Genomic DNA, 57,671 nt, shown 5'->3' on the forward strand with positions numbered 1-57,671 from the left:
AAGCCAGAGGCCTTGACTGCGCCTTCGGTCCCTGGCTTGAGGCACCACATGCGGACGCTAAATCAAGCAGGACCATTCATTAACTTTTAATTTTCTGTAAAAACTACTTCTATTACCTATGTCATTCGAAAAGGAATTTGCTGCGCGGAGGTTGGAATTGTCGGTGAAGGCGAAGAACGGACTTGATTTTATTGTGGCGGCCAGTATTGTGTGGGCGGTTATTGCTTTTGTGTGGACGCTGCCTAGTTCTGCGACCAAGAACAGCTTTATCACCTTTTTTGTGGGCGCGGCTACTTTGCCCCTGGCGTGGCTCTTTTCCAAAGTGCTTCGCACCACCTGGACCATTCCGCACAACCCCATTCAGCCTTTGGGCTTGTGGCTGAACTTCGCGCAGCTGTTTTACTTTCCGTTTCTCGTTTTCATCTACAGCAAGTACCCGCATTATTTTATCATGACCTACGGCATCATTACGGGGGCACATTTCTTTCCCTATGCCTGGTTTTATCAGGCCAAGCCGTATGCCATCATGGCCGGGGTTATTTCCGGCGGATGCCTGCTGCTTGGGCTGCGGACGCCGAGCACTAATCTGTATTTGATTCCGGTTTTTATCGTTTGTTCGCTGCTGGTATTGAGCATTTTGCTTCTGGCTTCTTACCGCCTCAACAAGCGAGCTTATAGTGTTGTGGCCGTACCTTCAACGTAAATTTCGGGTGTTGCCGGCACCTGTATATCGAGCCTATGTTTTCCTACGCTTCGGTTCTCGCCCCTAGCCGTTTGTATTGGCGCGCGCAGCTTATCGGCTGGAGTTTGTACCTGGTGTTTAGTGCCGTCGTGTTCAGCGCCTTTGGGCAAACTACACGGGATACACTTCCTATTCTTCTGGTGATTGTGAGTACGATGGCGCTGCTCACGCACGGGCTACGCTACCACATTCAAGCCAACGACTGGCAACGGTTGGCGCCGCTGCCCTTGCTGAGCCGGTTGGTGCTTATGAATGCCTTGCTCGCGGTGCTGAGCCAGGTTATTATATGGGCGGTACTCATTTTGGTAATACAGCCTACTGGCGACGGCAAACCCCACGGGTGGGCGCAGTTTATCGGCTATGTGTTCAACGTCAACTTTGTGCTGTGGCTTTGGGTGGGCTTCTACTTCGGCTGGCACTACCTGCGCAGCTACCAGCAGGCCGAGGTAGATAAGTGGAAGCTGGCGGCGGCAGTGCAGGAGGCCGAGATGCGCACGCTCAAAGCGCAAATCAACCCCCACTTCATGTTCAACGGGCTCAATAACATCAGGGCGCTGGTGATGGAAGACCCCGGCCGGGCCCGCGACATGATTACCCATCTTTCCGACCTGTTGCGCTACTCCATCCAACTCAGCAGTGCCGAACAGGTGCCGCTAAGCCGGGAGCTGGAAATTGTAGAGCATTATCTGCAACTGGAAGCCATGCAGTTGGAAGAGCGCCTAACCTATTCGCTCGATGTAGATCCGGCCGCCCTGCCCGCTCTCATCCCACCCATGACCTTGCAACTGCTGGTAGAAAATGCTATCAAGCACGGCATTGCGCCCCGGCCGGAAGGCGGTTTTATTCACCTCACTGCTCAACCCGATGCAGCTAGCGGGCAACTCCATATTGTGGTGCGCAACACAGGCTACTACCAGCCACTGCCAGGGCACGAAGGCGTAGGCCTGCGCAATGCCCGCGAGCGAATCGCCCTACTGTTCGGCAGCGCTACCGCCCTCGATATTCACAACGATTCCACCGCCCCTAATACCGTAGTAGCGCACCTCCAACTACCTATGCAAGCCCCTACGCTTCTTGAAGCTTGATGCGCAGCAACCCAAAGTCCACTGTATCAAGCAAGCTTTTAGAGGCAGTTTAAGTTACGTTTTCGAAATCAGCGCACGATGCAGAGGCGCCTCTTTGCGTCTCATCGTTAAACAAAATCGGCGGGTTGGTGCGGGCGACAAGACGCAAAGAGGCGTCTCTACACCGTTCGAACCGGTTGTTGGCTAACGCAAACAGCTTTTTACGAAATCAGTTAACTTCTTACATGTCATGCCGAGGCTACGAAGCATCTCGCGTACTGAGGTTGAGTTTACCACCCTGGCGAGATGCTTCGGTTCCGGCTGCGCCTACACTCAGCATGACGTTTAAGAGGTTAACTGATTTCTTAAAAGATCTAAAGGCAAAAAATCAGCGAAACAAGGTTAATCAGCGCAAATCAGCATTTTATGAAGATATTGCTCGTCGATGACTCCCGACTGGCCCGCATTGAGCTGCGCCACCTGCTGCAAGCTTTCCCGGAGGTGACGGTAGTAGGCGAAGCCCGCCATGCAGCCGAGGCTCGCACCCGCATTCAGGAACTGCAACCCGACTTGCTGCTGCTCGACATCCACATGCCCGGCGAAACGGGTTTCGAGCTGCTGGCCTCGCTGGAAGCTGCGCCGCACGTGGTTTTCACCACCGCCTACGACGAATATGCCTTGCGCGCCTTTGAAGTAAACGCCCTCGACTACCTGCTCAAGCCCATCGAGACCAAGCGGCTGGCGGTGGCGCTGGCTAAGGTACAGAGTAAGCTGAGCGCCGCTTCTGCTCCCGAGCCCGTTTCCGCAACTTTCCAGGCGGAAGAGCCAAGCCCGACGCCGCTTACCGAGCAGGACCAGGTATTTGTGAAGGATGGGGAAAGGTGCTGGTTTGTGCGCCTGGCAGATATTCGCCTCTTCGAAATCAACGGCAGCTACACGCAAATCTATTTCGACCAGCACCGCCCCCTTATTCCGCGCACCTTGCAGCACCTGGAGCAGCGCCTCGACCCGCGCGTGTTTTTCCGGGTGAACCGCCAGCAGATCATCAACTTGAAATGGGTGGATGGGATTGAGCCTTGGTTCAGCAATTCGCTAAAAATCAAGCTACGAGGCGGCCCCGAAGTGGAAGTTTCACGCCAGCAATCCGTACGCTTCCGCGAGTTACTGAGTCTATGAGTAGTCCATAAGATGTAGCACGGAACGGAAGCCACTGGATTTCCGCGCTACATGCAACGAAAAAGCCCCGCCAGAATAAATCTGGCGGGGCTTTTTCGTTGAGTTCAAGTTAGACTACTGCTTAGCGGGGGTTTCTTCTACTGCTTTGCCAGCGGGCTGGTCGCGTACTACGGCCGTGTCGCCAGCTTCAGGAGCTATTTCAGTGGCGGCTTGGTCGGTGGCGTTTTCTACGGCGTCGCCTGCTTTTTCGGTGGTATTGGCCGCGTCGGTGGCGGCGCTGTCGGCGGTTGCTTCAGCGTTTTCCTGCGTTTTCTCCGAGCAAGAAGTTAGAGCGAAAGGAGCAAAAGCAGCGAGAACCAGCAGGGATTTAACAGAGAATTTCATGACGTAGGAGTTAGGTTTTTCTGTGGATTGATATCATCTTGATACCACGCATTTCAAAAAGTAACCTGCTCAGTACCTAAAATTGGTTGAGAAATCATCTGCCTCCTCGGGCTGCTCCGCCTGGAACCGGCAGGTTTTCATGCTTGACTTGATGCTTTTCAACCGTCCTCTGGCTTGCCAACCCGGCAAGCAACACCGATTCCATAGGGCCGTCTGTCTAAGCAGAAAACCACTGTATTCTTCAACTTTCTTCACGTAACTACCGCTCTATGAGAAGCCTGTTTACCTCGTTTGCTGTGCTCCTGGTTGGTGCGCAGGCCTACGGCCAGACCGCCATCAAGCCCCTGCCTTACCCCCAAACCAAAAAGGTAGACACCACTACCACTTACTTCGGTGCCAAAGTAGCGGACCCTTACCGCTGGCTGGAAAACGACCAGGCCGGGGATACTAAGTCGTGGGTGCAGGAAGAAAACAAGGTGACGCAGAACTACCTGAGTCAGATTCCGTACCGTGATGCCATCCGCAAGCGCCTCGAAACGCTGTGGAACTACGAGAAATACGGCGCGCCTTTCAAGGAGGGCAAGTACACCTACTTCAACAAGAACACGGGCCTGCAAAGCCAGTCGGTGCTGTACCGGCAGCTGGGCACGGGCACCCCGGAGGTGTTTCTAAACCCCAACAACTTCTCGAAGGACGGCACCACATCACTAGCGGGCATCAGCTTCACCAAAGACGGCAGCCTGGCCGCCTACCAGATTTCGGAGGGCGGCTCAGACTGGCGCAAGGTGATCGTGCTGCGCACCGCCGACAAATCCATCCTGGGCGACACGCTGAAGGACGTTAAGTTTTCGGGGCTGGCCTGGAAGGGCAACGACGGCTTCTACTACAGCAGCTACGACAAGCCCAAGGCCGGCAGCCAGCTGGCCGGCATGACGCAGCTCCACAAGCTGTACTACCACAAGCTCGGCACGCCCCAAACCACCGATAAGCTCGTTTTCGGAGGGGAGAAAACACCGCGCCGCTACATCAGCGCTTCGCTCACCGAGGACGAGCGGTTCCTGGTTATCAGCGGCGCCAACACCACCACCGGCAACGAGCTCTACCTTCAGGACCTGAGCAAGCCCGGCAGCGCTATTGTACAGGTAGTCGACAACGAGAAGAACGAGGTAGACGTGGTAGACAATGTGGGCAGCAAGCTCTACCTCTTCACTAACCTCAACGCCCCCAACAACCGGGTGGTGACGGTGGACGCCGCCAACCCCAAGCCGGCCAACTGGAAAGACTTGATTCCGGAAACCAAAAACGTGCTGCGCGTATCGACGGGCGGCGGTAAAATCTTCGCCAACTACCTCAAGGACGCCACTTCCCTGATCGAGCAGTACGATATGAGCGGCAAGAAAGAGCGGGCCATCGAGCTGCCGTCGGTAGGTTCGGCGGGCGGCTTCGGCACCAAGAAAGAAGAAAAAGAAACCTACTACACCTTCACCTCCTACATCTACCCGCCCACCATCTTCAAGTACGATATTGCCACCGGCAAATCAACGGTTTACAAAAAGGCAGGCGTGCAGTTCGACCCTACTAAGTACGAGTCCAGGCAGGTGTTTTACAACTCCAAGGACGGCACCCGCATCCCAATGATTATCACCTACAAGAAAGGCGTGGCGCTGAACGGCAAGAACCCGACGCTGCTGTACGCCTACGGGGGCTTCAACTCCAGCGTCACGCCGGGCTTCAGCACCAGCAACATCATTTTGCTGGAAAACGGCGGCATCTACGCCGTGCCCAACATTCGGGGTGGCGGCGAGTACGGCGAAAAGTGGCACTTGGCCGGCACCAAGCTGCAAAAGCAGAATGTGTTCGACGACTATATTGCCGCCGCCGAGTATTTAGTGAAGAACAACTACACTTCCAAAGACTACCTCGCTATTTCAGGGGCTTCCAACGGCGGCTTGCTGGTGGGCGCCACCATGGCCCAGCGCCCCGATTTGTTTAAAGTGGCCTTCCCCGCGGTGGGCGTGATGGACATGCTGCGCTACAACAAGTTCACGGCCGGCGCCGGTTGGGCCTACGACTACGGCACGGCCGAAGATTCCAAGGAGATGTTCGAGTACCTCTACAAGTACTCGCCTTACCACGCCCTGAAGCCCGCCAGCTACCCCGCCACGCTTGTCACCACCGCCGACCACGACGACCGGGTCGTGCCTGCGCACTCGTTTAAGTTTGCCTCGCGCCTGCAAGAAACGCAGCAAGGCGCCGCCCCGGTGCTCATCCGCATTGAAACCAAAGCCGGCCACGGCGCGGGCCGTTCTACGGCGCAGGTAATCAGCGAGCAGACCGATAAGTGGGCGTTCATGTTCCAAAACATGGGCGTGCCCTACAACGTGGCCAACTAGTACCCTGCTTGCTTGGTTAAGCGAAACCCGAGCCCCGCTGAACTTCAGCAGCAACTTAAGTAGCCCATAAAATACCAAAAAAAGGATAAGCCCGATGAGCCACCGCTATGTAGCGGCTCATTGGGCTTATCCTTTTTCGGGTGTTGTCCCGGTATCAACTCTAGGCTAGCTCGCTTTTTCGGCCTTCATTTTGGCTTTGCCTTTCTTGTTGTTCATTTTGGCTTTGCCATCCGTGGTCTTCATTTTTCCTTTCTTGTCATTCATCTTCACCTTGGTAGTATCGCCTTGCATAGGAGCAGTTTGAGAGAAGGCTGGCGCGATAGAACCAAGCAGAAATGCAGAAAGGGCAGCAGTGAACAGGACCTTTTTCATGGGATGAGGGATAAACTGTGAGAGAAGGAAGGTACCTGTCTGTTCGACGAACACATAGGTAAATCCTCATACGCAAGCTCGGCCTGGTCTGTTGTTTGGTCTAGTTATTAATCAGTTGCCTTCTCTGCCAAGCACTGCCAGCAACTTAGGCTACGGTCTTTGCTGCTGAACTTCAGAATAGATGGGAGCACTAAGGATGAGCCGTCGGCAGGAATCCTTGAATGGTCCCGATTAGAACAGGCAGAAATGAAAAACCACCCGTCCAATCAGGACGGGTGGTTTTTAGCTTAGCAGCTAGGCTAGTTGGCCTAGCATGAGTATGGTATTAGCGGGTAGTAGTACCGCCAGTGGTGCCCGAAGTAGTCGTGCCAGTGGTACCTGCCGTAGTGCTACCCGAGGTAGTACCGGTGGTGGTTGTGCCAGTGGTAGCGCCGGAAGTGGTGCCCGAGGTAGTGGTACCGGTGGTAGTAGAGCCACTGGTAGAGGTTCCAGAAGTGCTAGTTCCTGTCGTAGTCGTACCAGCATCACTACCCGAAGTAGAGCTGGCAGGGGTGTCGGTGCTCGTGCTCGTGCAAGAAGAAAGGGCCGCACCGGCACTGAAAAGGAGAGCAACTACACGGATGGTCCAGGCTGAATTCTTAGTCTGTTTCATAGGAATGAAAGTATGATGAGGTGAACGGTGAACAGGCACCTTGTGTTTGTGAAGCCCTTCTACGGAGGTTCTTGTCAAATTGATATAAATCATGTAAATAAAACACATATTTCTCCCCAAACCATGTATTCGCGCTGCTCTATCTAGCCTTTTTACTTCTCTATAAATTATTGATATACAATTGTTTACGTAATTTCCGTCGACCTGAAGCTACCTAACACAATTTTCGAGCAAAAAATCTCAACAATGGCCCAAAGCTGTCGAACCTCTGTCGCTGAACAGGTTCTCGCGGTCGAAATCCAGCAGTAGAAATCAGACAGTTGACTCCCTTATTCAAGGCCCGTGCAGCCAGGCAAAACCAGTTAAAATTCGGGAGTCGACAAGGCCCGCCGGTTGCTATATTTTGCAACGGCAGGACTATCTTTCGGAGTCCATTATCATTCCGAATTATTTCTTGTGACTTACCCGGAATTTGAAGTCTGCTTACGCTCGACTGGCCGCATTAAACGGGCCGACTGCATATTATTTCTGCGAGATGCTTATGACTTATTGGAAGTGCCCGGACCTTGATTCTGCAGCTGCTGCACGCCGTTTTGCAACAGACAGGTCAACAACTCAACAACTGAAGCCAATAAAACCAGCTGCTAGCTTCAAGCGCCAGAAAGCTGATCTGAAGGAAGCATTGCTGGCTACCCTACTGCTAGTGCAGCAAACGTCGTTGTGGTATACTGGTTAAGCGACGTTTGCTAGACCATTCAGCTCCAAATGTCCTCCACGTCTGCTGTCTTACCTATAATCTAGTACTTGCCTCTCACTATTCTTTTCGACTTACAATTCTATGCTACGACAAATACTACTGCCCTTACTTACTTCATTGATGACCCTGACCGCCGTTGCTCAGGCACCGGTATCGCCTACTTGGGGTTGGGCGGTGGCTTTGACCAGCACCCGCCCGGGCATAATGGAGCAGACCGATATGGCTGTAGATGCGGCTGGAAACACTTATGTGACAGGTATTTTTGAGGGCACTCAAACCTTTGGCTCCTTTACTCTGACTACCCCGATCCAAGATAACTTCTTGCTGAAACTGAACCCAACCGGCAGTGTGGAGTGGGTAGAAAAACTTGGCAATGACATGCGGAGCGGTGCGGCAGCTATAGCCCTCGATGCGACCGGCAATGTGTACCTGACGGGCGTTTTCAGGGGGCAGATGGTAGTTGGCAGCACCACGCTCACCAGCGCAAGCTCGAGCGCTTACGTGGCCAAGTTCACGCCTCAAGGCACCGCAATATGGGCCAAACAAAGCACTGCCACCGGCTACGGCTACGCCTCAGGTCACGACATTGCCGTTGACGCGACGGGTAACGTGTATCTGAGTGGGACCTTCGGTTACAATATCACTTTTGGACCCAACTCGCTTTCTACTACCACCACCACGACAATGTTCTTGGTTAAGTATGATGCAACTGGTACCGTGCAATGGGCTCTTCAGGATGGCGCCACTGATGCGACTAGAGGTATTCGTGAGAGTATAGCTATTGCTCCTGATGGCTATATATACCTGTTTGCCAGTGCAGAGGATAATATAATTTTTGGTGCAACCGCGTACAATAATCCAACCGGAGAAGACTGTTATCTAGCTAAATATGACTCGTTGGGCAGCCGGCATGGGGTGCAGCAGTTCAGTGGTACCGGCAGTGCAAGCGGGTTTGTAGGTAACGTTACCGCCGATGCTAACGGGAGCGTCTACGTGACCTTCAGCTTCTCTGGCACTTTCACTTTAGGAAGTACAGTCCTCCAATCCAACGGCTCTCAATACACCGACATAGCGCTGGTAAAATACACAAACCAAGGCGCTATAGAATGGGTGCAAACGAGCGGAGGTACCCAACAAGATTACGCCCGCTCGGTCGCCATCGATGCCGCTGGCAATCCATACTTAGTAGCTTGTTTCATCGGGCCGACCACTTTCGGCACCAGCACCTTCACTACCAATGTACTCTGGGATGCCGTAATACTTAGCTACACGCCACAGGGAACCTTACGCTGGGTAACCACCTACGGTGGTGTCGATGCAGATGATTGCAAGCGCATCGGCTTCGACGGTGCTGGTGTTGCCCGCGTAACAGGGCACTTCACAAATCAAATGTCGTTGGGCACTATTACCCTTACAGCCGCTGGTAGCACTGCCAACTGGTACGTAGCACAATTATTTGACCCACTGCCACCAGTACTTACAGTAGCCAGTCTGGCACCTAGTAGTGGAGGCCCTGGCCAAGCCGTTACGGTTTTGGGTTCAGGCTTTGCAGGTGTCATAGAAGTGCTTTTCAATGGTACCCCAGCTTCCGCTTTCACTGTGCAGTCGGCAACTAGGCTAGAGGCCATTGTTCCGGCTGGGGCAACAGTAGGTCCTATTAGTGTGCGCACCAGCGCTAGTACCAGCAGTTCCAACACCAACTTCCAACCGACGCCTCTTAGTACTTCAGCACCTCTTGCAATCAACAAGTTGCCCCTATACCCCAACCCCGCCACATCTGCCGTGTACTTATCAGGCGTATCGGCCCGTAGTGAAGTACAGCTTCTCGATGCACTAGGCCGGGTAGTGCGTACTACCACCATAGCCTCGGATGCCACCGTGTCGGTGCGGGGACTGACCGCTGGCTTATACGTGGTGCGCGCTATTGATGCGCAAGGCCGCCAGTATACGGGTCGGCTGATGGTGGAGTAGATACCTTTTTCCTCTTCTAGTCAGCCTTCACTGCTCTGGTTGAGCAGGGCAATGGTGGACCGCGGCTGCCACTGCCGGCCGTTGTGGCGGAAGAGCGTGAGGGCCTGCACCGGGAAGGTAGCGGCGTAGGGCCGGGCGGCAAACAGCTGGCGTAGCTCGGGCACCTGCGCGGCGGGCAGGTCGCGGGTGGCCAGGGTGAGGTGCGGTGTGAAGGGGCGGTTTTCGCGCGGTACTTCCGGCAAATGCGTGGCGCACCAGTCGGTGAGGGCGGCGTGAAAGGCTTTTACGGGTTCCGCTTCGCTCACGTGCACAAACAGCGTACGGTTGCCAAACCACGCGAAATTCTTTAGGTTAACCGTAAATGCTGTTTGGGTAGCAGCGAAATCGGTTAGGACTGCCGCGCATTTCACTTCAAAGTCATCGGACTGGCGAATAGGAGGTATCAGGGTGATGTGCGGCGGCAGGCGCACAGCGTTGCGGCTGCCCGTAAGTTGGTGCACCTCCTGCTTCATGGCCCACGTTTCGGAGAATACGGGTTCTGGCGGGAGTACCGCCACTAGATAGAGAGTTTGCATAGAAGGTGGGAGGCTGTTGCTTGGTGCGGTTCTTTGATTGGTGTATTACTTTATCCTTTCCTCGTCCTCGGGTCTAAGGGTCGCTCAACAAACGGTTTACGTTATTCGTCAGGCTCCCGACCAATATGCAGAGACGCAACACTTTGCGTCTCGTCGTTGCACAACCCGTCTAGGCAGCTTTTCTAGTATCGGAAGCAGCAAGGCGAAGCCTGCGGCTCGCGTATCGTTGCTAACTCCCGCACCATCCTCTTCCGCCCCGACCTAGCCGTACCCGACAGCTACACCGTCCGCAACGACGTCTACGTCTACAACCACTCCGTGCGCCTGAGCTTCAACTACCAGTCCGGAGGCACTAGCTCCGACCCCACCCGCCCCCGCAAGAGCATCCGCAACGACGACCAGAAAAAAGGCGAATGCGGCAACTAGCCTCGAAAGCAGCAGCTCTGGCGAAACTAAGGCCTCACCCAACGTTGGCCGTGGCAAAGCAGCAGCGCACGCCGGGCACCACGGACTACAGACGGGTAACGTCCGGGCCTAAGAATGGCCTTGCCCTGTTGCGCCAACCTCATCAGGAGTGTAAACAAGGCAGGTTTTTGGCTGTTCTTACCTCTATTGCCCTTCTACTTCAAGACAGATCATGGAATACAGACAATTAGGTGCCTCGGGGCTGCATGTGCCCGTACTAAGTTTCGGCACGGCCACTTTTGGGGGTGGCAACGAGTTCTTCAAAGCCTGGGGTAGCACCGATGTAGCCGAGGCCCGCCGCCTGCTGGATATCTGCCTGGAAGCGGGCGTCAATTTCTTCGACACAGCCAACGTGTACTCGAACGGCATGGCCGAGGAAATCCTGGGCCAGGCGCTGGATGGGCGCCGCCACGAAACGCTTATCGGCACCAAAGCCACCTTCCCCATGGGCGAAGGTCCCAACGATTTCGGCTCCTCGCGCCTGCACCTGCTCAAGTCGTGCGAAGACAGTTTGCGCCGCCTCCAAACCGATTACATCGACGTGTACTACCTGCACGGCTTCGACGGCCGTACGCCGGTGCAGGAAACCCTCCGCGCCCTCGACGACCTGGTGCAGAGCGGCAAGGTGCGCTACATTGCCTGCTCCAACTTCTCGGGCTGGCATCTCATGAAATCGCTTTCGGTGTCGGAGCGCTACGGGTGGGCCCGCTATGTTGGTCATCAGGTATACTACTCGCTTATCAACCGCGAGTACGAGTGGGAGTTGATGCCGCTGGCCCTTGACCAGAACGTGGGCGCGGTGATATGGTCGCCGCTGGCGAGTGGGCGCCTTAGTGGCAAAGTGCGCCGCGGCCAGCCCATACCAGACAGCAGCCGCCTCAAACAAGGCGGTGGCCAGGGCCCCGACGTACCCGACGAGCTGCAATACAACATCGTGGACGTGCTCGATGAGTTGGCCGCCGAAACCAGCAAGTCGGTGTCGCAGGTGGCGCTCAACTGGCTGCTGCAGCGCCCCACGGTCACGAGTTTGGTGTTTGGCGCCCGCAACGAGGAGCAGCTACGGGATAACCTGGGCGCAGTCGGCTGGAACCTTACGCCCGAGCAAGTGGCTCGCCTCGACAAGGCCAGTGATACGCCGCCCATCTACCCCTACTGGCACCAGCGCAATTTGCCTCAGCTCAACCCGCTACCCGTGTAAGGAGCAGCCTTGTGAATAGGTCTGCTTTTGTTTGCACAGTACAGGTTACCACAAACTACCTGCGGAACAGCAGTAAACCGAGTTTATTTTAGAATCTCCACGGAAAATTCTAAAAGGCTGCTGACAACAAAAATGCTTATAGACTTTACCCGATAGTAGCCCGGCTGCCACTATACAGCTTGTTTCCTCTGGTTTCCAAAGAGATGCCGGCTGTAGTAGTTAGTTCACTTAGCACCTAAGGGGCATGTGGTTTACCTTTGCCCAATGATGCCAGTTTTTCCCCGCTTTCGTTTTCTGTTGCCCTGCGTGCTACTGGCACTATTTGCTGGTTGTGAATCAGACGACACCGCCGAACCGACCCCTGACCACTTAACCCTGGGCAACCCGAGCGGTGCCACTGCCGACGTCAACCAGCCTACTAACTATCTGCTCACTAAGCCGCAGTACACGCTCTCCTATCATCGCGACCGGGGCATTCCGAATTGGGTGAGCTGGCACCTGAGTTCGGAGTGGTTGGGCAGCGCCGCGCGGCAGGATGATTTCCGGGCTGATGCTTCTCTCCCAACCGGCTGGTATCAAGCGCAAAGCAGCAGCTACACGGGTTCGGGGTTTGACCGGGGCCATAATTGCCCGTCGGCCGACCGCACCAAAACGGTGGCCGACAACTCGGCCACTTTCCTGATGACCAACATGATACCGCAGGCCCCCAACAACAACCAGCAAACCTGGGGCGACCTAGAGGAGTATTGCCGCACGCTTGCCAAAGCCGGCAACGAGCTATACATCGTCATGGGGCAGTATGGCACCGGTGGTACTGGCTCGAACGGCACCAAATCAACCCTCGACAATGGCCGCATAACCGTGCCGAAACGCATTTGGAAGGTTATCGTCGTGCTGCCAGAAGGCTCCGATGATGCAAGTCGCGTCAGTAGCACCACGCGCGTCATTGCCGTCGATACGCCTAATAGCAATTCTCTGAACCCTGGTTGGGCAGGCTACCGCACCACCGTCGACGCTATTGAGGATGCTACTGGCTACGATTTGCTATCGGCAGTGCCCGTAGCAACGCAACGCACTGTAGAGTCTCGGGTTGATACCGGACCTAGCCAATAGTAACTTAGTTGCTCTAGAAGCAACAACGCCCTGTTTTGCAGCCTAAATAGGATTTGTAAACTACTGCAGTACAGCGCCTATAACTCAAGGATACAACGTGTATTTCTTGCGCATGACTTTGTAGGTGGAAAGCTGCGGCTCCCAGGTTTTACGAATTTCCTGCTCGCTTTTACCCGCTACAATCTGTTCTTTCAGAAGCGTAGTCCCGGCCAGGAAGTCGATGTTGCCCATCTGTTTGCTCTGGCTTCTGTCGAAGAATTTCTCTTTAACTGGATAGGCCTTGTACATCTCTATCAACCAGTTGAGGTTGATCTTGCCGGCCTTACGATAGGCACTTAGATCATACTTTCTCAAATCCAGCCCGTAACAAACCTGGTCTTGGTGCAGGGGTGTTTCCGATTTGCCGGGTATACTTACCGGAGTGAACGAGAAGCTGTATTTGCCTTTCAGCTCCGGGCTGCCTAGCACCGTGAAGGGCATATACGTGCCCCGGCCCTGGCTAATAATAGTCCCCTCGAACAGGCACAGGGAGGGATAAAGCAAGATGGACTGCTGGGTATTTAGATTAGGCGAAGGATTGACGGGCAAGGTGTAATCTAGCGCATGAGAATAATTTTGCACCGGAATGATTTTCAGCTTGCACTTCAGTTGGTTGGGCAGCCAGCCTTCCCCGTTGATCATCTGCGCAAACTCGGCTATGGTCATGCCGTGGGTGATGGGCACGGGAAACTTACCAATGCCTGATTTCAGCTTCATATCCAGCACCGGCCCGTCTACAAAGCCATTTGGGTTGGGCCGGTCCAGTATCAGCAGTTCCTTGCCGTTTTCGGCGCAGGCTTCCATCACGTCGCTTAGCGTGTTGATGTTGGTATAGAAACGGCAGCCCACATCCTGAAGATCAAAAACCATAACATCCAGCGCCTCCATGTCGGCCTTAGTTGGCTTGCGCTTGGCCCCGTACAGTGACACAATCGGGATACCCGTGGCCTGATCTACTTCGTCTTGCACGTGGGCGCCATTGCTGGCATTGCCCCGAAAGCCATGCTCGGGCCCAAACACCTTCACAATGTTGATCTGGCGCGCCTTCAGGCTGTCCACCAAGTGCCTTTTGCCGATAACCGATGTTTGGTTACCAAGCACCCCCACCCTCTTCCCTTTCAGATAAGGCAGGTAGCGCGTGGTTTGCTCAGCCCCCGTCTGGATGGGCTGTTTCGCAAAAGCAAACACTTCCGCAGTTGCAAAGCGCGAGGTGGCAGGCCCCTGAAAAGCAGAAAACAGTAACAGGGCCAGTAAAACAACAAACTTGCGCATGGCTATCTGTTTTAGTTGGAAAACTAAATGTAGCGCTACCCTTCTACAACAAGTTTATCGACGAAGCCGCGGGCCCAAAATAAAGCCCCGATTCTGCGTAGAATCGGGGCTTTATTTTGGGCCAATAACTTGTACCTCAACTATGTAGCGCTAGTGTTTCTCGTAAGCTAGCTTCCCATCCGGGTAAAGTCTGGCTAGCTTTTCCAGCTCGGTGAAGGTAATAATACTAGCCCCTCGCAAGCCACGGGAAGGGTATTCCACGGGGTTGAACTTCACGTCAAACATCGTCGCCATCACATAGTCGCCCATGACCTGCAAGGTGGCGGGCGCTGTAGGAGTAGCGCTGATTCGGATGGTTATAAAGATAGGCGCCGAATAGCTGGTTAACTGTCGGGGCCTGCTCACCAAAACCATAAACTCCTTGTCTACCTTATCCACCATATACCCCTGCCTTACGAGGGCCAGCCCCATTTTATGCAGGGCCGTAGCGGCGCTATCCGTCGTAAGCACGGTAATCACGTTGGCCGATTTGAAGGGAGTTGGCTGGCTTTGCGCTCTTCCAAACAAGCTAAATAGTACAAGAATGAGAGTGAGTAGAGGTTGCTTCATACCAGCCAAAATAGCGAAACTCAACCATTCCAGCATCTATCTCATCCATAAATATTTTATATTTTTAATATTGTTCACCATCATTTGTGCTCGCCGTCAGCCATAAATTCGCTTCCGTGGCGGGTGCAGTCAAACCAGGCTACTTAGCTGCTTGCCCGGCAACTTGCTTACCGAGCAGTGATTTTGAAAGCGTAAGCAACAGCATGGGGTGCTTGGGCCGGCAGGTTCAGTTGCAGCCCTTGCGTGGTTCGCTCGAAGGTGAGTGGCTGGCTGCTACCAGGCAGTTCTACCCGCCTCAAGCAAATGTATAGGCGGGAAAACCTCTTAGCACACAAGCAATGCAGACGGGTTCAACAGAATATCCTCTGTGCAGTGCGCTGAGGCATTTCAGCTAGTAATCCAAAAGTAGTGGTCGAGTAATGTAGAAGTAAACTCGCAAGTATATTAAATATAAAAAACTATATTTAATCTGTAAGGATTCCAATATATTTCTTGATATTTCATGCCCTTTCTTTGCTCTCCGGCATGTTCCTTACTGCTTGCATCATTCTTAACATCGATATGATCGACTGATACCTGTACCACAGATAATGGCTCGATCCAATGGTCTGTAACTAACAGATTATAGAATCTATAAGAGCACTCGTTCTTTCAACCGCACGTAAGTTGATACCAGCAAAAAATAAGATATGAGCAAAAAATACAGACTCGTTATTTTATTAACGGCTAGCTTGATACTGTGTTCTATACAAAAGATAGCAGCGCAACGGACTCAAATAAGAGGCTTCGTAGACGCCTACAGCTATTATCAGGATGGAAAAGCAAACTTTGGTCTTGGCGAGCAGGACTTATTTATTACTTCTGAAATAACCGAACGCTTATCATTCCTAGGCGAAACGGTTGTTAAGTATTCGTTTGATTCACCTACCGATTTCGATATTAGTATCGAGCGTATTATTTTAAAATATAATTATGCTGGAAACCACAGTATTTTACTCGGCAAACATCATACACCAGTTAACTATTGGAACGACACTTACCATCATGGCAGAGTATTCTTTCCCACGGTTGATCGTCCATTAATTTTTTCTCAGGGCATTATACCGCTCCATACCACCGGCGTTAGTTTACAAGGACAAAACCTTGGCCGGGTCCGATTTGGCTACGATGTTATGGTTGGCAACGGATTAGGTTCCGGTGATGTAGCCGATAATAATTTTTTCAAGTCGTTGACCGTAGCCATGCACGTGAAGCCGACCGATGGTATGCGGCTTGGGGCATCTATCTACCATGACGTCATCTCGAAAGGCAGTATGATTCATAATCATTCGAACGGGGTAAGCACAATGGCACTAGCTAAAATAAATCAGAATATAATGACTGGCTCTATTTCTTATAATGATTCTATCTTCTCCAAGAAGTATGAGCTATTAGCAGAGAGCAGTATGGCAGTGAACAAGTCTGATAGTCTTGGTACCCAAAATACAATAGCTTCCTATGCCTATGCCGGCATAAGGCTCACCGATAAAATTATTCCGTATATCAGAGTTGATGATATTCATTACAGAAAACAGGAAGTGTATTACTTAGATAAAAATACTCAGTCATTCGTTGGTGGCCTCCGATATGAGTTAAGTTATTTGGCCGTATTCAAACTTGAGTATCAACACATAAAAAATTATAGAGCTAACGATTCAGATAGAGTTATTTTTCAAGTAGCCGTCGGTTTTTAAAGCAGCGTGTTTATGAATTGGGTTCGTCGGCTTACTTTCAAGTTGCTATTAATCATACTATATAGCCATTCACCTGCCTACTCTCAGGACATGAGCTTAGTTGTAATTGCCAATGGAAAAGGAGTACCCTCCGAGATGAATATGGGCCAGCTTAAATCAACCATGAGAGGAGAAAAATTACGATGGCCAGATGGCAGCAAAGTGATTATAGCGCTTTTAAAAAGCAATACCTCGATTGGAACAAATACAAGTAAGAAGATTTATAACATGACTGGCAATGAATTAAACAAGTACTGGCTCGCCTTGGTATTTCAGGGAAAGGCGGATGCCCCCAACTTCTTCAATTCGGAAGCCGAACTAGAAGAATTCGTTTCACAAACGAACGGTGCTATTGGCGTCGTCAACCGCCCTCCTACTAGCAGTAAGATTGTGGTCATTGACGGTAAAAAGTTTTTATAAGAGCTATCGTGTATAGAATACAAGCCTATTACATCCCATGCTAAATCCGCTCTATCAGACAGCTGTCATTCTACAGGCCAGGCAGTTGCGCTTAACGCTCAAGACTAAAATATGGATGACTGTAACTAGCATAGTATTGCTATTTTCTTTCTTCGTTTTATTTTATCTACCAGCCATTCAGGAAAAATATCTGCTAACCAATTTCAACAAAGAAGTTCAGAACCATGCAAATACAGTTGCCTTGGGAGTGAAGATTGCTATGACTGAACAAAATTTTGAGGGGGTCCAGACCGCCATGGATTTTGTTAAGAAAGATCCATTACTGGTGTTTGTAAGCCTGGTACAGACTGATACCGTCTGGAACAACAGCCATTCTAAGTATCAAATAAATCGGACTGTATTTAAAACCTATCCTGAGCATAGAAAAATAACTATTGATGCTGCATCCAATGATTCGACAATCATAAAACGATCAGCCTTCAGTACGCCCGTGATGCAAGGAGAAATAGTATTGGCTTTCTCAACTAAAGAAATCATTCAGAGTAAAAGGCAAATCCGAATTACTTCGTTGTTTTTTAGCTTCGTAGTATTTAGCATCGGTATCCTAATTGGCTTTGGCTTAGCTAGAAATATATCCATTCCTGTATTGCAGCTAAGAGATGCCGCCACCAAAGTAGGACGGGGCGACCTTACGCAGCGTGTCCTCAATAAATCGAGAGACGAGATTGGAGAGCTTAGTGTTGCCTTCAATAAAATGGTGGATGACTTGTCAACGGCACGTCAGGAATTAGAAGACCGAACCAGCGAATTAATAGTAGAAAAGAGAAAATCAGACGACTTGCTAGAAGGTCTAAAGAAAACGCTTACCGACCTAAAAGAAACGCAAGAACAACTAATTCGACAAGAGAAGTTGGCCTCTATTGGTCAATTAACTAAAGGCCTGGTTGACAGGTTGCTTAATCCCTTAAGCTACGTCAGTAATTTTGCTGCCATATCAAACGAGCTTTTAGAGGAAAGCAAAGAACTTCTAGCTTCAGATAAGTATGCAACTGATAATCATATTCAGTTGGAATTGCTACCGTTGCTCACTATGGTTGAAGTTAATACAGAAAAAATCAAGGAACATAGCTTCAGTTTGACCAGGATAGTAAGAAGCATGGATAAGATACTGCAGGTTAATTCCGACCTCTTTGTTGAAATCGATATAAATTCATTTATAGAAGATCAACTGTCAGTTTATAGAAATGAGTTAGATGAAACATACCAATACATTCCGTTAGAGCTAAACAAAGAACCTGAGCACAAGAGCTTACCTGCTAAAATATTACCTGCAGAAATGAGTTCGGTTATTTTTAGCATTTTAAATAACTCCATGTATTCTTTGCATGAAAGATCATTAATAGATGAAAAATTCAAGCCCAAGGTTACAGTTAGCACTTCACTTGATGAAGAATATGTAGAAATAAGAATAAAGGATAATGGCAAAGGGATGTCAGATGTCGAGAAAAAGCAGCTATTCTCTCCTTTCTTCACAACGAAGCCTACCTCTAAGGGAACAGGTTTAGGACTATTTATCAGCCAAAATATTATTAAAACGCATAAAGGAAATATATCTGTTGATACGAAACAGAATTCATTCACCACGTTTATAATTAAATTGCCCCTATCAACTTCGCTCATAAGCTGAGCTTATCGGTTCCAGGAGTTGCGTAATTATGGCTTACGGCCGTATCGGTATGAATGGTTAGCGCCGCATACGGGCTACGAGCCGCATACGGGCTACGAATTGAAGTCTCCGATACAGTAGCCGCCATCTGTATACCTCAGAGCTAGATTCACCGCGCTCAGCTAGCAGGAGTTCCCAAGTCTACTTCCTAAGGTGGTCTTCTACCCTCTTGCTGTGAACAGCCGTACGGCATGTTTTCGGCTAGCAAGTGCCCTGTGATTTTTAAGGCAATATGCTCTTAGCTGCACCTTTTGTTGAATATCCCCCCTTTTTACGAAGAGATTTCAAGTCGAATTATGCTGTTTTTATAAAAATACCCCCTCAAACTATAAGGCATTTTTCGATTCTTCATATTTCAACTTGTTTTTGTAGAAAGTCTGCAGTACGTTGCCATGAATACGTGAGGCTTGTCTTCTTCATACCGGTAGTTTATGGTTGAAGTCTTTCCGCTTCTCTGGCTGCTAGCTGGTGTGCTGCCACTGATAGCATCATATACCGTGGCCTTTACCCGTTTGTTAGTGAAAAAGCCGGTAGCTCAGAAAAGGCGTGTCGAAACAGGATTTCGAAACTTGCTTGGCACTAGCTTACAGCTTACCTATTGGCCGACTTGTATACGGTGGGCAGTGTGGTTGGGGCTCCTGGGTGGCGCTACCGGCTGTGTTCAACTCAAACCGGGGCAATCAAGTCAATCCACTGAGGTAAAAAAGCGCCGGGTGCTTAGCTACGAGCAGCAATTGCAGCAGCTAGAGTTGGCGGATAGCCTCCGTAATTTCAGTGCGAGCCTGCGCCTGTCAACCGAAGAACAGCAAGCCAATAAGCGTCTGAAAGCCTTGCGAGGGCAAATGCTGGCGCATTATGACTCCGTCCATTTTTTTCCGCCGGCCCGTAACTTCTACCGGGGCCGGCAGCATATGTATGCCACCAAACTTTATAGGCTGCTGAAATCCATGCCCAAGGGCGGCGTGCACCACTTGCATCCGGGTGCGGGGGGCAGCGCGTGGTGGATGGTTGAGCGCGCAATGCGCGAGCCTAACTGCTACGTGTTCTGGCGCCCCGACAACGGCCAGTACCTGAAAGGCCAATTGCAATTCTTTCGGCCGCAGGAGGTTCCGCAGGGCTTTGAGTTGGCGCAGGTGCTGCAACGAACAGTGCCGGGCTTTCCGAACCAGCTCCACGAGCTACTCACCTTCAACGAGCACACGGGCCGGGACTCAGTTGACATTTGGCTGGAATTCGAGAAGTGCTTCCGGCGCATAGGCGGCTTCACGGGCTATCAACCCGTGTTCGAAGACATGGCCGCAGCCACCTTCGATTCGTTGGCCGCCGATGGCGTGCAGCATGTGGAACTGCGAGCCGGCCTGAGTGGCAGCCTCTATGATTTGCAGCACCCTGCGGGTTCGTTTCCCGCCGATTCCATCATCCGCTACTACCAGCGCGCCGCGCAGCGCGTGCGGGCGGCACGGCACTCAGACTTCAGCTTCAAGCTGATTTATGCTGATCTGCGGTTTAAATCAGTTGAGCAGATCAAGCGTAGTTTGCGCACCGCGTTTGCACTGCACCAGCGCCACCCCACCGTCGTGCAGGCGTTTGATTTGGTGGCGCACGAGGATGCGGGTCACCCCACGCGCTACTTCCAGCCGGTGTGGGCCCTGCGCGATTCGCTGGCGGCCGCCACCGGCGTGCGCCTCCCCCTGTGTCTGCACGACGGGGAAAGCACGTGGCAGCACGTTTCCAACGTGAATGATGCGGCCGTACTGGGTAGTAACCGCATCGGGCACGGGTTCAACCTGTCGTTTTTCCCCGCGGCGGAAGACTTGGTCCGGGAGCGAAAAATCTGCATCGAAGTAAGTCCCCTAAGCAACCAAGTGCTTGAATACGTGGGGGATTTACGCATGCACCCGGCTCACACCTGGATCCGGCGCGGCGTGCAAATCTCCATTAGCCCCGACGACCCCAGTATCTTCGACTACGTGGGCGTAACGCCTGATTACTGGTCGATTTTCCTGGCTTGGGAGCTGGATTTGCGGGATTTGAAGCAGCTCGCGCTCAACGGCATCGAATACGGCTTCCTGACAACAGAAGAGAAACAGCGGGCCCGCGCTACCTGGCAGCAACAGTGGCTGGCCTTTGTCGGCCGCATCAATCAGCAAGTTCCTTAAGCCTTGGGCGGTTTTACTTCGCCCTTTTTCACTTTACCGCCTCCCTATGCAACATCGCTGTACTGTTTTCCTGCTGGCCTTGCTCTGGCCACTGCTGGGGGTGGCGCAAACCAAGCCGGCCGCCCCTACAACTACACCCGCCAAGCCCATTCCCGTGCGCGTGGTAGTGGTTACGATGTTCGAGCGTGACAACGACACCGGCGACACCCCCGGCGAATTTCAGTACTGGGTGGAGCGGCTGCCGTTAAAAGAAGTGCTGGCTTTTCCGCAGGGCTACCGGGCGCTGCGCTACAACCCTGAAAAGCAAGTGCTGGGCATCTGCACGGGCATGGGCACCGCCCGGGCGGCCGCTTCCATTATGGCCCTGGGCATGGATCCGCGCTTCGATTTAACCAAGGCGTACTGGCTGGTGGCGGGCATTGCGGGCATCGATCCGGCCGACGGCAGCACGGGCTCGGCGGTGTGGGCCGAGTGGCTGGTGGATGGCGACTTGGCGCACGAAATCGACCCGCGCGAAATCCCTAAAGATTGGACTACCGGCTACCTGCCGCTCAGCAAAACCAAGCCTTATCAGGAGCCAGCGCGGGCGGGCGAGTACAACAACGCCATGCACCTGAATCCGGGGCTGGTGCATTGGGCCTACGAGCTAACCAAAGACCTGAAACTGCCCGACAACGACAAGATTCGGGAAATGCGCCAAGCCTATACCCAGCACGCAGCGGCGCAGCAGCCACCCAAGGTGATGATGGGCGACCACCTGGCGGCCATGACCTACTGGCACGGCGAAAACCTGAATACCTGGGCCAACGACTGGGTCCGCTACTGGACTCAGGGCAAAGGCAACTTCGTTACGTCGGCGATGGAGGATACCGGCACGGGCCAGTCGTTGCAGTTTCTGGCGAAGGCGGGCCGGGTCGACTTCAACCGGTACCTGGTGTTGCGCACGGCCAGCAACTTCACCATGCAGCACCCGGGCATCACGGCCATCCAAAGCCTGGCCAACGAGGAGCATGGCCAAGACAAAGGCTATTCCGCTTATCTGCCGTCGGTGGAAGCCGCTTACCTCACTGGCTCACTGGTGGTAAACCGCCTAGTGAGCAACTGGACTGAATTCGCCAATAAAATTCCCGGCCAGTAGGCCACGCCGTTTTTGCTTGCCCTTTCTGCTTTCGCGCGCCACTCCAACAAACAAAATTCCCTGCTGTCATGAACTACCAACGCATTTCTGAAAGCCATGAGAAGTTTGTATCTGAACGTTTTACGGGTAGCGTTTTTTGCGCTAGTCCAGCTCGGCGCGGCGGCACAAGGCGTCACGACCACCTCCATCACGGGTCTGGTGAAAGACACCAAGGGCCAGCCCCTGCCCGGCGCCACCGTGGTGGCGCTGCACGTCCCTTCGGGCTCTAAGTACGGCACCATCACCAACCCCGACGGCCGCTACACCATTCCCGGCATGCGGGTGGGCGGGCCGTATACCATCACGGCCAGCTACGTGAGCTACCAAACCCGGCAGCTCGACAATGTGCAGCTAACCCTGGGCACGGCCGGCACCTTCCAGTTCGACTTGTCGGACCAGACCAGCGCCTTGCAGGAAGTGGTGGTAACGGGCAACAAAAACGGGGTGTTTAGCTCGGACCGCACCGGCGCAGCCACCAACCTCACCCGCGAAGCTATTACCTCGCTGCCCACAATCAGCCGCTCCCTGAGCGACTTCACCCGCCTAACGCCGCAAGCCAACGGCCAAGGCTTTGGCGGCCAGGACAACCGCCTCAACAACATCACCGTCGACGGCTCGATCCTGAACAGCAGCTTCGGGTTGGGCGCGCAGCCCGGTAGCCGGACCAATGCCTCGCCCATCAGCCTCGATGCCATCGAGCAGATCCAGGTGAACGTGGCGCCTTATGATGTTCGCCAAAGCGGCTTTACGGGCGCGGGCGTCAACGCCGTAACCCGGTCGGGCACCAACGAGTTTTCGGGCTCGGTGTTCTACAACACGCAAGGCGATAAGCTGGTCGGCGACCAAGCCAAAAACACCAAGCTCACGGTCAACAACTTTTCCAACAAGCAGGCCGGCTTCCGGCTAGGTGGCCCCATTATCCAAGACAAGCTGTTTTTCTTTGTGAACGGCGAACTAGAGCGCCGCACCGACCCGGCTACGCAGTACCTGGCCAACAACGGCGGCGAGACAGTGCAGGGCAACACCACCCGGGTTTTGGCGTCAGACTTAACGGCAATAAGTGATTTTCTAGCCACCAATTTCAACTACCAGACGGGCGCCTTCCAAGACTACAACCTAGAGCGCCGCAGCGACAAAATTCTGGCGAAGCTCGACTACAACATCAGTGATAAGCACCGGGCCAGCATCCGCTACAACATGCTGAACTCGCGGCAGGACGTGCCCATTAATACCGGGGCCGCCGTGAGTGGCGCGCGCCGGGGCAACCTGAACTCGCTCACGTATGAGAACTCCAATTATGTGCAGCTCGAGCGCATTCGCTCAGTGATTGGCGAGCTGAACTCCACTTTCAGCAACCAGTTCTCCAACAACCTGATTTTAGGCTACACCTACCAAGACGAGAGCCGCGAGCAAACCAACCCGTTCCCGCTGGTCGATATTCAGAACGCGGGCACCACCTATCTTTCTTTCGGCTACGACCCCTTCACCTACAACAACCTGCTTGATTACTCGACTTTTCAGCTGCAGGACAACCTATCGTACTACGCGGGCAAACATACCCTCACGGCGGGCTACAACTTAGAGCGGCTAAGCTTCAACAACACCTTCGTGCAAACGGGCACCGGCGTGTACACCTACGCCTCGCTGAGCGACTTTTACGCGGCGGCTAATGCCTACTTGACCAACCCAAATGCTACCACTTCCCCGGTGAACCTGGTGCGGTATCAGCAGCAGTACTCGGCCTTGCCGGGCAACGCGCAGCCTACTTCGCGCACGAAAGTGACTTACACGGGTCTTTATCTGCAAGACAACTACCTGCCCCTGCCAAACCTGACTTTGACGCTCGGCATCCGCGCCGACGTGCCCTACTTCGATAAAACCGGCTTGCTCAACGAGCCGGCTTCACTGCTAACTTTCCGCGACGAAACGGGCAAGTTGTTGCAGGTGCGCACCGATGAAATGCCCAAGGCCCGGCCGCTATGGTCGCCGCGGGTAGGCTTTAACTGGGACGTAGTCAACAACAAAACCTTGCAGGTACGCGGGGGCACGGGGATTTTCACGGGCCGCCCTCCTTTCGTGTGGATCGGCAACCAGATTGGCCAGAACGGTATTCTGCTCGGCACGACCGACGTAACCAACACGACCAGCATTCCTTTCAGCCCCGATATTACGGCCAACTACCCCACCAACCCCACCCTGCCCCCAACCTATCAGCTGAACATAACGGACCGCAACTTCCGGTTTCCGCAGGTGTGGAAAAGCAATATCGCTGTCGATAAAACCTTGGTGGCGGGGGTAATCGGCACATTGGAGTTTATTTACAACAAGAATGTGAATGCCGTCCGCTACGTAAACATCAACCAGAGCGACGCCCAGGGCACCTTTGCCGGACCCGACGCCCGGACCCGCTACCCAGGCTCGGCGGCCGCCAACCGCCTCAATCCCGGCATCACCCAGAACTACTACCTCACCAATACCAGCAAAGGCTACAGCTACTCGCTTACGGCCCAGTTGGAGCGCCCGTTCAGCCGCGGCTTTTACGCCCGGGTTGCCTACAATTACAGTCAGGCCAAGGATTTGATGTCGGCGGGCAGCACGGCCGGCGGTACCTACGGGGGTATATACGCCGTGAACGGCGGCAATTTTCCGACGCTGGCTTACTCCGACAACGACCTGCGCCACCGCGTAATCGGCTCGGTTTCGTATCGCAAGGAATACGGCGAGTTTGGCGCCACCCAAGTGTCGCTGTTCTACGAGGCGCGCAACCAAGGCCGGTTCAGCTATACCTACAGCGGCGACCAGAACGGAGACAGTTTCACGGGCAACGACTTGCTGTACGTGCCGAATGCGACGGGCGAGACCATAACGTTCCTGCCCATTGTCAGCGGAACCACCACGCTCTTTACCCCCGTCCAGCAGCAGGCCGCCTTCGAAGCTTACATCAACCAAGACCAGTATCTGAAGTCGCGGCGCGGCCAGTACACCGAGCGCAACGGGGCTCTCATCCCGTGGGTGTTCCGTGCGGATGCGAGTTTGGTGCAGGAATTCTTCGTCAACATTGGCAAGAAGCGCAACACCTTGCAGCTACGCGCCGATGTATTCAACGTGGGCAACCTGCTCAACCAGGATTGGGGAGTGGGCCGCACTGTTATCAACCGCAGCCCGCTGATTGCCGCGGGCACCAGCCCCACCGGGGTGCCCCAATACCGGATGGCAACCCTAGGCAGTGGCACCGCCCAAACCTTGCTCACGACCACCTACCAGAGCTCGGCCGTGCTAAGCCAGTTGCCTTCCATTGCCAGCGACGTCTGGACCGCCCAACTCGGCATCCGCTACATCTTCAACTAGCTTTTCTACGCCTCGCTGCGCTCGAATTTCATTACCGGCCGGGTTGGTGCGCCAGGCCCGCTCCCGGATGGTAAGTGGCTTTCCGCTTCTTTTACAGCCGTCACTCTCGCTTTCAGCTTTCCATGCAAACTCAACTTGCCCGGCTCTTTCGCTTCGAGGAGCGTCAAACCACCTTTCGCACCGAACTGCTAGCCGGCCTGACCACGTACCTGACGATGGCCTACATCGTGTTTGTGGTCCCGACCACCCTGGGCGCGGCCGGCCTGGACAAGCCCGCCCTGATTGCCGTTACGTGTCTGGTAACGGCCCTGTCGTCGGCCCTAATGGGACTGGGAGCTAACGTGCCGATTGCTTTGGCGCCGGGGCTGGGCATGAGTGCTTTTTTCACCTACACGCTGGTGCTGGCCAACGGCATTGCCTGGCCGGTGGCGCTGGGAATTGGGTTTTGGGCCGGCGTGCTGTTCCTGTTTCTGAGCTTGATAGGTGCGCGCGAAAAGCTGGTGGAAGCTATTCCGCCTACCATCGTAACGGCCATACCGGTAGGTATCGGACTGTTTTTGCTTTTTATCGGGCTGCGCAATATGGGGTTGGTCGTGGCCAACCCGGCTACGCTGGTGGGGTTAGGAAAATTCACGCGGCCCGTGGTCATTAGCGTAGTCGGGCTTTTCGTGACGCTGGCTCTGCTTATCCGCAACGTGAAGGGAGCCATTCTCATTGGTATTGTGGTAGCTACAGCCTTAGCGGCCGGGGCGGGCTTGGTGGAAGCTCCCAAGCAGTTGTTCACCAGCAGCATCCGGGTAGCGCCCGTTACGCTCAAGCTCGACCCGCTGGGTGCCCTGAAATGGAGCTTGCTGGGGCCAATTTTCGCCTTGTTCTACATCAACCTCTTCGACTCACTAGGCACGCTGGTGGCCTGCGCCAGCGAGGCCGGCCTACGCCAACCCGACGGTAAAATTCAGCGCCTGGGCCGTATGCTCAACATCGACGCCATAGCCGCTATTCTAAGCAGTTTACTGGGTTCTTCGCCGAGCACTGCGTACATCGAGTCGGCTACGGGTATTGCGGCGGGGGGGCGCACCGGCCTCACCGCCGTCGTAACGGCCCTGCTATTCGTGGGGTCGTTGGCCATCATTCCTCTTATTGGTGTGGTGCCCGCCTACGCCACGGCTCCTGCCCTTGTGATAGTAGGATTGCTGATGATCAGCCAGATTCGCCATCTTGATTTCAGTCAGTACGAAGAATATGTACCGGCTTTGTTTACCATTTTGATGATGCCCTTCAGCTTTTCCATTGCCACGGGCATGGCCTGCGGGTTTTTATCGTGGGGGATTATTCGCTTGTTGCTTTTGCGCCCCCAACAAATCAGCGGGGTGATGTACGTGATTATGGCCCTGTCGCTCGTAAGCTTGCTTCTGTGAGGCGCGGGCGCCAAGTGAGGGCCTCCCAATTTCTGACCTACCTGGGAGTGAAGAATCAGACGTTCTAAAGCTTGATTGTAACAGCGGCGGCTACCACCCAATCAGGCGTTACATTTTGTTGAAAGGCCAGGCAGCTGGAAACCCTTGTATTCCTGCCGCTAGCACTCATTCTCGCCTGAAATTAACGGGCAATAATCCACGAAAAGAACCAGTGCCCGTCAGGTACTTTTGGCTTTAGTTAAAGGCTCGGTCCTAGAGTTAAGCGAGCAGCTTACTAACTGGCACCAGTGGCGTCTTGCCAACGAAAGATCAAAGCCTATTACTGAGGGCAGGTGAAGCCAGAAAACTATAAATGTGTTGAGCTGTGCTACTGCTTGCTTTAGCAAGAGGCAGGCTGTTCGGAAACAAAGGTCAGAAATGAAAGTAGTGTCACTCAACTATGAGAAAGTTGAGTGACAGTGTATAACTGACGGTTGACAACTCCTGCCCCTAGATTGTCTCTCAACAAAGCAAAATCCCCGTTTCTAAGTCAGAAACGGGGATTTTTGTAGAGAGGATGGGATTCGAACCCACGATGAGCTTTAGACCCATACACACTTTCCAGGCGTGCTCCTTCAACCACTCGGACACCTCTCTAGGTGCGGGATGCGGGCACAAAATAGCACCCAATTTTCTGGATACGCAAGTCACGGGCTCAACAACCTCTTAGCTGATCGTGATTTCGCCGCGCAAATCGTAGGTCAGCAGGCGGCTGGTTTCGGCGGCGGCGCGCTTCAACCCCAACACAAACATGAGTTTGGTGATGGCCGCCTCCCGGGTAATGTCGTCGCCGCCAATGATGCCGATTTCGGTGAGGTGGGCGCTGGTTTCGTAGCGGCCCTGGATGACGCGGCCTTCCTCGCACTGGCTTACGTTGAGGAACTGGACGCCTCGCTCGTGGGCTGCGCGCAAGCAATTCAGAAACCAGGCGGCGGTGGGGGCGTTGCCGGAGCCATACGTTTCGAGCACGCAGCCGCGCAGGCCCTCTACTTCCAGTTGGGCCCGCATCATGCGCTCGGTGAGGCCGGGGAAGAGTGGCAGCAGCGTCACGTGCTCGTCGAGGTAGGAGTGGGTGCACAGGTGGGCGGCCGGCAGCAGGCGAATCTGCTCGTCGTTGAATTCCAGCTCGATGCCGGCCCGGGCCAGCGGTGGGTAGTTTTCCGAGCGGAAGGCATTGTACTGCTGGCTTTCCACTTTTTTGGCGCGGTTGCCCCGTATCAATAAGTCGTTGAAGAAGATGCATACCTCCGGTACCCGTGCGGTGCCGGCCATGGGGTGGCGGGCTACGGCTATTTCCAGGGCGGTAACCAGGTTGCGGCGGGCGTCGGTACGGATACCGCCGACGGGCACCTGGGCGCCCGTGAAAACCACCGTCTTACCTAGGTTTTCGAGCAGAAAGCTGAGCGCCGCCGCCGAATACGCCATAGTATCGGTGCCGTGCAGCACCACAAAGCCGTCGTAGAGGGCGTACTTTTCCTGGATGAGGGCCGCCATCTTGTACCAGTCGGCCACCGTGACGTTGCTGGAATCGATGGGCTTGCCAAAGCTTACCACTTCCACGTGCATGTTGAGTTGGCGTAGCTCGGGCATCTTCTTACGAATCTGCTCGAAATTCATGGGGACCAACTCGCCCCTGCTGTTGTAGGCCATGCCAGCGGTGCCGCCGGTATAGATAACAAGGGCGGAAGTTTCAGGACGGTTATTGGGGGAAGGCAAAGCAGACGAGGTTGGGATGGATGCGCCAAGTTAATGACGTCTGTGAACCTACGTGCCGGGAGCAGCTTACGGAATTTCGGGATGCAGCAGGAAAGTGCAGAACGGCTAGATTAAATCGTATGCCCAACTTCGGTTACGTAGCGCGGAAATTCGTTCCGCGCTACTTCGCACCTTGCTACGCCTCCCCAATGACGCCGCGAAGACGGAGACTTGCTGCGCAGTGCCTCTGCAAGACCGTATCACTCCTGTTCAATTCCACTTTAGCCCTCCCCTATGCGGTATCTTTTGCTCGTTGCGGCGCAACTACTCTTCGGTTTCTCTTTGCTGGCTCAGCAGCGGCCGGGCTTTTTCAACGTGCGAACCTACGGGGCCACCGGTGATGGGAAGACCTTGGATACGCCGGCCATCAACAAGGCCATTGCCGCGGCGGCAGCAGCGGGTGGTGGCACGGTGTATTTTCCGGCGGGTACTTATGCCAGCTTCTCTGTCCACTTGAAAAGCAACATTGCCTTGTTTATCGACCAGGGCGCTACGCTACTGGCCGCCGAGTCGCCGACCAACGGTACGGGTGGCTATGACGCGGCAGAATTGAACGAGTCAATTAAGTTTCAGGACTTCGGGCACAGCCACTGGCACAACAGCCTGATTTGGGGCGAGAACCTGGTGAATGTATCCATCCTTGGCACGGGCATAATTGATGGCAAAAGGGGGCTGACGCGGGAAGAAACACGCACTCCTGGTGTCGCCAACAAAGCCATTGCCCTGAAGCTGTGCCGCAACGTGCTGATCCGGGATATTACGGTGCTGTGGGGCGGGCACTTCGGCATCCTGGCCACCGGCATCGACAATTTCACCGTCGACAATGTGAAGATGGACACCAACCGCGACGGTATCGACGTGGACTGCTGCCGCCACGTGCGCATCTCGAACTGCACTATCAACTCGCCTTTCGATGACGCCATCTGCCTGAAAAGATCGTACGCCCTCGGCTTTGCCAGGGCCACCGAAAACGTGACCATCACCAACTGCGAAGTAAGTGGCTTCGACCGGGGCACCTTCTTCGACGGCACCTACCAGCGCAAGGAAGCCGCTTTGGTGCCCGACAAAATGGACGTAACGGGCCGCATCAAGTTCGGCACCGAATCGAATGGGGGCTTCAAGAACATCACCATTTCCAACTGCGTGTTCGAGTTCTGCCGGGGCCTGGCGCTGGAAACCGTGGACGGCGGCATCCTGGAAGACGTAACCATCACCAACATCACCATGCGCGACATCGTGAATTCGCCGTTTTATCTGCGCCTGGGCGCCCGGATGCGCGGACCGGAAGGCACGCCCGTAGGCGTGTTGCGCCGCGTTAAAATCAGCAACGTGGTGGTCTACAATGCCGACGTGAAGTACGGCTCTATTATCAGCGGCATCCCCGGCCACGACATCGAAGACGTGACGCTCGACAACATCCGCATCGAGTTCCAGGGTGGCGGCACCAAAGAGCAAGCCGCTATCAACCCGGCCGAGGGCGAGAAGGACTACCCCGACCCCGGCCACATGGGCGACATGCCTTCCTACGGCTTCTTCATCCGGCACGTGAAGGGCATTGAAATGCGCAACATCGACATCCGCTACCAGAAAGAAGACCAACGCCCGCCCTTCGTGCTAGTTGACGTAAAAGACATCCACCTGCGCAACATCAAAGCACAGCACCTACCATCCGTCCCGGCCTTCACCCTGCAATCCGTGTCGAATCTCGACATCAAGGACAGTGAGGTTCTAGCCGATAAAAAGGTGAAGCAGGCGACGAAAGGAAAGCTGTAGCTGTAACGCGAAGCTTCTGCGCACGAGCACAGCGAGTAGTCGAAATTGCACCACATGGTGCAGACGCCAGATACTTGCTGTGCTCGTGCGCAGAAGCTTCGCGTTACATGCCAGGCACGAACAGCTCCTTGGTGTTGCGGGTGGTGGCTTCCATTATTTCTTCCTCGTCTTTGCCTAGAATTTCGGCCAGACGGCGGGCTATCAGGGGCAGGTAGGCGGGCTCGTTGCGCTTGCCGCGGTGCGGCATGGGTGCCAGATAAGGGCAGTCGGTTTCGAGGAGCAGGTGTTCCAGGGCTATGCCGGGGAGCGACTTATCGAGGCCGCCGTTTTTGAAGGTGGCCACGCCCCCAATGCCAAGCTTGAAGCCCAAGCGAATAACCTCTTCGGCCTCTTCCTTGGAACCCGAGAAGCAGTGAAACACGCCCCGCAAGGTGCCATCCTGCGCGGCTTCGATGAGGTCGGCGGTTTCGCGGAAGGCCTCGCGGGTGTGCAGCACCAAGGGCAGTTTGTGCTGCTTGGCCATATTTATTTGAATGCGGAGAGCTTCTTGCTGCTCGGCCAGGAGGGTTTTGTCCCAATGCAGGTCGATACCGCACTCCCCTACTGCCGCAAACGGGCGCTTGCCTAGCCATTCTTCCACTTCGTAGAGCTGCTTTTCGAAGTGCTTGCCCACCGAGCACGGGTGCAGCCCCATCATGGGGTGACACTGCTGCGGAAAGCGCGCCTCCGTCTCCAGCATCACGTCGATGCTGGTGTGGTCGATGTTGGGCATGTAGATGGTCTGGACGCCGGCCTCGTAGGCGCGGTTCAGCATGGCATCCTGGTCGGGCTTGAACTGCTCGGAATAGACGTGCGCGTGGGAATCAGCTAAGGGCATTTCGTTTTTCGTGGTTGGTTTTTGGTTTTTCGGGGTTGATTTTCGTTTCTCGACCTTACTGGTTTGGATGGGGTTCGCCTGACGAACAACGAAAAACCAACCACGAAAAACTCACTTATACCGCCGGCCTTTCCAGTCGAAGGACAGGGGCAGGAGACGGAAGATGGTCATGGCAAAAGTGAGCGAAAAGGAATAAAGTTCGAATACGGGCATCAGCCACAGCGGCGCGCGGCGGCCGGCACGGCGGAAGCAAAAGTACGCCAAGGTACCTTGCAACAGCATCTTACCGGCCAGCACCAGCCCGGCCACGGCGGGTCCTGCTACCCAAGCCAGCACCAGCAGCGCCGGGTAGAAGCCGGCGTAGTAAAGCAAGCCGGCGCGCAGCCACCACGGTAAGCTTTCGAGCCCGCGCGTCCAGCGGCGGCGCTGGTGCAGCAGGTTGCCTACGGTAGGCATGGGCAAGGAAATAGCCAGCACCTCGGGCCGGAAAATAATGCGGTAGTTGAACCCCAAACGGATAGTGGCCCGAAACAGCTCGTAGTCTTCGGTTACCGAAAAAGGCAGCTCCTCGTAGCCCCCGGTAGCTTCGTAGGCCGCCCGCGTAACCAGCATGTTGTTGCCCATGGCCGTCACGGGCCGCCCCTGGTCCGAGACCACCTGCACCAGCCCCAACGACATCAGCCAATCGAGCCCTTGCACCCGATGGAAGAGGCGCGGACCGTCCACCAGCGTCAGGCCCGTGACGGTGCCCACGCCGGGCGCTGTGTGCGCCAGCAAACCTTGCACCCACGTGTTGGGCACGGCAATGTCGGCGTCGGTGATGAAGAAGTAGTTGGTGGTAGCGGCACGGGTGAGGTGGGCTAGCACGTTGGCTTTGCCGCGGGCCAGCCCTAGCGTTTCCTGGATGGGCAGAATACGGAAGCTACCGGCAAAGCCCTGCATGCTGTGCGCTGCAACGGCACTGGTGGCATCGGTAGAAGCATCGTCACCGAGCAAAACTTCGAGCAGGTGCGCCGGGTAGTCGAGCTGGCGGATGGCAGCGAGGCAGCGGGCAATGGCCGCTTCTTCGTTGCGAGCAGCAATCAGGATACTGACGCGCGGCAGCGGCGTCGGTAGTGGTCCGGGCTGGCTCCCTGGCCGCGTAGCAAACAGCCACGTGGAAGCCGCCAGGATCAGAAACCAGCCTGTGAAGAACAGCGTGAGGAACAGCAGCAAATTCAGAAACGATATAGACTCACCAACAAAGCTAGGCTGTACGCCCAACTTCCAACTGCTGACTTGAAGCCGTAGCGCGAAGCCTGCGCTTCAGACACAACTGATTAAGTGGTATTGCGGCCGGCACTAGTTGCTCAACGAATCGTGAAGCAGGAACCCCTAGGGTGCATCATTCAACGGTGCGCGAAGCGCAGTAACAACACATCAAACCGCATTTGTATTACAGCACGTCAAACGAATAGCCTAGTGCGGCGCAAGCTTCTAAATACCGAGGCAGCACGGCGCGTAGGTTGCGGCAAGCTTTTTCACTGTCGTGAAAAACGACGATGGAGCCTGGCCGGGTATGCGCCAGTGCCGCCCGCAGACAGGTTTCGGCTGGATACGTCGCGTCGTAGTCGTAGGTCAGCACGTCCCACATGATCAGGCGGTAATGGGGGTGCAGCGCCGCGGCTTGCGCCCGGGTGATGCGGCCATAAGGTGGGCGCAGCAACGGGCGCGGGTCCAGATTTCCCCCAAATGTTTCCAGCAGTCGTTGGCACTGGTGCACTTCAGTTAGATAGGCGGGCGTGGGCAGTTGCCAGCCGCTGACATGGTGGTGCGTGTGGTTGGCGAGGCGGTGCCCGGCGGCCAGTGCCTGCCGGGCCACGTCGGGGTAGCGCGCCAGGTTTTCGCCCACGCAAAAGAATGTAGCGTGGGCGTTATAGCGGGCTAGCTGCTCCAGCACAAACGGGGTTTCTCCAGGAATCGGGCCATCGTCGAAGGTGAGGTAAAGGGGCTTTACTCCTTCTGATACCGGCCCCCGCCACTCCGTATGCGGCAATAAGCGTTGCAAGAATTTCGGCAGACGGTGCAAACGCATTTTTGGAATTCTGAATTAAGGATTATGAATTCTAATCGGTTGTTCAACGACTACTTTACAATCAAAAGCACTAATTCATAATTCATAATTCATAATTCATAATTCATAATTCATAATTCTTAAAACCGCTTCCCACAACTGCTCAGCGCTTTTGTCCCAGGAAAAGCGCTGGGTATTCAGCAAGCCTTTTTCCACCAATTCCTGCCGTAGCGCCGGTTCTTGCCAGAGGCGGGCTAGCGCGGCGGCAATGGCCGTGGGGTCGAACGGGTCGACGAGCAGGGCCGCTCCGCCGGCAACCTCGGGCATGGAGCTACGGTCGGAGGTAATGACGGGTGAAGCGCAGGACTGCGCCTCGATGATGGGAATACCAAAGCCCTCGAAATATGGGACGTACGCCGTGGCCAAAGCCGCCGCGTAGAGCTGCACCAGTTCCTCCTCGGAAACGCGACCGGTAAGGTGCACGTCGAAGCGGTATTGCATCTGCTGGTATAGGTCGAACATGGGGCCAGCTTTCCAGGCGGTACGACCTACGATCAGCAGCTTGGTTTCGGCACCAGTTAGCTGCTTGAACTCATCGAAAGCCTTGAGCAGGTTCACCAGGTTTTTGCGCGGGTGCAGGGCGCCCACAAACAGGAAGTAAGTCTTACCATCGGCAAAACGCGTCCGCGTAGCCTGCTGCACAGTGGCCGGCATCGGCCGGAAACAACCACCTGCCGCATTGTAAACCACTTGAATGCTGGCGGCCGGCACCCCGTACGACTGTACCACATCCTGCTTGGTAGCCGCCGACACGGCCACCAGCTGCTCGGAAGCTCGGGCAAAACGCGGGGCGAAATACTGGTAATACTTGTGTTCGAGCACGCTCATGTGCTCGGGAAAATGCTCGAAAGCCAAGTCGTGCATCACCGTCACCCGGGGCACCCGGGTAGCCAGCGTGGTATAACCGTCGGGGCTGAAGAACACGGCCGGCCGGTGCCGCCGCAACCACCAGGCCACGGCCCCTTCAAACCAGGCCACCCACAAAAACGGATGCCGCGCCGACGGATACAACACATGCGGCACTACATTCGGCCCGAACAGGTAGCGCTGATCAAACGCTCTATCAAACAGAAAGTGAAATGTATGCTCGGGGTGGGCCGCCACCATCCGCTTCAGCGTCTCGAACGTGAAGCGCCCAATACCCTCCAAATGGTCGCCAGGGAGCAGAAATCGGGTATTGACGGCTATATCCAAGTGGTAAGATGGTGAAAGGTGAAGTTGTGAAATGGTGAAGTTGTGAAATGGTGAGTTTGATGTTCTGCTGGCACCACTTGCGCGGGTCGAACATCAAACTCACTAAACCACTGAATCACTAATTCACTTCAGCAGAGTGCGAAGTTCGGAAACACGCACTACACCCGTTACAAATAAGATAGCAACGAAAGCTATACCAGCTACTATTGACTCCGGCAGCCAGTGCAAGGTTAATTGGGCTTGCAGGCCGTACCATACGGCGCAAAGCAGCCCGAATGCCAGGGCCAGCCGGGTTATCCAGCTCCAGGGCACGGGCACACCGGTCCGCTGGTGCACCAGCCACAGGTAGCCCACCGACACAAACACGGCACATACCAGCGTATTGATAGCCCCGGCTACGGCGCCTAGCTTGGGCAGCAGCAGCAGGTTCAAACCCACGTTGAGCACCGTGCTGGCGACCACCAGCCAGCTCACCGCCCGCTCGTGGTTGGTGCTGGTGAGCAAGGTGCTATAGATGGCAAAAAAGGCGTGCACGACAACCCCAACAAATAATATCTTCAAACACAGCACCATGCGGGTAATTTCCGGCGCGGTACTATGCTTGAACTGCCAGAACAGTATCTCGCCCCGAAACAAGACAAAGGCGCATACCAACAGCATGGGTGCCGTCACGACGCGCTGCCCGAACCATAGTACGTCGCGCTGCTCGTCGGGCCGGTTGGTGGCGTAGGCAAATTTGGCGAAAAACAGCGGCAGCAGAGTCCAGAGGTACATCATCACGGTGTCGCCCCAACGGTAGGCGGCGGCGTAGTAGCTGGCTTCCTGCGCCGACACTATCCGTTCGAGCATCAGCATGTCGATGCGTTCGTTGAGGCCGTACACCAGCGTGATGAGGGCCAGCGGTAGGCTGGCTTGCAGTACGGTGCGGGCCTGGTCCCAGCGCAGTTGCAGTTTTACCTGGCCGTAAAGTCGTTTCATCAGCCCGTAGAGCACCACGAACGTGAAGCCGATGGCTACCGAGCGGGCGGCCACGTAATTATCAAGCGTAATGCCAACCGGAACAAGCCCGAGCACGAGGCCCAGGAGCAGAAACTTCTCCAGCACCGACAGCAACGCATCGGTGTTGAAGCGCTGGTGCGCCTGCAACACCCCGCGCAGAAACAGCGTGTACTGCGCCACCAGCATACCTATCTCGATGAGAGCCAGCAGCGTGAGCGTGTGCCCCCGGTAGCCCATCACCCATCCCATGGCCACTACCACCCCCAGAAAAAGCACCGACAGCCCACCTTTCAAGGGTACCAGCGTCGGAAAGTACTCTGTCAGGAACTCGGGGGCGGCGGCCACGCGCTTGGTGGTCAGCTGCGTGGTGCCCAGGTCCGACACGGCAGCCATCACACTGGCCAAGGTGAACAAGGCCGAGAACGTTCCGAAGGCGTGGTGCCCCAGCCGGTCCTGCACCAAGTTCTCGACCACTACCCAGCCCGGCTTCACCAGCAGGTTGAGCAGCACGACCAGACTAATATTTCCGAAAAAGCGTTTGATGAGTGCAGTAATGAAGGAAAAGCGTGCGCAAAAGTAGGGGTTGGCGCGCTTGCGTCAGCAAAGCTTCAAAGACAAATACCAACCAGCCCACCGCGCCTGATCTGTTCCTTGCTTGTCGTCTAACTCGTTTAATCGATTTCAGCCGCTACTCATTTACTACTTTTTCCAGCTAGATTTGCCTCGTTGTGGTAGTGCCGGAAGTCTGGCGCTGCTTTGTGGTTGTCTTTTTTCGCTTGTATGTCATCCCCCACCTATTCGCTTTTAGGCCTGTGGCCTGTTATCAATCGTTGGAAGTCTTTGGTATTATGGGCCTCAATTCTGGCCTTGGTGGTAAGCACAGTGGTAGCCTTGCTGCTACCCAACATCTATAAGTCGACAACCGTCTTCTACCCGACCAACCCCCAAACCACTGACCCCGACCGCATTGTAACCGAAGGCGGCAAACTGGAACTAGGCGGCCGCACCGAAGACCTGGACCGGGTAATTACCATCGGCGAGTCGCAGCCGGTAGCCGAGCGCCTCATCAAGCGCTTCAACTTGCACGAGCACTACAAAGCCGGTCCCGTTGGCAACGACGCAGCCGATCAGGCGGCCCTCGATGAGTTTGCGAGCAACCTGCGAATCGTGCACAACGATCGGGATGCCATTGAGTTAACTTTCGAAGACAAAGACAAGGTGCTGGCCGCCCGCATTGCCAATAGCCTGGTGCAAAGCATCGACTCGGTAAACCAGCAGCTCACGCTGGCTAACCGGCGCAAAGTGCTGGACCTCTACGCGCAACGCCGCAACTTTCTGGAGCGCGAATACCAGTCCACCTATGACAGCCTGGTGATAGGTCGGCGCCGCTACGGCATCTACGGCTTAGCGCTAGAGTCGCGCTATCTGGCCAAAGAAATCATTGAAACGGAAGAGGAATTGCGCCAGGCCGAGGGCGAAGGCAACAGCGGCAAAGCGGCCGGTTTGCGGCGCGCCTTGCGCGGCCTCACCAAAACCGATGGGGGCAACATTTTCAACTTGGAAAGCTATAGTGCTGGCATCGACCGCATGAATACGCTTTATGCTCGCTTCAACGATCTGCAAACCCGTCTTATTAATGCCCGTAGCGCTTACGAAACGGCCCGGGTAGGTATCAGCGGCCGCATTTCCAGCATCTACGTGGTGCAGGAGGCGTACCCGGCTACCAAGAAATCCAAGCCGGTGCGCTGGCTGGTGGTCGTTTCATCGGTGCTAATCACCTTCGCGCTGTCGGTGGCCTTTATTACACTGCTGGAATTGTACCGGGGCAATCTGAGTATGGGAAGAGCAAGGTAGCCCCCGCGCCTAGAGCGAAACTAGTAGCCTAACCGCAGGCTTTGCCTTGCTTGTTTCACTAACTGCCGTGCCTGTACCCTTCCTCTTGCCTCTCTCAACGCTATGAATTTTCTTGCTCATCTACGTCCTCAGAACACCGACCAACGCATATTCATGGCGTTTGTCGGGTTGGTGCTTGCGGCTGTAGTGGCAGTTATTAGCCTCGATTCGGTGGCGTGGTTGGCTTTGCCGTTGGTGGTGCTCGGGGTGGCCGTCGTGCTCATCGACTGGCGGTGGGTGTACTACGCTTTGCTAATCACGCTGGCCTTTTCGCGCGAAGTGCAACTGCCTGCTGGCTTAAGCATGGATGTGCCTTCTGAGCCATTGATGCTGATTCTGCTGGTTTGCTTTACTATTAATGTGCTGCTAGGACGCAGTGAAGTGCCAGGGCGGCTGTGGCGCCACCCCATAGTGCTGCTGATTGGCGCCGCCTTATTGTGGTCCGTGGCTTCCACTATTTCGTCGGTAGACACGCTGAAGTCCGTAAAATACCTGCTGGCCAAAACCTGGTACATCGTGCCTTTTGTGTTTGTAACCATGGCGCTGGTGCGTACCCCGCGCGACGTATGGCGGCTAGTGGCCTTCTACGCTGTGGGCGTGAGTATAACCGTGGCCTATACGATGGTGCGCCACGCAGGTTTGGGCTTCGGCTTCGATACCATCAACACGGCCATTCAGCCCTTCTACCGCAACCACGTCGTATACGCGGCGGCGGCGGCATTATTGGCCCCGTATGCCTATTACGCCGCCCGCGATGCTGCTACCAAGCAAAGCCGTCGGCTGTGGTACGTGGCGCTGGTTCTGGCGGTAGGCGGCGTATCGCTGTCTTACACCCGAGCCTCAGTGCTTTCGCTTATTGTAGCCGTGTTGTACTACTGGGTTATCCGCTTGCGTCTGACCCGGCTCACTTTAATTGGTGCGACGATAGCCACTCTGCTCGGAATCAATTATTTCGTGCACGGGGACACCTATATGAAATATGCGCCCGACTATGAGAAAACTGTTTTCTACGGCGACAACTTCCAAAAACACCTGGAAGCAACTTATAACCTAGAAGACCTTTCGGGCATGGAGCGGGTGTATCGCTGGGTGGCAGCCGCACATATGATCACCGAGAAACCCATCATTGGTAGCGGCCCATCCACTTTCTACCCCGAATACAAGCGCTATACGGTGACGAGTTTTCGGACCTACGTAAGTGGCAATCCAGAGAAATCCACCACGCACAACTACTTTCTCTTGCAGCTGGCCGAGCAAGGGATTCCCGGTTTTGTGTTGTTCACCTCCTTGGTATTTGCGACGCTCCTACTTATCGAGCGGCTTTACCACCGGGCGCGCAGCACGCAGCAGCAGAACCTGGTTATGGCCGCCGGTCTTTCTTTCGTGGTCATTGTCTTCCACTTGCTACTCAATGAGCTGCTGGAGGTCGACAAGATTGGTTCCTTCTATTACGTTTCCTTGGCTGTGCTGATGCGGGTACAGTTTTGGCAGGAAGACGAGCAAGACCAACTACTTCCCATTGCGCCACCGCAGCCTTGAAACCGCAGCTTGGAAGCAGCCAATACGTAGCCGGCAGCGTGGCTACTTTGACGGGTAGCACGCAGCTTACCTCGGTTTGCCTTTAGGCTGTACCTTCGCCGAACGGAGCGACTTTGCCTTCTACATCATCCCCCTTTCACGCCTGATTATGACGGTTAATGAGTTTTTTGATTTGTTGCTGGAAGAGTTAAAAACTAATCAGCAACTAACCAGCTACTATAAATTCTTAGAAAATCCGGCGAGCTTCGAGTTTCGCAAATCCTACGTTGTACAGCGCCTACACTACATCTTAGACCATCTGCCCAACCAAGACGCGGCCATCTTGGACTGCGGCTGCGGCTACGGCACTACGGCTATTTTCCTGGCCCTCAATGGCTACAAGGTGCACGGCACCACCCTGGAATTCTATTTCAAGCACATTCCGGAGCGCCTGCGCTACTGGTCACAGTTCGGCGACGTTTCGGGCTTCACCTACAGCTACGAAAACCTGTTCGACTCGCCCCCGGCACCAGCTTCCTACGACCACATTATCATTCAGGACACGCTGCACCACCTGGAGCCGTTGCAAGATGCCTTGCGCATTTTTCATCAGGCCCTGCGCCCGGCCGGCAACCTGATTATTGTGGAGGAAAACGGCGGCAACGTGGTGCAAAACCTCAAGCTCTACCTGCGCCGCGGCAACAAGCGCATCATCACCATCTACGACGAGCAGCTTCAAAAGAACATCCTGCTCGGCAACGAGAACATCCGAAACTTAGCTACCTGGCGCAAAGAACTAGCCAAGCAAGGGTTATACATCTACCCTGCCGACGTACAGTACATTCGGTTGTTTCCGCCGTTTATGTTCAAAAATGATAATTCCAAGGAGCTGATGGCCCGGGAAAGCAAACTGTGGCAGACCAATTCCCTGTTGAAAGAAAACCTGTTTTTCGGCCTCAATTTCGTAGTGGGCAAAACGCCGGCTCCACTAGCGAAGCAAGCGTAGCGCCGCTTATGCGGCAAGCAAAAACAGGCGGCGCGGGCCGGAAGTAGTACTTCCGATCCGCGCCGCCTGTTTTCTTATTTAAACCGGCAACTCAGGATGGTAATGTCGTCGGCGAAATGGCTGTCGTTTACGTTGAACTCCCGGATTTCGCGCAGCAGTTCTTCGTGCAGACGTGGCAGCGGTAAAAACCGGTTTTGCCGAAGCACGCGCAGTATTCCTTCCTCTCCGAACTCGTCGTTGGCGGCGTTGAACACCTCGGTTAGGCCGTCGGTGTAGGAAAGCAGGAGCGTGCGCGGGGGCACTTCCACCTCTCCTACCTGCAGCATGGGCAGCTCATCCATCACGCCGAGCATGATGGTGCCTTCTTTGAGTTGAATCACTGTATCCTGGTCGGATACCAGCAGCGGGTCGTTGTGGCCGGCATTCACGTATTGCAGGCGGCGCGTGGTGCGGTCGTAGAGGCCGAAGAAGACGGTAATAAACTTGTCGCCGCCGGCGTTGCGGAAAATCAGGTTGTTGAGCTCGTTGGCTACCGTGGCCAGGTCGGCTTGCTGGCGGAGCAAGGTGCGCAAACCGGCCTGAAAGTTCGACATCAGCAAGGAAGCGGCCACGCCCTTTCCTGATACGTCGGCAATGCAAAACAGAAACCGGTTTTTGTCTAGCGTTACCACGTCGTAGTAGTCGCCCCCAACGGCGGTGTGCGGCACGTAGGAAGCGGCCACGGCCACGTGGTCGTCGTTGGGCAAGGTGCGCGGAAACAACATGGTTTGCACTTCCTGCGCAATTTCGATTTCCTTGCGGATGGCCGCCGCCGCTATCCGCTGGCGGCCGAGCCGTCGGTTTTCAATGGCCCCGAGCAGGATGTTACTTAGCGTCTCCAGAAACTTGGTGGCCTCGCCGCTGGCGTAGTCTTCGTGCATGTTGCCGATGAACACGTAGGCCACTACCTCCTCGTTGCGCACCACCGGAATAACCGTTTCCAGCAACTGCCAGCTCTTATCCAACGGCAGATCTTCGACGGCCGCAGGTGCGCTGGTGCACTTCTCGATAATCAGTTCGGGCAGCGGAATGCGGCGATAGTCAAGCAGTTGCGGGCCAAAAGACACCACGCAGTGCCACACTCCTTCGTCCTTCACATACAGTACCAGCCGCCGGATATTGAGCTGGCCCAACAGTGTGAACTGGAAGATCTTGTAAAGAGCTGCTTCACCAAGATCCTGGTTGATGGCCTGCGTGATTTCCAGCAGCGCCCCCAATTCCCGGTCCTTCAGAAAGAGCCGTTTCTCAGCAGTTATAGGAATAGCGTTAGGCATCGGATTGATTGTTGAATTGTTGATAGCTGATTGTTAAAGGTTGATTGTTAATGGTTGATTGTTGACTATTCTGCCTGGCTACACAACCAACCATTTAGCAATTCAGCAATCAGCAATCAATTATTATCAATCAACTCAATGGCGTTTTGGGGTCATAGGCGTCGCGGAGGCCATTGCCGAGCAGGTTGAAGCTAAGTACCAGCAAGCTAATAGCTAAGCCGGGCAGCAGCGTAAGCCACAAGCCGGCTTCAGTACCTAGCAATTGGAATCCTTCATTCACCATGAGCCCCCATGACGGTGCCGGTGGCTGCACGCCCAACCCCAAAAAACTCAGCCCCGCTTCGAGCAGAATGGCCGCTGCAAAATTACTGGTTGCAATGACAATAAGCGGCCCCGTCATGTTGGGCAGCAGATGCCGGGTGATAAGCCGGCTCTGGGGCAAGCCCAGCACGCGGCCGGCTTCCACGAAAGTTTTCTCGCGCAAGCTCAGCATCTGCCCTCGCACCACGCGGGCCACATCCACCCACATGGTCAAACCCACGGCCACAAAGGAAGTCCAGACGCCCTTGGAATCGAGGGCCAGCGAAATAGCAATAACGAGCATGATGCCCGGGATACTCCACACCACCGTCATCAGCCCCAGCAGCAAACTATCGAGCCAGCCGCCTACATAGCCTGCCACCGCCCCAATGGCCATGCCCAGGGCCAACGAAATAAGAACCGCCACAAACCCGATACCCAGCGAAATGCGCGTGCCTAGCAGCAAGCGGCTCAGCTCGTCGCGGCCGGCTTTGTCGGTGCCGAGCCAGTAGGTGCGTTGTATGATATGCTCTCGCTCTACTACCTGGCGCAGCGCAGCGCGTGGGCCGGTGCGGCCGGCCAACCGAGCCAAGGAGTAGCGGCGGGGTTGGTCGGCCAGGGCCGAGTGGTTGCGGTAGGGCTGCGCAAACAGCGAATCGCCCTCGAAACGGTAGCTCCCGATGGGAACCTCCTGGTAGCGCGGCGTGCGGCCGCGTAGCCAGGTCACAAATACGTTATCAGTAACCGCAGCCGCCTCGGTGAGCGACAGGCGCAGAACGGTAGCTTGAAAGCCGGGCGGCTCTTTTTGCAGTTGCACCAGGCTGTTGTTGGCGTTCGGGGAATTATCGGGCAGCACCCAGTAGCCGAGCACTGCCACCAGCGTGCACAGCACGATAAACCCTAGCCCAGCCATGGCTGGCCGGTTCTGGAGCAGGCGTTGGCGGACGTAGTAGCTCGGCGGCCGGGCAACGGCCGCAGCACTCAACTGCCCGGAAATTGCGGCCCCGGCCACGACTAACGCGTGTTGTGCTGAAGCAAGCCTTCCTTGGAAGCCAGATAGTAGCAGTCCTGGCTGATAGCGCCAAACGAGCTTTCCTCATAGGCCAGCTCGGTATCGGGGTCGGGCCAGAAGCTCCGGGCAAGGCCTTGCTCCAACAAGGCCCGCAGGCCCTCCTTTAGCTGAGGAGCGGGCAACCCCGTTTTCTGAAGCAGGTCGCGGAAGGAAGTAACAAAATACAGCTCGTCGAGAATGTCGAATTCAGAGTCAGTCACAGGCAAACAAGAACGGAAAGGAAGACAAAGGTAGCGGGAGCGGGTTGAATTCAGAAGTCAGCTATTGACACTGCCACCCGGTCATGCTCGCTCTAACATACACTTATCTACTGTAACTGTTCTGCCGCCGCTTAGTTAAGGGCCACTGTTGACGCTCTGGCCATGGCCCCGCTTTCAGTTTTAAGGTAAGCTAGAATGGAAGTAATTTCCTGATCAGACAGCTGGAAGCTAGGCATCTGCTGCTTCTGGTACTGATTGAAAATCTTTACGGCATACTCGTCGCCGCTGGCTACCACTTTGCTGGAGTTCTTGATCCAGGGAATCAGCCAAGCAACCGGACGCCGCATGTGCAAACCACCCAGCGCCGGACCTACTACTACTTCGTTGACTGCGTGGCACTGCGCGCAGTTGCCTTTGAACAAGGTTTCGCCGGCTACAGCGGCCTGAAGCTCCTCGGGGGTGGCGGCTTGCGCTACGGCGTTTGAATCGGGGGCAAGAGGCGCAGTTGCTACCGTGTCGGCAGCGGCTTTGGCCGCCGCCTTGGTCGCATCGGCAAAGGGAGTTATAAGACCGGTGGCGGCGAAAAACACGCCACCAGTTAAGAATACCAACAACACAACCAACAGGGGAAACATCATTTTCAAGCTGAAATGAGACATAACACAGCGGTTAAATGAGACTGTTTGATTATGCCGAAAAGTAGAGCTCAAACCGCACCAAGCCTATTATTTCAAGGCTTTTATTTCGCTCATTGATGAGGTTGCTAATCAGAGTTTAACCTCGAGCAGAAGGGCCTGCTTTTACTAGGTTGGAATACTTTACCAGAGAAGACAAGATAAGTATACCGTATCACATATATATGCTATATCTATCTAGTAGCGGATAGCATACCTTTGAACATATAGGTTTATCTATTCTTAGGAGGCGGCGCGGCAAGTGGCAGAACACCTATCAACTTCCTGAGCTCGGGTGGCAGCACGCAACTGTGCTGTCGATTAGAAGGGCGCCTGCCGAAGATCCGGACTTCGGCCGGCCGCCTTATCGACTTGCTCGGCTGCTGGCCGCAGCCTTTCCTCTTCTCGTGCAGGCTTCCGGCACCATCTGCGGAGGCAAACCATTTTTAATCAATCACTTTCCATCTCATGTCAGCACCCAAATCATCCCCCCAACGCTACATCGTAACTTACACCGACCAAGACATCAATGCGGGTAGCGCCGCACAGGTTTTAAACCTCAGCGAAGATAAAATACAAGACGGGGTTTCTCTGCTCGAATCCGACCAACCACTCACTGCCAACGACGTGCTTCACTTCGATGGCCTGGGCTCCAGCTCGGTGGTGCTTACGGCCAGCGAAGTGGAAAGCCTGAAACATGATCAGCGGGTGGTAGCCGTGGAGCCCGACCTGGAAGTACATATCCTAGGCGCCGACGCTGCCCTGATGAACGGACACGCGACCGACAGTAATGGCAGCACCGACTATTACGACTCCGAAGACGCCTTACTGGAGCAACCGAAGCAAGGCTCTTCGACGCAGACGCCGGGGTTTGAGGCGGGTTATAAGCAGGCCCTCAACGATATGCAGGCCCGGATGCTAGAGCAGATGAACAACTTCTTCCAGAACACTGGCACCAGCTCCAACTCACCCATTCTGAAGCCTTTTCAGCCAGTTAAGCCCGTACTGCCCCCTATCCAGTTGCCGCCCGTTTTATTGCAGCCAGTTCCCTGGAATATCAAAATGGTGAAAGCGCCTCAGGCCTGGCCGCGCACTAAGGGTGCTGGCATCAAGGTGGCGGTACTCGACACCGGTATTGCCAATCACTCTGACCTAACTATTTCCGGCGGCGCCTCTTTTGTGCCTGGGGTGGTCAGCTACAACGACGGGCACGGACACGGTACGCACTGTGCCGGCGTCATTGGGGCGCGCAACAACGCTTTGGGCGTAGTGGGCGTGGCACCGTCGTGCCGAATCTACGCGGTGAAAGTACTCAACGACGCCGGCAGCGGCCAACTGAGCTGGATTCTGGCGGGTATGGCTTGGGCCCGGAACAACGGCATGCAGGTGGTATCGATGAGCTTGGGCTCGAACAGCGGCCCCATTGTGGCTTACACTACCGCCGTTCAGCAATTGCTGGCCGCTGGCTGCGTGGTAGTAGCCGCTGCCGGCAACACGGGCGGCCCGGTAGGCGCACCAGCCAATAGCCCCGGCGTTATTGCCGTAGCCGCCGTCGACCAAAACAAGGTAGTAGCTCCGTTCTCGTCGCGGGGGGGCAATGGCAATCAGGTAACGATTTCAGCACCGGGCGTGTCCGTCAATTCCACGTACCTCAACAACGGCTTCAAGGCGATGTCGGGTACCAGTATGGCGTGTCCGCACGTTGCGGGCGGCGCAGCCCTGCTAAGAGCCCGGTATCCTACCTGGAACCCACTGGCCATTACCAACCGCCTGAGAAGCACGGCGGCCGACCTCGGCGTACCCGGCAACGACCCCACCTACGGGGCCGGCCTGCTGGACTGCGACGCGGCAACTATGTAGCGTGTAGCTAACAACTTAGCAGCTGCGGGAAAAGCCGGACTTACGCCTTTTTACCGCAGCTGCTATTGTCAACAAGCTACTATATTGGTTACATCCCCCTGACGGTTGGTTTCCCACCGCCAGGGGGATATTTCCCTTTCCACCCCTCTTACTTTTAGTGTGTTATGGCTGTCTTAAATCAGAAATTGAAAGAGTTGATTTCAGCTCAACCCAAGGCGCTGCGGCGCGTGGTAGTTACGTCTTCTCAAACCCTCAGCCAGCTCCAGGCCACGGAGCCCGGCAGCAAAATCCAGCCAATTCCCGGCCTCGACGGTATCTACAAAGGCACCTTCACGGGCCAGCAACTGCTAACCCTGGAACAACAGCCCGGCATCGACAGCATAGAAGCGGACGAAGAAGTAACAACAATGAGTGATTTCAGTGAGGGATAAAGGATTAGCAGGCGCAGTCCTTCAGGAAGTTCCCTGTTCTTGATTCCTTACTTGCCGTCCTTTCCATTCGTAGCCGCCGTGCAGGCCTGCTAGCCCTACCAGCAACGCGTAGGGCGCATAGGCCACTTGCAGCACTGGCACCCACCACAGCCAGCGTAAGCGGTTGAAAAAACGCAGTACGGGCATCAGGAACAACACGTCGGCGCCTAGCTTTAGGCCCCACGCCACTGCGGTCCAGGGTAGCAGGCCCGGCTGCCAGGGCAGCACCAAAACCCCGGCCGCCAGAGCTACATTGGCTGCCAGTACCAGCACCGCCAGCCGGCGTGGGGCGGCGGTGCGGTAGTGCTGCCATTTGCTGGCCCACCGCACCCGTTGCCGCAGCAGCTGCCGCAAAGTGGGTTGGGCAGCGGTGCGCACTACGGCCAACTCGTGCTTCAGAAACCGAATGCCCGCCGGATAGGCAGCGTGCAGCTTATGCAGCAGAAACTCGTCGTCGCCGCTGGCTACGTGGGTGTTGCCGCTGAAGCCGCCTACGGCCGCGAAACTGGCGCGCCGGTAGCTCAGGTTGGCTCCGTTGCACATGGTGGGCGCATGTAGCAGAACACCGGCCGCCCCGCTGGCCACCAAGCCGGCTAGCTCCAGGCCCTGCAGCTCGGCCAACGGGCCCCGCCCGGTTAGCAGCACCGGGCCACTCACAAAATGCGAATTAGCATCGTGCGCGGCGTGGTGGGCTAGCAACCAATCCGGCGAAACTCGGCAGTCGGCATCGGTGCAGACCAGCCAAGGGGCCTGCGCGGCGGCTATGGCTTCCTGCAAAGCGGCCTTCTTGCCCGTCCGGGTTAGGTTGGGCAGGTCTTGCAAGCGCAGCAAACGCAACGCAAACGAACTATGCAAAGCGGCCTGCTGCACGATAGCAGCCGTTTCGTCGGTGGAATGGTCGTCGACGATGATAACTTCAAACGCTGTGGCCGGCAAACGCTGCTGCTGCAGATCAGCTAAGAGCAAGGGCAGGTTGGCCGCCTCGTTGCGGGCAGCTACCAAGACGGAAAGCTGAAGGGAGGCTTCATCCTGGAAATCTGGCTGGCTGGCCAACTGCTTCGCCTTAACGGGAGCCGTTTGCGTTTCAGTTGCTTGATACAGGCTCGGAGCAGTAATCCAGGCGCGCCGGAACTGCAGCATCCGTGCAGCATAGGCAGCCGGGGCCAGTAGCAGCAACACGCCGAGTATCGGGTTCATAGGCTGACAGTGGGAGTTTCGGCCAGGGCCTGTTGTTTGGCAGACGTGGCCTTTTTCTTTCGAAAAAGCTTCAGCCGCAGCACAAACACCAACCCAATAACACTCGGCAAGGCAATATTGAGCACCCACAAGCTCAGACTGGCGCTAAGTACTGGCAGCACCGGCTCACCAAGCAGCCCAAACAAGTGCGTAGCCGAAAGCTCCCGCACGCCCACATCGGCCAAAGCATTGAGCGAAGGCACCAACGACTTCAGCAGGAAAGTACCCGCTATGGCCGCCGCGCCCGGCACTAGGGGGGCATGTGCCCCGTATGCTTGCAGCAACAAGCCAAACTGCACGCAAAACACCCCGTACCGCAGCCCCGACAAAGCCAGCACTGCATGAATGGCCTTTGCCGGATACGTAGGCATGACGGCCAAAAACCGCCGAAACCGCCGCAGCGGCGGCACCGCCATCAGCACGGCCAGCAGCAGGCGCGACCGATAGAGCGGCAGCAGCACGGCGGCATTCACCAGCCCCGCCGCTACCACCACGCCTAGCCCGGTAGCCGGGTAGTTTTGCAAGTAAAATGTAAGCAGGAAATACACCAGCCCCGTCGTGCCGGCCAGCACCGTAACCACCAGCTGCCCGAAGCGGCCCAGAAATACAGCTCCCAGCGCATCGAGCCGCCGGCTTTTCAGCTCGATAATGCGGCCCGCGTAGTCGCCCACGCGGTTGGGCGTTACGAAGCCGAGGGTAAGCCCCACTAGCACCGCCCGGAAGCTGCGCCGGAAAGATACGGGCTCCAGATGCCGGGCCAGCCGCCACCACTTCCAGGCTTCCACCCCCCAATTGACGGGCACCAGCGCCAGGGCCAGCAATACCGGGATGCGGCCGTTGCCGGTGAGCGTAGACGTTAGCAGCCCGCGCCAGGCCGCCGCCGTGGCAGCATCGGCAAACACCGAGTGCCACAGCAAACCCAGCGTAAGCGCCGTCACGAGCAGCTTACTTGCTACCGCCACCCACCCCTGGCGCGTAGTTTGCTCCGGCTTTTCCGGCTTTTGGGCGTAGTTTTGTAGTTTACTGATAATCAAGAAGGCGACGCGTGCGGTTAACTACGGCAAGTTACCGACGGAAACGCAACAGCCGCCTTATTCCTTGTTACCTAGTACTCTATCCCGGAAAAATGATTCTGCCCATCGCCTCCACCGATTTATTGCCCAAAGTTATCATGGGAGTCGACCCAGGCACCAACATCATGGGCTATGCCCTGATTGAGGTGCAGGGCCAGCGGGTGAAGGTGCTGCGCTACGACGTGATTGATATGCAGAAGATGGGCTCGAACCATGCCCTGAAGCTGAAGAAGATATTCGAGCGGATGCTGGAGCTAATCGACGAGTTTCTGCCCGATGAGTTGGCCATTGAGGCGCCTTTCTACGGTGTGAACGTGCAAAGCATGCTCAAGCTTGGCCGGGCGCAGGGCATGGCCATTGCCGCCTGCCTCTCCCGCCAGATTCCGTACGTGGAATACGCCCCCACCAAGGTGAAGCAGTCGGTGACGGGCACTGGTAATGCCACCAAAGAGCAAGTAGCGCACATGCTGCGCCAGACCCTTGCGCTGCCGCCCATCGCCGAAGCCTCGAAGTTTCTGGACGCCACCGATGCGTTGGCCGTCGCACTTTGCCACCACTACCAGAAAGGCAACAATATGAAAGCCGGCGGCAAAAGTTGGGGTAAGTTTCTGGCCGACAACCCCAGCAAAGTAGCCAAGCCCGTAGCCGGCAAAAAGAAGCCCGTGGTGAAGTAGGCTTCCGGTGAGCGGTTTGAACTCAACGAACTACTCAGTGAGCTGGCTCACAGCTTGGCCTATTTCCTGGCCGGGCTTTGCAGAAGAAGGCGCGGGATTCTGAGAGGTTCGAGCAGGGGTTGCCTAACCCATTTTACCAGTTAATTTCATCTTTTATTGTTCAACTATATTCTTCTTCACTATGCAACGCCGCCCCATCCGCTCCACCTCTTTGAAAGCAGTTGGCTATGACGCCGATACGCTCACGCTGGAAATCGAACACCGTAGCGGCAGCCTCGTGCGCTACGTTGGCGTGCCCGACGCAGTATATCAGGCGCTGCTGGCCGTGGCGGGCAAGGCTATGTTTGTGATGCAGGTAGTGGAGCGTGGCGGCTACGAGCGGGAGCAAGTGCGCGGGTAGCATTTACGCTACAATTGCGAGGCTTGGGTACGCCCACGCCCAGCCAGATAGTTGTTATCTACTTGCAACTATCTGGCTGGGCGTGGGCTCTGAGATAAGGAAGGCAGTGCTATTGGTGGTCTTCCTTCTCCCATTTCTCACTCTTCCATAGTTGCTATATGGCCAGAATATCTACTTATCTGCTCGGCTGGTTTCTGCTGCTGGGCCTGCTGGCCTGCTCTTCCACAGAAGACCCTCAACCCACCATCGGCTACTACGATGGCTACTGCCCGCAGCTCATAGAGCGCTCGGTGCTGGAGAAGTCGGTGGAAGCTTTGGTGGCCCGGCCTATGCACAACACCGGCAAGATCTACCTGCAAGGCCGCTACCTCTTCATCAACGAGCGGTATGAAGGCATCCACATCGTCGACAACCAAGACCCTAAGAACCCCCGCCTGGTTAGCTTCCTGCGCATTCCCGGCAACGTAGACATGGCGGTGAAGGGCAATCTGCTTTATGTCGACAATGGCCCCGACTTGGTGACCATCGACATCAGCAACCCCGAAGCCGTGCAAGTGAAAAGCCGCGTGCGCGACGCCTTCCGGGAGTTGCCAATGCCCGAAGCTGCCGTGATGCCATCGAATTGCACCGCGCAGAGCCGCCCGGCCAATACGGTTGTAGTTGGCTGGCAAAAGGTGAAGATTCCCTATGAAATCAACCAAAACCAAGGCTGGTGCGGCACCGGATGGTCCTTCTCGTCTACTACCCGAGCGGTTAGTAATGATGCTGCTTCGGCGGCGCCGGGCGTGGTAGGCAAAGGCGGCTCCCTGGCCCGATTCGCCATTGCGGGGCAAACGCTCTACACCGTGGACGAACAGAGTCTGCGCCTATTTGATTTAGCTAATCCAGCCATACCCACCTCTGGCCAGAAGGTACCGCTGCAATTCGGCGTAGAAACGATTTACCCCAAAGACCACTATCTGTTTCTAGGCACCCAACGCGGCATGTATATCTTCGACGTGGCCACCCCGCAGGCGCCCCGGCAGGTGGCCTACTACCAGCACGTAGTGAGTTGCGACCCAGTGGTTGTAGACGATCGGTATGCCTACGTGACGTTGCGCAACGGCCGCAGCTGCGGCGGTGGCCCTAATCAGCTCCAGGTCATCGACCTAACCAGTCTCAGCCAGCCCCGCCTGGCCCGCACCTACCCCATGACCGGTCCACAAGGTCTCGGTGTTGACAAAAATCAATTGTTTGTGTGCGACATGGATGGCCTGAAGGTATTCGATACCAGCCAGGCACCTGTGCTCACGCAAAAGCAATTCTTCCCCATCAAGGTAGTGGATGTGATTCCCGACGCGGGCACGCTCATGGCTATTGGTGCTGAAGGGCTATACCAGTACAGCTATACTGGCGCCTCGCTTCAGCAGTTGAGTTTGCTCCCCATCACGCCGCTGCAATAATGGAAGCCGCTCGTTTGCGTTGCCGTGCGCTGTGGCTGCTACCACTGCTCCTGCTTTGTTGGCCTGCGGGTGTGCAGGCCCAGGACGCGGCCACTCGCCGAACGCTACTACTCAAGGTAACGCCGCAGTACGTGGTAGTCAGCGGCTATTGGCTGGAGGTAGAGAAAAGCTGGAACCAGCACCCAAACCAAAGCTTCGTTTTTACCCCGCAGGTGTACGCCGGTCCTGCCGGTCAACCCAATGCCTCCAAGCCTTCCATTGAACCTGAAAGAACAGTGCGCGGCGCGGGCCTGCAAGTACAGCACCGCTGGTACCTAAGTGCTACGCAGGCCGCCTACTCTTCGGGTGTCTATGTAAGCTACGGGCCGCACTTTCAGCATTTTGCCGTGTCGTATGAGGGGCAGGGTTGGGAACAGGTAGAAGGTCCCAACGGCCTTCCCTATCTCGAATACCGCAGCGGCCGCCATACCGAAAGCATCAACCGCTACGGAGGCACAGTGCAGATGGGCTACCAAGCGCCCCTGCACCCCGGCCGCGTCTTCCTCGATTTGTATGCGGGCATCGGCTGGCGGGCCAGCACCAGCCGCGACGGGTCCGTAGCGCTGACTAGCCAATATCGCTCAGGCACTTCCGACTATGGCCACGAAGGGTTTTACTTTCCGGCCGGGGTCAAGATAGGCGTAGCACTGCGCTGAAGATTTTCTTCGATTAAAAGCCATCCTGCGGTTTAAGTTGTATTTTCCTCTGTAAACTGACAGAAGAAATACAACTTAAACCGCAGGATGGCTTTTTAGCTTACAGTTAAATTTCCTGGCCCTATACCGCTAGATAGCTGCTTATGCCACTTCTATCTCGCCCCGCAGGTACGTGACGGCGTAGCCGCTGATGCGCACCCGGTCGCCGCGCAGCTCGCACCACAGCTCGCCGCCACGGGGTGATACCTGGCGCGCTTTGAGGGTGGTCTTGCCTAGCTTTTCCGACCAATACGGGATGAGTGTGGTGTGCGCCGAGCCGGTAACCGGGTCCTCGGGCACGCCCACCCGCGGGCCAAAAAACCGCGACACAAAATCGGTGCCTTCCGTACCCGGAGCCGTGACGATGACAGCGCGATATTCTACGCGGGCCAGTTGAGTGAAATCAGGGCGAATGGCGCGCACTTCGGCCTCGGTGGCGAAGAGGGCCACTAGGTCGGGGCCGGCCAGCACATGCAGGGGCGTGGCGCCAAGGCCATCGAGCAGGCCATCGGGGTGGTTGGGCAGCGGTTGGGGCGGGCGGCTTGGGAAGTCCAGGGTGAGGCGGCCGTCGGTTTCGCGCAGAACCAGTAAGGGGCCGCTGCGCGAGTGGAAGGTAATTTCACTACCTGCAAAGCCTAGGTGCTGGTACAACACGTGCGCCGAAGCCAACGTGGCGTGGCCGCACAGCTCCACTTCCACGGCCGGCGTGAACCAGCGGATTTCGTACTCGTTGCCGCTTCCAGGGACAAAAAAGGCGGTTTCGGCCAAGTTGTTTTCGGCGGCTATAGCCTGCATGGTTTCGGCGGGCAACCAGCTTTCCAGTGGGCACACGGCCGCCGGGTTGCCCGCAAAAGGCCGGTCAGAAAAAGCGTCGATTTGGTAGATGGGTAAATTCATAGCGAGGCACCGGTTGAACAGCAATAAGCTGCTAATTAAGAAGACGAAGCTAGATATTGTCGGGTAATTCCGGGTCTAGATAAGCTTCTGCAATGTGTAAGTAATCAAGAAAGGGCAACTCCTCGGGAGCTACCACAGTATTCTTGCTGATGCCTACTCCCCCCCTCACCGCCGAAACGCCCCTCATCCTGACCTTAACCCTTGACACGGAGGCGCAACAGTTCTTTGAGGAGCTGCGGAAGCAGCACTTCCCCAAGGAGCGCAACTTTCTTGGTGCTCATCTCACGCTATTTCATCACTTGCCGGGCGCCGAATACGAGGCCATAACCGAGCACCTGGCGCAAGTGGCCGCCGCACAATCACCTTTAACGCTGGCCGTATCGGGGGTACGGTTTTTAGGCCGGGGCGTGGCGTACACGCTGGAATGCCCGCCGCTGCAAGCGTTGCACCGGGCTATGCAAACCACCTGGCAGCCCTATCTCACGCCCCAAGACCAGCAAAAGCTCAACCCGCACGTCACCGTTCAAAACAAGGTAGACCCGGCCGTAGCTCGTGCCCTGCACCAGCAGCTGGCGGCTGATTTTCAACCCTTTGAGGCGACGGGCACGGCTTGGCACCTGTGGGCCTATCGGAACGGGCCGTGGGAATCGCTGCGCACGTTTGAGTTAAAAGGCGCTGCTGAGCCCGCGTAACGCAAAGCGCGGCCTCGCAACCCAACAGCACGATTTCGCAGGCACGTTGTCGGGTTGCTGGTTGTGAAGCCGCGCTTCGTGTTTGTGGTACGATGGGTTTTGCTCTGGCTAGATCTTCTCGGGCAGCAGCAGGGCGTCTTCGAAGTTGCCTAGAATTGGCTTGTTACCCTGCGTAACAGCTTCTACCAGTAGGGCACCGCCCACAAAGGCTCCTTTCCAGGATTCACCGAGGCCCCCGAACACTTCTTCCCGGTCGCCACGGGAGCGGAGCTTGTTGAGGCCGACTTTGAAGGCGCGTACTTCCTTGGCAGTGCGGGCGGCCCACTTCTGGTCGTCGGAGGCTACGGCGGCTACCAGGGCGCCGTTGCTGATGTTCATTTCGCCCACCAGTTCCTCTACCCGATCTACCAGCACAATGCTGTCGATGGGGCCGAAAGGCTCTTTGAAGTACAGCTCGCTCTGGCGGGGTAGGTTCACGAGGGCCCGCGGAGCCCGATAGGCGGAACGATCCTGCCCCGGCAAAAACAACGACTCGTCGATCTTGCCTTCGTAGATGGGGGTAGCGCCGGTTTGCAGCGCGTTGGCGTAGAGGCGGTCCAGCTCTTGGGCTTGCGTGGGATTGATGACGGGACCGAAGGCCAGGTCGGGCAGCTGGTCGTCGGGGTGGTCTACCAGGGTTGGGTTGCCTACTTTCAGGCTGCGAATGGCTTCCCAATAGGTTTCCAGAAACTGCGGAAACAGGCGCCGCTCCACCACGAAGCGGACGTAGGCGGTGCAGCGCTGCTTGCCGTAGTCGTAGCCCTTCCGGAGCTGATCGGCCAGGCTGGTCCAGTCCGAGTAGTTCCAGATGCCATAGGTGTTCACGCCTTCCATTTCCAGCATGTAGCGCTTGTGCACCGAGCTCAGGGCATCGGCAATGTTGCGGCCGTTGTAGCGCCCTCCCACAAAGCTCAGGCAATCAATCGCGTCGTGCTTCACCAGCACGTCGCTCAGCTCGCCGCCGCTGCCACTAACGAGCGTCACGGGCAGGCCGCAACGGCGGGCAATGGCGAAGGTCAAACTCAGCGAAATGAAGCCACCATCGGTAGGCGTTTTGGCAACAACCGAGTTGCCGGCCAGCACCTGCACCAGCACCGCGTGCAGCAGCACCGACATCGGGTAGTTCCAGGAGGCAATATTCGACACCAACCCGAGCGGCTTGCGCTGTTCCAACATGCCCTCAATATGGTCGATGTACCACTGCACGCCCTCAATGGCGCGGTCGATGTCGGTGAAACCAAGCTTATAGGTTTTACCGATTTCCCACATGATCAGCTTGCCCGTCAGCTCGACGTGCTGCCGCAGCTGAACCAGGCAGTCCTGCACGCGGCGTTTGCGCTCGTCGAGGTCGGTGGCGGCCCAGGCGGGAGCTTCGCCTTTGGCAAATTCCACGGCCCGCAGAGCCGTTTCGCGGCTGAGCATGGGCATCCAGCCGAGCTGAGTACCGTCGATGGGCGAGATGAATTCGCGGGGCGTGCCGGTTTCCTGCCAGCGCCCTTCCATCAGGTTTAGAATTTTACCATCCGGCGAAAAAGCTTCGGGCGTAACCGCTTGCATCTGGTTCAGCAAACCGCCGAACTCCACTTGGGGCGAAATTATTTTGGGCATGAAGAAGAAAGGAACAGGCTGGCAAGTTGATTACAACACTGTCCCCAAAAGAAGGTGAAATAGTTGGTGATTGTTGTGCTTGTTGAAGCAGTCAATAAGGCGCATTGCTAGTAGCGGCGGCGCCGTCAGGCACCCAATTTTTCCGCTGACACAGTACTAGCGGGTGCATTGTCGGACGCCCTTTCGGCTGCCAGTGCAAGGAGGCTTCATCTGTTTTGCTCCGACAGCCAATGAAACTGCCGCTCGGCCAGCTGGTAGTGCCGGGGCTCCCGGGTGAGGGCAATGGCGACGGAGTCTTGGCGGATCAGACCGCGCAGCAAAATATGATTGGTGTCGGGCATGGTGTAATTCAGCGTGAATATGGCCACCGTATCGCTGCTGAAGCGCCTGAAGGCGATGGTGTTGTTAGTGGAATCAAGTGCGTAGCTGAAATAAGCCCGCCGGTAGCGTTGCCTGAGCAGCGTATCTGCCGTGAGAATACTGCCGGAGTTGTTTTGCTCGAAGATGACGTCTTTCCAGTGCAGGCTGTCGGCCATGGCGGCTTGAAACTGCTCGACGGCAAAAAAGCCCGTCGCAAGTTTGTCTGCCGCGGCCCCACTCCGGCTCGAGTAGGCTTGATAAAAAGGCAGCAGCAAAAACAGCCCAATAAAAATTGTCTTCAAAGTAAGTTGCGCAAACCGCCAGCGCCAGTCGGGCAGCGTCACTGATACAGTCGGCTCAACGGGGCGATTCAGCAGAAAAAAGTTGAGTAATCTTTCCGCATTGCTGAGCAACAGGAAAACACTGAACGCAAACAGGTGAATAGAAAATAGCTTGACTGGAATGTCGTAGCACAGGTTCATCATCATCACGTTGAGGAAGACTCCTACGGCCACCAACGCACCGAGCAGGCAGGTACGCCGGGCTAGTAATAAGCTTCCGGCCAGTGCTTCCATAGCCCCTGAAAAAAATTGGTAAGGGGTGGAGTAGCCGATGAAATGCCACGAAAACCGCATGGGCAGCAGGTCGCCCAACGGCGTGGCCAGCGCGCTCAACGTCGGGAAAGGCATTTGCAGGCCAAACAGCTTGATGATGCCGTAGGCTAGTGCCGTCAGCGCCACGTAGTAGCGCACCACCACCAGCAACCAATAGTAGCCGGTAACATAGTTCATCTTTTTCCGGGCGAGCAAAGTCCAAACCAACGTGCCTACCACGGCCACTAAGGTGTAAAAGCACAGTTGCGCATAGGAATACGAAGTATCACCACTGCCATTTGCGGGCACTAGCACTTCCTTGACGTGAAAAAGATGGTCGTTGCCGAAAGTAACCAGCAGACGTTCGATTTCACTGTACTGCTCGGCCAGTATGCTAAACCACGGAACTTCCGCCAGCCACGTCCAAGGCGACATGTAGAGCAGCAAGTAGAGGCATGAGAAGCGAAACAGGATATTCCGCCACCAAGGCCAAGGAGTGATTGACGCGTCGGTGAAGTTTTTCATGCATGAATCTACCTGTTCTCAACCTACCATACCATATGGTTTTCACAATATTGCTATACCCTTCCGTATCGAAATATCATCCTACCAGCATGCATGGCTGTCACAAATCCTGCTCTACGCTGATGCCTCAACTACTTCGCCGGAGCCTACCAGGCTGTGCACCAGGTTGGTGGAGCCAATAAAGAGCGGGGTGCGCTGGTGCAGTTCCGTGGGTATCACATCCAAAATAGCTTCCGTAGCCGATACCACGGCTTGGCCACCAGACTGCTCGATGAGCATGGCCAGCGGGTAGCACTCGTAGAGTAGGCGTAGCTTACCGTTCGGGTTTTTGCTGGTGGGCGGATACAGGTAGATGCCACCATTGAACAGGTTGCGGTGATAGTCGGCCACCAAAGAGCCGATGTAGCGCCCGGAGTATTCTTTGCGTTTGCAATCCATCAGGAAAGACCGCACCGTTTCCGGATAATCAAACCAGTAGCCTTCGTTGCAGGAGAAGATGCGGCCGTCTTGCGGAATGCGGATGGAGGGGTGCGAGAGGAAGAACTCGCCCAACGACTGCTCGTAGGTGAACCCCATCACGCCGTGGCCGGTGGTGTACACGAGCATGGTGCTGGAGCCGTAAAGAATATATCCGGCGGCTATCTGCTTGCGGCCGCCCTGCAGGAAATCGGCCGCCGTGGCCTTCGAGCCCACGGGCGTTACGCGGCGGTAAATACTGAACAGCGTGCCGATGCTCACGTTCACATCGATGTTGGAAGAGCCATCGAGCGGGTCCATGGCCACCACGTAGTTGCCGGAGTCGTTGTCGGTGTGGATGATTTCCGCTTCTTCTTCCGAAAGAATGGCGCAGGTTTCGCGGCCGTTTTTCAAGGCCCGCACAAACCGGATGTGCGCTTCCACGTCCAGCCGCTTTTGCTGCTCGCCCTGCACGTTCTGCGTGCTCATACCCCCGGTGATATCCGACAAGCCGGCCCGGTTCACTTCCCGGTGCACAATTTTGCCGGCCAACGCCAGGTCCCGCAGCAGCTGCGACAACTCGCCGGTGGCAAACGGAAACTCTGCCTGCGTGCGCATGATATAGCGCTCCAGCGTAATGCCAACCGGCTGAGCCAGCGTGTTTTCTTGGTTGATGCTCATGGGGCCTGAACCTCACCCCCTAGCCCTCTCTCCCGTGGAGAGGGGGAACTAGACTCTAGTATATTAGAGCTAGTTCTCTCTCTCTTCAGTTGAGGAAGGGCTAGAAGTAGTTAAAAATTAGAATTAAAAGCTAGAACTAGTAGCCGTTCAAAGATTTACCAACCGCCCATAACCCACGCCCTTTAATGCGCGGAATTCAGTTGAGGAGGGGAACTAGCTCTAAATACTAGAGTCTAGTTCTCCCTCTCCACGGGAAAGGGGGCTAGGGGTGAGGTTCTGATGTCAGCTTTTTACCTCAGGCTGCTTCTGCGACTGCCAAAGCACCACTTGCCAGCCTTTTTTCGGGTCCTTTATCTGCACCACCACGTACTTGAGGTGGGCGAGGTTGGGTGTTCCGTCGGGG

Annotated in this window: 48 protein-coding genes and 1 tRNA gene (1 of these 49 running past the window's edge); 25 read left to right on the forward strand and 24 right to left on the reverse strand. The window is 55.6% G+C overall.

The genetic code is table 11. The annotated features are described in order from the left end of the window. Positions 1 to 118 precede the first annotated feature (118 nt). The 3 genes from VF639_RS04215 (at position 119) to VF639_RS04225 (ending at position 2,982) form a co-directional block, all read left to right on the forward strand. Positions 119 to 703, forward strand: a complete 585-nt coding sequence (locus VF639_RS04215; RefSeq protein ID WP_331144633.1) for a DUF7010 family protein — start codon at positions 119 to 121, stop codon at positions 701 to 703. A gap of 35 nt (positions 704 to 738) precedes the next feature. Then, the gene (locus VF639_RS04220; protein ID WP_331144634.1) at positions 739 to 1,827 is read left to right on the forward strand and encodes a sensor histidine kinase; all 1,089 of its coding nucleotides are present in this window, start codon (positions 739 to 741) and stop codon (positions 1,825 to 1,827) included. A gap of 405 nt (positions 1,828 to 2,232) precedes the next feature. After that, a complete protein-coding gene (locus VF639_RS04225; protein ID WP_331144635.1) occupies positions 2,233 to 2,982 on the forward strand; it encodes a LytR/AlgR family response regulator transcription factor in 750 nt (249 codons plus the stop codon). 114 nt (positions 2,983 to 3,096) lie between these two features. On the opposite strand, the gene VF639_RS04230 is transcribed toward VF639_RS04225, so the two are convergent. Then, a complete protein-coding gene (locus VF639_RS04230; protein ID WP_331144636.1) occupies positions 3,097 to 3,366 on the reverse strand; it encodes a hypothetical protein in 270 nt (89 codons plus the stop codon). Between the two features lie 269 nt (positions 3,367 to 3,635). On the opposite strand from VF639_RS04230, the gene VF639_RS04235 reads away from it, so the two are divergent. Further along, complete coding sequence (locus VF639_RS04235; protein ID WP_331144637.1) at positions 3,636 to 5,759, forward strand: prolyl oligopeptidase family serine peptidase; 2,124 nt, start codon at positions 3,636 to 3,638, stop codon at positions 5,757 to 5,759. 165 nt (positions 5,760 to 5,924) lie between these two features. Here the strand turns inward: VF639_RS04235 and VF639_RS04240 are convergent, their stop codons facing one another. Further along, the gene (locus VF639_RS04240; RefSeq protein ID WP_331144638.1) at positions 5,925 to 6,131 is read right to left on the reverse strand and encodes a hypothetical protein; all 207 of its coding nucleotides are present in this window, start codon (positions 6,129 to 6,131) and stop codon (positions 5,925 to 5,927) included. Between the two features lie 325 nt (positions 6,132 to 6,456). Continuing rightward, on the reverse strand, positions 6,457 to 6,783 hold the full coding sequence (locus VF639_RS04245; protein WP_331144639.1) for a hypothetical protein: 327 nt from the start codon (positions 6,781 to 6,783) through the stop codon (positions 6,457 to 6,459). 838 nt (positions 6,784 to 7,621) lie between these two features. Here VF639_RS04245 and VF639_RS04250 point away from each other — a divergent pair. Further along, positions 7,622 to 9,511, forward strand: a complete 1,890-nt coding sequence (locus tag VF639_RS04250; protein WP_331144640.1) for a T9SS type A sorting domain-containing protein — start codon at positions 7,622 to 7,624, stop codon at positions 9,509 to 9,511. 20 nt (positions 9,512 to 9,531) lie between these two features. Here the strand turns inward: VF639_RS04250 and VF639_RS04255 are convergent, their stop codons facing one another. Continuing rightward, positions 9,532 to 10,086 (reverse strand): 2'-5' RNA ligase family protein, encoded by a 555-nt coding sequence (locus tag VF639_RS04255; protein ID WP_331144641.1) that lies wholly within the window; start codon positions 10,084 to 10,086, stop codon positions 9,532 to 9,534. A gap of 637 nt (positions 10,087 to 10,723) precedes the next feature. On the opposite strand from VF639_RS04255, the gene VF639_RS04260 reads away from it, so the two are divergent. Further along, positions 10,724 to 11,749, forward strand: coding sequence for an aldo/keto reductase (locus VF639_RS04260; protein ID WP_331144642.1), 1,026 nt, complete (start codon positions 10,724 to 10,726; stop codon positions 11,747 to 11,749). A 264-nt stretch (positions 11,750 to 12,013) separates the two neighbouring features. Further along, positions 12,014 to 12,862, forward strand: a complete 849-nt coding sequence (locus VF639_RS04265) for a DNA/RNA non-specific endonuclease (RefSeq protein ID WP_331144643.1) — start codon at positions 12,014 to 12,016, stop codon at positions 12,860 to 12,862. 84 nt (positions 12,863 to 12,946) lie between these two features. On the opposite strand, the gene VF639_RS04270 is transcribed toward VF639_RS04265, so the two are convergent. Then, on the reverse strand, positions 12,947 to 14,173 hold the full coding sequence (locus VF639_RS04270; protein WP_331144644.1) for an exo-beta-N-acetylmuramidase NamZ family protein: 1,227 nt from the start codon (positions 14,171 to 14,173) through the stop codon (positions 12,947 to 12,949). Positions 14,174 to 14,323: 150 nt separating this feature from the next. Further along, positions 14,324 to 14,782 carry a hypothetical protein gene (locus VF639_RS04275; protein ID WP_331144645.1) on the reverse strand — a complete coding sequence of 153 codons (459 nt, stop codon included), beginning with the start codon at positions 14,780 to 14,782 and terminating at the stop codon, positions 14,324 to 14,326. A 689-nt stretch (positions 14,783 to 15,471) separates the two neighbouring features. Between VF639_RS04275 and VF639_RS04280 the strand changes: the two genes are divergently transcribed. From VF639_RS04280 to VF639_RS04310, 7 genes are all read left to right on the forward strand, one after another. After that, positions 15,472 to 16,515: a hypothetical protein gene (locus VF639_RS04280; RefSeq protein ID WP_331144646.1), complete on the forward strand. Its 1,044-nt coding sequence runs from the start codon at positions 15,472 to 15,474 to the stop codon at positions 16,513 to 16,515. Positions 16,516 to 16,605: 90 nt separating this feature from the next. Continuing rightward, complete coding sequence (locus VF639_RS04285) at positions 16,606 to 16,974, forward strand: hypothetical protein (protein WP_331144647.1); 369 nt, start codon at positions 16,606 to 16,608, stop codon at positions 16,972 to 16,974. A 37-nt stretch (positions 16,975 to 17,011) separates the two neighbouring features. Then, entirely contained in the window at positions 17,012 to 18,661 is a 1,650-nt protein-coding gene (locus VF639_RS04290) for a HAMP domain-containing sensor histidine kinase (RefSeq protein WP_331144648.1), read from the forward strand. Between the two features lie 662 nt (positions 18,662 to 19,323). Continuing rightward, positions 19,324 to 20,859: a hypothetical protein gene (locus VF639_RS04295; RefSeq protein WP_331144649.1), complete on the forward strand. Its 1,536-nt coding sequence runs from the start codon at positions 19,324 to 19,326 to the stop codon at positions 20,857 to 20,859. 46 nt (positions 20,860 to 20,905) lie between these two features. Beyond that, on the forward strand, positions 20,906 to 21,997 hold the full coding sequence (locus VF639_RS04300; protein ID WP_331144650.1) for a purine nucleoside permease: 1,092 nt from the start codon (positions 20,906 to 20,908) through the stop codon (positions 21,995 to 21,997). A 96-nt stretch (positions 21,998 to 22,093) separates the two neighbouring features. Next, positions 22,094 to 25,384 (forward strand): TonB-dependent receptor, encoded by a 3,291-nt coding sequence (locus tag VF639_RS04305; RefSeq protein WP_331144651.1) that lies wholly within the window; start codon positions 22,094 to 22,096, stop codon positions 25,382 to 25,384. A 122-nt stretch (positions 25,385 to 25,506) separates the two neighbouring features. After that, positions 25,507 to 26,802 (forward strand): NCS2 family permease, encoded by a 1,296-nt coding sequence (locus VF639_RS04310; protein ID WP_331144652.1) that lies wholly within the window; start codon positions 25,507 to 25,509, stop codon positions 26,800 to 26,802. 548 nt (positions 26,803 to 27,350) lie between these two features. Here the strand turns inward: VF639_RS04310 and VF639_RS04315 are convergent. Further along, positions 27,351 to 27,438 (reverse strand) — tRNA-Ser (locus VF639_RS04315). A 69-nt stretch (positions 27,439 to 27,507) separates the two neighbouring features. Next, entirely contained in the window at positions 27,508 to 28,557 is a 1,050-nt protein-coding gene (locus VF639_RS04320; RefSeq protein WP_331144653.1) for an asparaginase, read from the reverse strand. A gap of 273 nt (positions 28,558 to 28,830) precedes the next feature. On the opposite strand from VF639_RS04320, the gene VF639_RS04325 reads away from it, so the two are divergent. Further along, positions 28,831 to 30,369, forward strand: a complete 1,539-nt coding sequence (locus VF639_RS04325; RefSeq protein ID WP_331144654.1) for a rhamnogalacturonidase — start codon at positions 28,831 to 28,833, stop codon at positions 30,367 to 30,369. A 103-nt stretch (positions 30,370 to 30,472) separates the two neighbouring features. On the opposite strand, the gene VF639_RS04330 is transcribed toward VF639_RS04325, so the two are convergent. The 5 genes from VF639_RS04330 to VF639_RS04350 all read right to left on the reverse strand — a co-directional run bounded on the left by VF639_RS04330 (position 30,473) and on the right by VF639_RS04350 (position 36,107). Continuing rightward, positions 30,473 to 31,246 carry a TatD family hydrolase gene (locus VF639_RS04330; protein WP_331144655.1) on the reverse strand — a complete coding sequence of 258 codons (774 nt, stop codon included), beginning with the start codon at positions 31,244 to 31,246 and terminating at the stop codon, positions 30,473 to 30,475. A gap of 111 nt (positions 31,247 to 31,357) precedes the next feature. Beyond that, positions 31,358 to 32,461, reverse strand: coding sequence for a glycosyltransferase (locus tag VF639_RS04335; protein WP_331144656.1), 1,104 nt, complete (start codon positions 32,459 to 32,461; stop codon positions 31,358 to 31,360). A gap of 220 nt (positions 32,462 to 32,681) precedes the next feature. Then, positions 32,682 to 33,320: a polysaccharide deacetylase family protein gene (locus tag VF639_RS04340; RefSeq protein ID WP_331144657.1), complete on the reverse strand. Its 639-nt coding sequence runs from the start codon at positions 33,318 to 33,320 to the stop codon at positions 32,682 to 32,684. A gap of 96 nt (positions 33,321 to 33,416) precedes the next feature. Next, complete coding sequence (locus VF639_RS04345) at positions 33,417 to 34,553, reverse strand: glycosyltransferase family 4 protein (RefSeq protein ID WP_331144658.1); 1,137 nt, start codon at positions 34,551 to 34,553, stop codon at positions 33,417 to 33,419. A gap of 123 nt (positions 34,554 to 34,676) precedes the next feature. Further along, complete coding sequence (locus VF639_RS04350) at positions 34,677 to 36,107, reverse strand: oligosaccharide flippase family protein (RefSeq protein WP_331144699.1); 1,431 nt, start codon at positions 36,105 to 36,107, stop codon at positions 34,677 to 34,679. 225 nt (positions 36,108 to 36,332) lie between these two features. On the opposite strand from VF639_RS04350, the gene VF639_RS04355 reads away from it, so the two are divergent. The 3 genes from VF639_RS04355 to VF639_RS04365 all read left to right on the forward strand — a co-directional run bounded on the left by VF639_RS04355 (position 36,333) and on the right by VF639_RS04365 (position 39,969). Next, positions 36,333 to 37,406: a GumC domain-containing protein gene (locus VF639_RS04355; protein ID WP_331144659.1), complete on the forward strand. Its 1,074-nt coding sequence runs from the start codon at positions 36,333 to 36,335 to the stop codon at positions 37,404 to 37,406. Positions 37,407 to 37,508: 102 nt separating this feature from the next. Next, positions 37,509 to 38,984 carry an O-antigen ligase family protein gene (locus VF639_RS04360; RefSeq protein WP_331144660.1) on the forward strand — a complete coding sequence of 492 codons (1,476 nt, stop codon included), beginning with the start codon at positions 37,509 to 37,511 and terminating at the stop codon, positions 38,982 to 38,984. Between the two features lie 76 nt (positions 38,985 to 39,060). Beyond that, complete coding sequence (locus tag VF639_RS04365) at positions 39,061 to 39,969, forward strand: class I SAM-dependent methyltransferase (RefSeq protein WP_331144661.1); 909 nt, start codon at positions 39,061 to 39,063, stop codon at positions 39,967 to 39,969. A gap of 74 nt (positions 39,970 to 40,043) precedes the next feature. Here VF639_RS04365 and VF639_RS04370 read toward each other — a convergent pair whose 3' ends face one another. From VF639_RS04370 to VF639_RS04385, 4 genes are all read right to left on the reverse strand, one after another. After that, on the reverse strand, positions 40,044 to 41,282 hold the full coding sequence (locus VF639_RS04370; protein WP_331144662.1) for a PP2C family protein-serine/threonine phosphatase: 1,239 nt from the start codon (positions 41,280 to 41,282) through the stop codon (positions 40,044 to 40,046). A gap of 130 nt (positions 41,283 to 41,412) precedes the next feature. After that, a complete protein-coding gene (locus VF639_RS04375; protein WP_331144663.1) occupies positions 41,413 to 42,594 on the reverse strand; it encodes an ABC transporter permease in 1,182 nt (393 codons plus the stop codon). A gap of 2 nt (positions 42,595 to 42,596) precedes the next feature. Beyond that, positions 42,597 to 42,854, reverse strand: coding sequence for a hypothetical protein (locus VF639_RS04380; protein WP_331144664.1), 258 nt, complete (start codon positions 42,852 to 42,854; stop codon positions 42,597 to 42,599). A 131-nt stretch (positions 42,855 to 42,985) separates the two neighbouring features. After that, entirely contained in the window at positions 42,986 to 43,492 is a 507-nt protein-coding gene (locus VF639_RS04385; RefSeq protein WP_331144665.1) for a c-type cytochrome, read from the reverse strand. Between the two features lie 504 nt (positions 43,493 to 43,996). Between VF639_RS04385 and VF639_RS04390 the strand changes: the two genes are divergently transcribed. Together VF639_RS04390 and VF639_RS04395 are read left to right on the forward strand one after the other, a co-directional pair. After that, positions 43,997 to 45,388 (forward strand): S8 family peptidase, encoded by a 1,392-nt coding sequence (locus VF639_RS04390; RefSeq protein ID WP_331144666.1) that lies wholly within the window; start codon positions 43,997 to 43,999, stop codon positions 45,386 to 45,388. 164 nt (positions 45,389 to 45,552) lie between these two features. Then, positions 45,553 to 45,819, forward strand: a complete 267-nt coding sequence (locus VF639_RS04395) for a hypothetical protein (protein WP_331144667.1) — start codon at positions 45,553 to 45,555, stop codon at positions 45,817 to 45,819. A gap of 21 nt (positions 45,820 to 45,840) precedes the next feature. Here VF639_RS04395 and VF639_RS04400 read toward each other — a convergent pair whose 3' ends face one another. Continuing rightward, entirely contained in the window at positions 45,841 to 47,055 is a 1,215-nt protein-coding gene (locus VF639_RS04400) for a glycosyltransferase (RefSeq protein WP_331144668.1), read from the reverse strand. Beyond that, positions 47,052 to 48,128 (reverse strand): lysylphosphatidylglycerol synthase transmembrane domain-containing protein, encoded by a 1,077-nt coding sequence (locus VF639_RS04405; RefSeq protein ID WP_331144669.1) that lies wholly within the window; start codon positions 48,126 to 48,128, stop codon positions 47,052 to 47,054. The genes VF639_RS04400 and VF639_RS04405 overlap by 4 nt, the downstream gene beginning before the upstream one ends. Before the next feature lie 92 nt (positions 48,129 to 48,220). On the opposite strand from VF639_RS04405, the gene ruvC reads away from it, so the two are divergent. From ruvC to VF639_RS04425, 4 genes are all read left to right on the forward strand, one after another. Next, complete coding sequence (gene ruvC / locus VF639_RS04410) at positions 48,221 to 48,841, forward strand: crossover junction endodeoxyribonuclease RuvC (protein WP_331144670.1); 621 nt, start codon at positions 48,221 to 48,223, stop codon at positions 48,839 to 48,841. A 181-nt stretch (positions 48,842 to 49,022) separates the two neighbouring features. Then, complete coding sequence (locus tag VF639_RS04415; protein WP_331144671.1) at positions 49,023 to 49,241, forward strand: KTSC domain-containing protein; 219 nt, start codon at positions 49,023 to 49,025, stop codon at positions 49,239 to 49,241. Between the two features lie 158 nt (positions 49,242 to 49,399). Then, a complete protein-coding gene (locus VF639_RS04420; protein WP_331144672.1) occupies positions 49,400 to 50,683 on the forward strand; it encodes an LVIVD repeat-containing protein in 1,284 nt (427 codons plus the stop codon). Beyond that, positions 50,683 to 51,378 carry a hypothetical protein gene (locus tag VF639_RS04425; protein ID WP_331144673.1) on the forward strand — a complete coding sequence of 232 codons (696 nt, stop codon included), beginning with the start codon at positions 50,683 to 50,685 and terminating at the stop codon, positions 51,376 to 51,378. Before VF639_RS04420 ends, VF639_RS04425 begins: the two co-directional genes overlap by 1 nt. A 141-nt stretch (positions 51,379 to 51,519) precedes the next feature. On the opposite strand, the gene VF639_RS04430 is transcribed toward VF639_RS04425, so the two are convergent. Further along, complete coding sequence (locus tag VF639_RS04430) at positions 51,520 to 52,314, reverse strand: PhzF family phenazine biosynthesis protein (RefSeq protein ID WP_331144674.1); 795 nt, start codon at positions 52,312 to 52,314, stop codon at positions 51,520 to 51,522. 149 nt (positions 52,315 to 52,463) lie between these two features. Between VF639_RS04430 and VF639_RS04435 the strand changes: the two genes are divergently transcribed. After that, a complete protein-coding gene (locus VF639_RS04435; RefSeq protein ID WP_331144675.1) occupies positions 52,464 to 53,006 on the forward strand; it encodes a 2'-5' RNA ligase family protein in 543 nt (180 codons plus the stop codon). Positions 53,007 to 53,114: 108 nt separating this feature from the next. On the opposite strand, the gene VF639_RS04440 is transcribed toward VF639_RS04435, so the two are convergent. The 4 genes from VF639_RS04440 to VF639_RS04455 all read right to left on the reverse strand — a co-directional run. Then, positions 53,115 to 54,653, reverse strand: coding sequence for an aldehyde dehydrogenase family protein (locus VF639_RS04440; protein WP_331144676.1), 1,539 nt, complete (start codon positions 54,651 to 54,653; stop codon positions 53,115 to 53,117). A 206-nt stretch (positions 54,654 to 54,859) separates the two neighbouring features. Next, positions 54,860 to 56,131 (reverse strand): hypothetical protein, encoded by a 1,272-nt coding sequence (locus VF639_RS04445; protein WP_331144677.1) that lies wholly within the window; start codon positions 56,129 to 56,131, stop codon positions 54,860 to 54,862. A 114-nt stretch (positions 56,132 to 56,245) separates the two neighbouring features. Then, positions 56,246 to 57,268 (reverse strand): class 1 fructose-bisphosphatase, encoded by a 1,023-nt coding sequence (gene fbp / locus VF639_RS04450; RefSeq protein WP_331144678.1) that lies wholly within the window; start codon positions 57,266 to 57,268, stop codon positions 56,246 to 56,248. A gap of 282 nt (positions 57,269 to 57,550) precedes the next feature. Then, positions 57,551 to 57,671, reverse strand: the 3' portion of a protein-coding gene (locus tag VF639_RS04455; protein WP_331144679.1) for a nuclear transport factor 2 family protein. The gene runs 353 nt beyond the window's last position; 121 of the gene's 474 nt are visible here — the last part of the coding sequence; the start codon falls outside the window, past its right edge; the stop codon is at positions 57,551 to 57,553.

Source organism: Hymenobacter sp. (assembly GCF_036387835.1).
Taxonomy (GTDB): Bacteria; Bacteroidota; Bacteroidia; order Cytophagales; family Hymenobacteraceae; genus Hymenobacter.

Bases quoted from the DNA above. Each gene is read 5' to 3' on its own strand.
- VF639_RS04215 (WP_331144633.1), top strand. From the start codon at position 119: ATGTCATTCGAAAAGGAATTTGCTGCGCGGAGGTTGGAATTGTCGGTG.
- VF639_RS04220 (WP_331144634.1), top strand. From the start codon at position 739: ATGTTTTCCTACGCTTCGGTTCTCGCCCCTAGCCGTTTGTATTGGCGC.
- VF639_RS04225 (WP_331144635.1), top strand. From the start codon at position 2,233: ATGAAGATATTGCTCGTCGATGACTCCCGACTGGCCCGCATTGAGCTG.
- VF639_RS04230 (WP_331144636.1), bottom strand. From the start codon at position 3,366: ATGAAATTCTCTGTTAAATCCCTGCTGGTTCTCGCTGCTTTTGCTCCT.
- VF639_RS04235 (WP_331144637.1), top strand. From the start codon at position 3,636: ATGAGAAGCCTGTTTACCTCGTTTGCTGTGCTCCTGGTTGGTGCGCAG.
- VF639_RS04240 (WP_331144638.1), bottom strand. From the start codon at position 6,131: ATGAAAAAGGTCCTGTTCACTGCTGCCCTTTCTGCATTTCTGCTTGGT.
- VF639_RS04245 (WP_331144639.1), bottom strand. From the start codon at position 6,783: ATGAAACAGACTAAGAATTCAGCCTGGACCATCCGTGTAGTTGCTCTC.
- VF639_RS04250 (WP_331144640.1), top strand. From the start codon at position 7,622: ATGCTACGACAAATACTACTGCCCTTACTTACTTCATTGATGACCCTG.
- VF639_RS04255 (WP_331144641.1), bottom strand. From the start codon at position 10,086: ATGCAAACTCTCTATCTAGTGGCGGTACTCCCGCCAGAACCCGTATTC.
- VF639_RS04260 (WP_331144642.1), top strand. From the start codon at position 10,724: ATGGAATACAGACAATTAGGTGCCTCGGGGCTGCATGTGCCCGTACTA.
- VF639_RS04265 (WP_331144643.1), top strand. From the start codon at position 12,014: ATGATGCCAGTTTTTCCCCGCTTTCGTTTTCTGTTGCCCTGCGTGCTA.
- VF639_RS04270 (WP_331144644.1), bottom strand. From the start codon at position 14,173: ATGCGCAAGTTTGTTGTTTTACTGGCCCTGTTACTGTTTTCTGCTTTT.
- VF639_RS04275 (WP_331144645.1), bottom strand. From the start codon at position 14,782: ATGAAGCAACCTCTACTCACTCTCATTCTTGTACTATTTAGCTTGTTT.
- VF639_RS04280 (WP_331144646.1), top strand. From the start codon at position 15,472: ATGAGCAAAAAATACAGACTCGTTATTTTATTAACGGCTAGCTTGATA.
- VF639_RS04285 (WP_331144647.1), top strand. From the start codon at position 16,606: ATGAGCTTAGTTGTAATTGCCAATGGAAAAGGAGTACCCTCCGAGATG.
- VF639_RS04290 (WP_331144648.1), top strand. From the start codon at position 17,012: ATGCTAAATCCGCTCTATCAGACAGCTGTCATTCTACAGGCCAGGCAG.
- VF639_RS04300 (WP_331144650.1), top strand. From the start codon at position 20,906: ATGCAACATCGCTGTACTGTTTTCCTGCTGGCCTTGCTCTGGCCACTG.
- VF639_RS04305 (WP_331144651.1), top strand. From the start codon at position 22,094: ATGAGAAGTTTGTATCTGAACGTTTTACGGGTAGCGTTTTTTGCGCTA.
- VF639_RS04310 (WP_331144652.1), top strand. From the start codon at position 25,507: ATGCAAACTCAACTTGCCCGGCTCTTTCGCTTCGAGGAGCGTCAAACC.
- VF639_RS04325 (WP_331144654.1), top strand. From the start codon at position 28,831: ATGCGGTATCTTTTGCTCGTTGCGGCGCAACTACTCTTCGGTTTCTCT.
- VF639_RS04330 (WP_331144655.1), bottom strand. From the start codon at position 31,246: ATGCCCTTAGCTGATTCCCACGCGCACGTCTATTCCGAGCAGTTCAAG.
- VF639_RS04340 (WP_331144657.1), bottom strand. From the start codon at position 33,320: ATGCGTTTGCACCGTCTGCCGAAATTCTTGCAACGCTTATTGCCGCAT.
- VF639_RS04355 (WP_331144659.1), top strand. From the start codon at position 36,333: ATGTCATCCCCCACCTATTCGCTTTTAGGCCTGTGGCCTGTTATCAAT.
- VF639_RS04360 (WP_331144660.1), top strand. From the start codon at position 37,509: ATGAATTTTCTTGCTCATCTACGTCCTCAGAACACCGACCAACGCATA.
- VF639_RS04370 (WP_331144662.1), bottom strand. From the start codon at position 41,282: ATGCCTAACGCTATTCCTATAACTGCTGAGAAACGGCTCTTTCTGAAG.
- VF639_RS04385 (WP_331144665.1), bottom strand. From the start codon at position 43,492: ATGATGTTTCCCCTGTTGGTTGTGTTGTTGGTATTCTTAACTGGTGGC.
- VF639_RS04390 (WP_331144666.1), top strand. From the start codon at position 43,997: ATGTCAGCACCCAAATCATCCCCCCAACGCTACATCGTAACTTACACC.
- VF639_RS04395 (WP_331144667.1), top strand. From the start codon at position 45,553: ATGGCTGTCTTAAATCAGAAATTGAAAGAGTTGATTTCAGCTCAACCC.
- VF639_RS04400 (WP_331144668.1), bottom strand. From the start codon at position 47,055: ATGAACCCGATACTCGGCGTGTTGCTGCTACTGGCCCCGGCTGCCTAT.
- ruvC (WP_331144670.1), top strand. From the start codon at position 48,221: ATGATTCTGCCCATCGCCTCCACCGATTTATTGCCCAAAGTTATCATG.
- VF639_RS04415 (WP_331144671.1), top strand. From the start codon at position 49,023: ATGCAACGCCGCCCCATCCGCTCCACCTCTTTGAAAGCAGTTGGCTAT.
- VF639_RS04420 (WP_331144672.1), top strand. From the start codon at position 49,400: ATGGCCAGAATATCTACTTATCTGCTCGGCTGGTTTCTGCTGCTGGGC.
- VF639_RS04425 (WP_331144673.1), top strand. From the start codon at position 50,683: ATGGAAGCCGCTCGTTTGCGTTGCCGTGCGCTGTGGCTGCTACCACTG.
- VF639_RS04430 (WP_331144674.1), bottom strand. From the start codon at position 52,314: ATGAATTTACCCATCTACCAAATCGACGCTTTTTCTGACCGGCCTTTT.
- VF639_RS04435 (WP_331144675.1), top strand. From the start codon at position 52,464: ATGCCTACTCCCCCCCTCACCGCCGAAACGCCCCTCATCCTGACCTTA.
- VF639_RS04440 (WP_331144676.1), bottom strand. From the start codon at position 54,653: ATGCCCAAAATAATTTCGCCCCAAGTGGAGTTCGGCGGTTTGCTGAAC.
- VF639_RS04445 (WP_331144677.1), bottom strand. From the start codon at position 56,131: ATGAAAAACTTCACCGACGCGTCAATCACTCCTTGGCCTTGGTGGCGG.
- fbp (WP_331144678.1), bottom strand. From the start codon at position 57,268: ATGAGCATCAACCAAGAAAACACGCTGGCTCAGCCGGTTGGCATTACG.